Source organism: Arthrobacter sp. Cza30 (assembly GCF_059090765.1).
This window is the reverse complement of sequence record NZ_JBNHGA010000003.1, coordinates 168,777-225,164: the sequence shown is the minus strand read 5'-3', so window position 1 is coordinate 225,164 and position 56,388 is coordinate 168,777. Positions and strand designations below refer to the sequence as shown.

The window sequence follows — 56,388 nt, the reverse complement described above, 5'->3', positions numbered from 1 at the left end:
GCTGGCCTCCCGGCCCATCGGCGACGAGCTGGGCCGCTACCGGTTCGTGATCGACGCGGACGGGCACATCCAGGACGAGCGCATGGCCGACGCGCTGCTGGGCCTTCGGCGTTTCAGCCCCAAGGTGATCTTCCTGGGCTCGTATCCGCGCGCCGACCGGGCCGTGGTGCGCTACCCCGAGCGCTACTCCGACGACGTCTTCGTCGAGGCGCGCGACTGGCTGCGCGGCCTCATCTCCGGGGAGCCCGACCTGCAGGAGTAGTGCGGCTCACCCCGTGGTGCGCTCGGCCGGCGGGCGCTACCCTGAGCGGCATCGGGGGATGAACGGAGTGGTTCATGTCCAACGCGCGCGTCGACGGCGCCTCCGGCGCTGAGAACCGGTCCGCCGACGAGTTCGCCGAGCACGTCCTCAGAGCCGCGCTCGGCTGGGTGGACACGATGGCGATCTATCTCGGCGATCGGCTCGGCTGGTACCGCGATCTCTCGGCCTACGGGCCTTCCACCGCCGACGAGCTCGCGCAGCGCACCGGCACCGCCCCCCGCTACGCGCGCGAGTGGCTCGAGCAGCAGGCCGTGAGCGGCATCCTCGTCCTCGAGGAGGGAGCCGACCGGATGCCGGCATCCCGTCGCTACGGGCTTCCTCCGGCCGCCGCCGAGGTGCTCACCGACGAGCGGAGCCTTGCCTACCTCGGGCCGATGCCACGGCTCTTCGCCGCCTCGGGGCGGCAGATGGCGCGCCTCGTCCAGGCGTATCGGGACGGCGGCGGCGTCAGCTGGGACGAGCTCGGCACCGACGCGCGCGAGGCGCAGGCCGACCTGAACCGGCCGTGGTTCGACGAGCTTCCCGGGGCGTTCGTCGGGATCGCGGAGCTGCAGTCCGTGCTGACGCGCCCCGGCGCCCGCGTCGCCGACGTCGGAATGGGAGCCGGCTGGTCGTCCATCGCGCTCGCGAAGGCGTATCCCGACCTGAGCGTGGACGGCTTCGACGTGGACGAGCCGTCGATCGCGCTGGCTCGTGTGAACGCCGATGCCGAAGGCGTCGCCGATCGCGTGCGGTTCCACAATGCCGATGGTGACGGCCTCGCGAACGAGGGGCCGTTCGATGCCGCCTTCGCTTTCGAGTGCATCCACGACATGCCGCGACCCGTCGACGTCCTCGCCGCCATGCGGGAGGCGGTCCGCGCGGACGGACCGGTCGTGATCATGGACGAGGCCGTCGCCGAGCAGCTCACCGCGCCCGGCGACGACCTGGAGCGCCTGATGTACGGCTACAGCCTCTTCTGCTGCCTGCCCGACGGCCTCTCGCACCGGCCGAGCGCCGCCACCGGCACCGTCATGCGACCCGGCACGTTGCGAGGCTACGCGCGCGAGGCCGGCTTCGCCGATGCCGAGATCCTGCCGATCGAGGACTTCGGCTTCTTCCGCTTCTACGCCCTCCGCCGCTGACACGCGAGACCGTGCGCGGACCCGGTTCGTGCGCGGCGTCAGAGGCGACTCGTCGAGATGAAAGGTCGTCGAGATGTCCAACGAAAGCCCCCTGAGCTTCGGCGAGCAGCTGGAGATGCCGGTGCGGTACCCGGAGCCGCAGTGGTGGGACCGCGCCCGGGAACGCAGCCCGTTGCGCGAGCCGGTGCGCGCTGCCGGCTCGATCGGCCTCGACCATCGAGTGCTGGAAGAGACCGCCAGAGACGCGGTCTTCGAGGAGCACGACGTCGAAGGCGGCGGAGACACCGGGGCCACACCGCGTCCCCTCGTCCTTCCGCATCCCAAGCCGCTGCGCCGGTGGGACGGCCGGAAGGTCATCCCGTTCCAGTTCACGCAGATCTGGCAGTCCGAGAGCCGGCAGCTCTTCTTCGACACGAGTGCGCCCTGGGTGCGTATCGGGCGCATCGCCGGCGCGGACGGCGGCTGGGGGAGCGCCGCACTGATCGGACGGTCCTCGGTCGTCACGGCCGCGCACGTCGTCCGCGCGTACTGGTCACCCGACGGGCCGGTCGCGAACGGGGTCACCTTCACGCCCGCGCTCAACGGCACCGGCTCCGCCCTGGGATCGGGGTGGGTGGCAGGCGTCGTCGGCATCGCCGCGTGGGCGCACTACGGGGGCGTCGAGGAGGCGGAGGGCTACGACATGGCGGTGTGCCAGCTGGACCAGCCGTTCGGGGAATGGCTCGGCTTCTTCGGCGCCCGGTCGTACGACGACGACTGGGAGGACGAGCACCACTGGACGCACGTCGGCTATCCCTGGGACATGAGCCCCGCCGGGGTGCGACCGTGCTGGGAAGCGGGCATCGCCGTCCACGACGATGACGGCGACGACTTCGACACCCTCGAGCTGGAGACCGAGGCGGATGCGGCGTCGGGCCAGTCCGGAGGGCCGCTGTGGGGACGTTGGTCCAACGGCGGCCGCCAGATCATCGGCGTCATGAGCGGCGTGGAGGACAACACCGCTGAGCGGAAGAACACCCTCTTCGCCGGTGGGCGCGGCCTGGTCTCGCTCGTCAGCTGGGCCCGGGCGAATTGGGGATGACCTCGGCGGCGAGCAGCTCGAGGGTCTGAAGCCGGCCGGCCGCGGCATCCAGCGGTTCGTCCTCGTAGGCGCCCGCGATCGGCGAGATCATCACCTCGTCGACATCGTGACGCGCGGCGAACACGCGCAGCTCGGATGCCACGTCTCCCGGCGTGCCCACGAACCACGTCGCCCGCGCCGAGGCCATGAAGGTGTCGCCGAGCCCGGCGAAATCGGCGGCGCCCGCGACGGACTGCTCGACGGTCTCCAGCGGCACCAGCGGGCGGTTGGTCCGCAGGCGCGCGGTCATCCGCAGATTGGGCAGCGCACGGGCCTCAGCCTCCTCGGTCGTCGGCGCGGCGATCACGTTCGCGGTGAGGAAGGTGCGGGGCCGGGGCTGCGCTTCGGTCGGCTGGAACTGCGTGCGGTACAGCTCGAGCGCGCGCTCGAGGCCCGATCCCGAGAAGTGGTTCGCGAACACGTACGGCAGCCCCAGGGATGCCGCCAGCTGAGCCGAGTAGTCGCTCGAGCCGAGCAGCCACACCTCCGGAGCGCTCGTCGCCGCCGGCGTGGCATGGACGTCGTACGTGCTGCCTGAGGTGAACCGCAGGGCGGCGCCGTCGGGTGAGAGGAGCGCGGCGATGTCGCGCACGTGCTCAGGGAAGCGCTCGACGTCGCTCGTCGTTCCGCTCTGTCGCAGCAGCTGCGTGATCACCGGGTCGGAGCCGGGCGCGCGTCCCAGGCCGAGGTCGATGCGCCCGGGCGCGATGGCCTCGAGCGCCGCGAACTGCTCGGCGACGACGAGCGGCGAGTGGTTGGGCAGCATGACGCCGCCCGAGCCGAGTCGGATGCGAGCCGTCCGGGCCGCCGCGGCCGCCGCGAGGACCGGCGGCGTCGTGGACGCCACCGCCGGCATGTTGTGGTGCTCGGCGAACCAGTAGCGCCGGTATCCGAGCCGGTCCGCCGCCGCCACGAGAGCCAGGGACGCCGTCACCGCCTGTGCGCTCGTCTGTCCGGTGCGGACGGGCACGAGGTCGAGAACGGACAGGGCGAGCGGGGAGGGTGCGGAGGCTGCGTTACTCATCGGAAGATGCAACCACCCGCCCCATCGTTCGCATTCCGGATGCCACCGTCCCGCAGCCGAGGAAACGCTTCCCCGCAGCTCGCGGGGTGTGTGACGATGGCGGGCATGGACTACACCTTCCTCGGCCGGACCGGCACCTCCGTCTCGCGCATCGTGCTGGGCACCATGAACTTCGGTGATCGCACTCCCGAGGAGGACGCGTTCGCGATCATGGACCGCGCGCTCGAGCTCGGCATCAACTTCTTCGACACCGCGAACGGCTATGGCGGCGCGGGCGGCCGGGGCCGGACGGAGGAGATCATCGGCCGCTGGATGAAGGCGCGGCCCGGCGTGCGCGACGATCTGGTGCTCGCCACGAAGGTGCACTCGCCGATGGTGGACCCGACGCCGGAGGGCGACGTGGTCAACGCCCGCGGCGCATCCGCGTGGCAGGTGCGCCGCGAGGCGGTCGGATCCCTCCGGCGTCTGCAGACCGATCGGATCGACCTGTACCAGTTCCACCACATCGACCGGCACATCTCCTGGCCCGAGCTGTGGCAGTCGATGGAGGTGCTGGTGGCGCAGGGCAAGGTCGTCTACACCGGCAGCTCGAACTTCGCGGCGTGGAACATCGCGCAGGCCAACGAGATCGCTCAGCAGCGGCACTTCCTCGGACTGGTCAGCGAGCAGTCGCTGTACAACCTCGTGCAGCGCTCGATCGAGCTCGAGGTGATTCCGGCCGCGCAGAACTACGGTCTGGGCATCCTGCCCTGGTCGCCGCTCGCGGGCGGCCTGCTCAGCGGCGGCGCCGCGAAGGAGGGGCGCTCGAGCTCCGAGCGGATCGCGAAGCAGCGCGCGGAGCGACGCGACCAGCTCGCGGCGTACGAGGAGTTCGCACGCGAACGCGGGTGGACGCCGTCGGCCCTGGGGCTCGCGTGGCTGCTGCACCAGCCGGGCGTCACCGGACCGATCATCGGCCCGCGCACCGTCGAGCAGCTCGAGTCGGCGGTGTCGGCCCTCGACATCCGGCTGGGCGAGGAGGACCTGCGAGCCCTCGACGAGCTCTTCCCCGGTCCGGGCGGCCAGGCGCCCGAGGCGTACGCCTGGTAGCCGGCGTCAGCTCCCGCCGGCACCGCCCGCACCGGCGTCCGCGGCGTCGGCGGCTCGTTTGACCGCTTCGTAGGCGGCGAGGGCCGCCTTGCGAGACCGGCCGAGGTCGACGATCGGTGCGGGCGGGTCGCCGGCGAGATGCTCCGGCGCCCACTGGCGCACATACCGGCCGTCCGGGTCGAACTTCTCGGCCTGCAGCTGCGGGTTGAAGATGCGGAAGTACGGGACGGCGTCTGCGCCCGACCCTGCGACCCACTGCCAGTTGAACGCGTTGTTCGCGCCGTCGGCATCCACCAGGGTGTCCCAGAACCACTGCTCGCCGTGCCGCCAGTCGATGAGCAGGTTCTTCACGAGGAAGGATGCCGTCACCAGGCGCACCCGGTTGTGCATGTACCCGGTGTGCCACAGCTGCCTCATCCCGGCGTCGACGAGGGCCACGCCCGTGCGTCCTCGCTGCCAGGCCTTCAGCATCTCGGGTCGCAGCGGGGGCCACGGGAACGCGTCGAACTCGGGTCGCAGATTCCTCGTGGCGAGATCGGGGAAGTGGAACAGCGTGTGCCACGCGAACTCGCGCCACCCGAGCTCCGAGAGGAACCTGCCGCCGCCGTCGGCGGTGACGGCCGCCTGCCACACGGTGTGGGGGCTCAGCTCCCCCCACCGCAGGCGCGGCGACAGCAGGGAGGTGGCGCCGCCGGCGGGCTCGTCGCGCGCGGATCCGTACGCCGCGATGTCGTGCTCGACGAAGTCGCGCAGGCGTCGCGTGGCCGCCGGCTCGCCGGGCTCCCACGTGTCGCGCAGCCCACCGGCCCAGTCCGGATGCCGGGGCAGCAGCCCCCAGTCCTCGAGCGCATCGGATGCCGGAGCGCGGTGCGGCCCCGGCAGCTCCGGCGGCTCCGGCAGCGGTGCCCGGGGCGGCGGTCCGGCCAGGCACGCGCGCCAGAACGGTGTGAACACCGAGAAGTGGGTGCCCTCGGCTGTCGTCACGGTCCAGGGCTCGAACAGGACAGATGCCGCGAACGAGGCGACCTCGACGCCCTCGGCCCGCAGCGCCGTCTTGATGCGCGTGTCGAGTCCGCGTTCGGCGGCGCCGTACCGCCGGTTCCAGTACACCGCGCCCGCGCCCGAATCCATGACCGTCTCGCGCAGGGCGCGGTCGGACCGCCCGCGCCGCAGCACCAGGGTCGAGCCGCGCTCGGCCAGTCGTTCAGCGAGGGAGGCGAGCGAATGATGCAGCCACCACCGGGCGGCGCCGCCGAGGGGGCGGATGCCGGGAGTGACGTCGTCGAGGATGTGCAGCCCGATGATCGGCTCTCCGCGCTCGAGTGCTGCGCGCAGCGCCGGGTTGTCGGCGAGGCGCAGGTCGTCTCGGAACCACACGATCGACGGGCCCGGCATGCGTCCATCCTGACCGCCGCCGCACGACCGGCATCGGTCTTGACATCAGCGCGGAAGACCGCGCGCCACGCCAGTCAGGAGCTGACGGGTGCCGCGACGCCCTTTCTGCGCTTGGCGCCGCCGTTCCCCTTGCGCTTGGCGCTGCCGTTGGCGCTGCGCTTGGCGGTGCCGTTCGTCGACTCGATCACGTGCCCCGGCGGAACGGCGATGCGCAGGCCGCCGGCCTGGACGCGCACCGCCACGTGGACGGCCTCGCCGAACTCGTCGCCGTCCAGCTGCACCGGCGTCGGTGCGCTCGTGCCGATCTCGATGGCCGGTCCACGGGCGTAGCGGACGGCACTGTCGCGCGTGCGGAGCGCCAGGATGCGGCGCCCGGCACGGAACCGCCGCAGCACGCTGTTGTCCCAGGCGACGCGCCGCCAGACCAGGAGCCACCCGAGCGGCCCCTTCGGCTGCACGATCACCACGTCGATCTGACCGTCCGACACCGATGCCTCGGGAATGAGCTCGAGCCCGGCCGGCAGCGACCCGCAGTTGGCGAACAGCACGCTCTGGACCCGCGTCGAGTGCAGTCGATGCCCGGGCATCTCGTACATGATGCGGAACGGCTTCGCGCTGACCAGCGACCGGGCTGCACCGTCGACGTAGGCCACCCAACCCACCGACTTCTTCAGCTGCGGGTTGGTGTTGGCGATCATCGCGGCGTCCAGCCCCATGCCGCCCATGACGACGAAGGCGTGCTCGTGGACCTTGCCGTCGGGCCGGCGCAGCCGCGCGAAGCCGACGTCGATGTCCTCGCGGTCACCGTCGAAGGTGGCGCGGATCATGTCCTCCGGGCCGTCCAGCGGCAGCAGGAGGTTCCGCGCCAGCAGGTTCCCGGTACCGCTCGGGACGATCGTCAGCGGCACGCCGCTGCCGACCATCGCCTCCGACACCGCCCGCACCGTCCCGTCGCCACCCGCGACGAGCACGGCCGTGACACCTTCGGCGAGCGCCTGCCTGGTGACGTCGTCGCCGAGGTCATCGACGGTCGTCTCGTAGAACAGCGGCTCGGACCATCCGGCCTCATCGGACAGCCGCGTCACCATGTCTCGCAGGCTGTCGGCGTCGACCTTGATGGGGTTGTAGACCAGGGCCGCCTTCGGGCTGGGCCGGTGCTCCTCGTCGGCGAGCGGCTCGGTGCGGCCCTCGGCGTCCACGCGCCGCGCCTCGCCGGTCTCGTCATCGGCGGTGTCGGGTTCGACGTCCTCGGGCTCGCGGATGACCTCATCCGGGGCGGCGGCCTGGACCGGATCGGGGGCGTTCTCCGATCCGGCCGCGCCGTCGGGGCCGTTCTCCGCGATCGGCCGGTCGGCGGCATCCGGGTCACCCGTCTCGGCAGCGGCGCGGATCACGTCCTCCGCGGACGGTTCCGCAGCGTCCGCGACGACCTCGAGCTCCTCGGTGCCCGGCCCGTCGGCGTAGATCGCGTCGGCCGGGTGCGGCGGGTCCTCGGCGGGCGCCGCCGTCTCGCCGTCGGCCGCGTCGGGTGCCGGCCCGAAGCCGTCCTCGCCCGCAGCGGTCTCGGGCTCGTCGCCCGCCGGTGCGGTCTCGTCGTTCGGACCCGATGCCGCTGCCATGGCTCATACTCTAGGACTCGTTCGCCCCGTCGCGGGGGGCTTGACGCCCTGATTCGCGCACCGTGCCTGCCGAGTGGACGACGTCGCACCAGGGGACGGCAGCGGCCCGGCACGCCGACCCCTCGCCGCGTACGCGCACCCGGGAGGCGCAGGCCGCGTCCGGAGCCGCCGCATCCTGCCTGACTAGACTTGCAGGGTGATCGATCCGGTGCTGCTTCGCGACAATCCCGAGCTTGTCAAGCGGTCGCAGGAGGCGCGCGGAGAGTCGCCCGAGACCGTGGACGCTGCGCTCGAGGCGGATCGCGCGCGTCGTGCGGCGATCACGACGTTCGAGGAGCTGCGCGCCGCCCAGAACGCGCACGGCAAGAAGGTGGCGCAGGCTCCGAAGGAGGAGAAGGCGGCGCTCGTCGCCGAGGCGAAGGAGCTCAGCGAGCGCGTCAAGCAGGCGCAGCAGGCGGTGACGGTCGCGGAGGAGGCCGCGCAGGCCGCGTTCGCCCGCATCGAGAACATCGTGCTCGACGGCGTGCCGGCCGGCGGCGAGGACGACTTCATCACGCTGCGCACCCATGGCGAGAAGCCGGCGTTCTCGTTCGAGCCGCGCGACCACCTCGAGCTGGGCGAGCTCCTCGGGGCGCTCGACATGGAGCGCGGCACGAAGGTCTCCGGCAGCCGCTTCTACTTCCTCACCGGCATCGGCGCGCGACTCGAGATCGCCCTGATGAACCTCGCGCTCGACCGCGCCCTCGAGGCGGGCTTCACACCGCTCATTCCGCCGACGCTCGTGCGGCCCGAGGTCATGCGGGGCACCGGCTTCCTCGGTCAGCACGCCGACGAGGTGTACCACCTCGACGACGACGACCTGTATCTGGTCGGCACGAGCGAGGTGCCGCTGGCCGGCTACCACATGGACGAGATCATCGATCTGTCGCGCGGCGCCAAGCGCTATGCCGGCTGGTCGACGTGCTACCGGCGTGAGGCCGGCTCGTACGGCAAGGACACCCGCGGCATCATCCGCGTGCACCAGTTCAACAAGCTCGAGATGTTCGTGTACACCACCCCGGAGGATGCCGAGGCCGAGCACCTGCGGCTGGTCGGCATGCAGGAGCGGATGCTGCAGGACCTGGGGCTGTCGTACCGGGTGATCGACGTCGCGGCCGGCGACCTGGGTTCGAGCGCCGCCCGCAAGTACGACGTGGAGGCGTGGGTCCCCACGCAGAACGCCTACCGCGAGCTCACCTCGACGTCCAACTGCACGACGTTCCAGGCCCGGCGCCTCGACATCCGCTACCGTCCCGACGGCGGCAGGACCCAGCACGTCGCGACCCTCAACGGCACGCTCGCCACCACCCGGTGGATCGTGGCGATGCTGGAGACCCATCAGCGCGAGGACGGATCGGTCGTCGTGCCCGAAGTGCTGCGTCCGTTCCTCGGCGGCCTGGAGATCATGGAGCCCATCGCATGAGTGCCGCCCCCGACGACGCAGGACTCGGCGAAGCCGTCGAGGACGCCACCACCGACGACGCGGTCAAGGAGCAGCTGCCCGACACCGGCGACATCGACCTCGCCGGCGAGGCCGGCGCGGCCGAGATGGTCGATGAGCTGGCCCGGGAGACCGAGACCCCCGGGGTCACCGTCGCCCGCATGCTCATCGTCCTCGACATCGACGGCACCGTCGTGCTCGAAGACGAGTCCCTGAGCCCCGGCGTCGTGGACGCTGTCAGGCACGCCGGCGACACCGGGCACGAGGTGATGATCGCCACCGGCCGCGCCTGGGAGAGCACGCGAGGCATCCTGCAGGCGCTGGGCATCGCGCCGGAGTTCGTCGTGTGCTCCAACGGCGCGGTGGTGCTCAAGCGCCTCGATGCCGATGACCTCCGCTACGAGCGCTGGCACGTCGAGACCTTCGACGCGTCGGAGGTGCTCGCCATGCTCCGCGAGCACATCCCCGACGCCCGGTACCTCGTGGAGCTCCCCGACGGCAGCCGTCTGTACACCGAGTATCTCGAGGACTGGAATCTCGCATCGGCCACGCGCGTCACGTTCGAGCAGCTGGCCGAGCAGCCGGTGTGCCGTGTCGTCGTCGTCTCTCCCGAGCAGGGCGAAGGCGACTTCCTCGAGCTCGTCGAGCGGATCGGCCTGCACCAGGTGTCGTACGCGGTGGGGTGGACCGCGTGGCTGGACATCGCGCCCAAGGGCGTCGACAAGAGCACCGGCCTCGAGCGGGTGCGTCTCGAGCTCGGCATCGAGCCGGAGAACGTCCTGGTCATCGGCGATGGCCGCAACGACGTCGGCATGTTCGAGTGGGCGCTCGAGAACGGCGGCCGCGCCGTCGCGATGAAGCAGGGCCCGCAGGAGGTCCTGGATGCCGCCGGCGAGGTGACCACGTCGGTCGAGGAGGGCGGCGTGGCGGCGATCCTCCACCAGCTGTAGCGCCACGCCGCCTCGGTCCATCACCACCGACCCCTCCCTCGGTGCCGTCGTCGAACCCTCGCGTCCTCGCTGCGCCGTCGAGACCGTGCGGTCTCGTCGAAACCGCACATCGACGGCGTTGGAGACATGCGTTCTCGGCCAGACCGTACGGTTTCGACAGGGGACGGGAGTCGAAACGCGCAGCGCGCCTTTCAGAGCATCCACAGCCGTCGTTGGAAGAATGAGCCGACAGTGCCGTCGGCTAGACTCGACGCCTGTTCGACGGATGCCTTCGATCAAGGGGCGTCGGTCGGGAGGGTTGTCCGAGCGGCCGATGGAGCTGGTCTTGAAAACCAGTGGGCAGCGATGTCCCGTGGGTTCGAATCCCACACCCTCCGCGACAAGGTGCGATGGGGGAGGACCGCAGGACGAATCCCCGAGAGGAACCGAGTGAGCGAGACGAGCAGGACCGCCCGTCGCGGCCGTCGCACGGTCGCGCGGCACGGTGAGCTGTCGTCTCCGCACCCTCTCGCGTTCCTCTTCAAGATCGTGGGGATCGCCGTCGCGGTGGTGCTCGTGTCAGGACTCGGCGTCGCCGCCTACGCGCTGACGGATCTCACATCAAGCTTCTCCGACGACGCCGTCGCGCTGGAGGGCCAGGGGGCTGTGCCGCCCGACATCGGGGCGATCGAAGGTGGTGTCGACCTGCTGCTGGTCGGCACCGACGAGTGCGAAGAGGAGTACGCGTACCTCTTCGGCGATCGCTGCACCGGGGCGGATGCCGCCGGTCAGCTCAACGACGTCAACATGCTCGTGCATATCTCGAGCGACCCCCGGCGGGTCACCGTCGTCTCGTTCCCTCGCGACCTCATGATCCCGATCCCGGAGTGCACGCGCGAGGACGGCTCGACGTCCTCGGAGACGTACAAGTCGCAGATCAACGAGGCCTGGGGTCGCGGCGGGCTGTCGTGCGTCGCGAAGACCATCAAGGAGCTCAGCGGCCAGAACATCCCGTTCGCCGCGAAGGTCAGCTTCGGCAACGTCATCAACATCACGGATGCCATCGGCGGTGTCGAGGTCTGCATCGGCAACGGCGGCATCCGGGACCGCTACACCGGCATCGACTGGCCCGCCGGTCCCCGCACCATCCAGGGTGTGGAGGCGCTGCAATTCCTGCGCACCCGTCACGGCCTCGAGAACGGCAGCGACCTCGCGCGCATCAGCAACCAGCAGCAGTACATGTCGAGCCTGGCTCGCAAGCTCGTGAGCGACGAGGTGCTCTCCGACCCGGCCACGCTGTACCGGCTCGCGACCACCGCCGTGGACAACATCACCCCGAGCCAGAGCCTGGCGAACCCGACCACGCTGGTGCAGATCGCGCTCGCCGTGAAGAACGTGCCCTTCGAGGACATCAACTTCGTGCAGTACCCCGTGGTCGCCGATCCCTCCGACCCGAACCGCGTCGTGCCCAACGAGGACGCCGCCGAACAGCTGTGGGCGGCGCTCGCCGCGAACGAGCCGATCCAGGTCACCGCCGACCAGAACCGCACCGGCGGCGTCATCACGGTCGACCCCGAACCGTCCGAGTCGCCTGCGCCGGAGCAGCCGGCCGAACCCCAGCCGGGCGCCACCGAGACGCCGGCCCCGACGCAGACGGCCGTGCCGCTCCCCGACTCCATCCCCGGCCAGTCCGCCGCGCAGCAGACCTGCTCCGCCGGCAACCTCAGGGCGAACGGCTGATGGCGCGGCAGCCGCGGCCCTCGACCGGGGGCCGGACGCCTCTCGCGCGCCACGGCGTGCTGCGGACGAGGCATCCGCTCGTCACGATGCTGTCGATGCTCGCCGTCGTGCTGGGCGTCGTGGGTCTGAGCGCGACGGGCATCGCCGCGTACAGCGTGTGGGATGCCGCGGAGGCGATGGGCGCGAACGCCGTCGTGCTGGACGAGGACAAGCCGCTGCCGCCGTCGCTCGGCGCGATCGAGGGCGGCGTCAATCTGCTCCTCGTGGGCTCGGACTCCTGCGAAGGTCAGGACGTCGCGCTGTTCCCGCGCTGCGCCGACGACGACTCGCCGGGCGAGCGCAACGACGTCACCATGCTCGTGCACATCTCTGATGAGCCGCGACGCGTGACCGTCGTGTCGTTTCCCCGCGACATGCTGGTGCCGATCCCGGCCTGCGAGAAGGAGGACGGCAGCGGGACCCACTCGGCGATGTCGTCGCAGATGATCAATGCGTCGTACATGTACGGCGGGCTCGCGTGCACCGTCCGCACCGTCGAGGAGCTGACCGGCGAGCAGATCCACTTCGCGGGCGCCATCCGGTGGACCGGCGTCATCAACATGTCGGATGCCATCGGCGGTGTGGACGTGTGCGTCGCGGGCGACATCAGCGACCGGCACACCGGGCTGAACCTCACCGCCGGTCACCACACGCTCGTGGGTGTCGAGGCCCTGCAGTTCCTGCGCATCCGTCACGGCATCGGGGACGGCTCCGACCTCGGTCGCATCTCGAATCAGCAGCAGTTCATGTCGTCGATGGTGCGCAAGCTCCAGTCGGAGTCGGTGCTGGCCAACCCCGCGACGCTCTTGAACCTCGCCACGACCGCCATCAACCAGGTGCAGCAGGGGCAGCTCGTGCTGAGCTCCGGGCTGACGAACCCGACGCTGATGGTGCAGATCGCCATGGCGGTCAAGGATGTGCCGTACGAGGACATCGTGTTCGTGCAGTATCCGACGAGATACGCCGGCGGGAGCGGTGCGAGCCGGGTGATGCCGGTGAAGGATGCCGCGGACGCCCTGTTCGCGGCGCTCCGCGAGAACCGGCCGCTGACGCTGACCGGTGAGGCCAGCCAGGGGTTCGGCGTCGAAGTGACCGGCGAGGCGGCGCAGCCGCCGGTGACCCCGTCGGCCACACCGGTTCCGGCCGAGCCGGTGGACGCGACGGCCGGTCAGACGCCTGCGGCGGAGGCCCCGGAGACGGAGCAGCCGGCCGCGGATGAGAGAGTGGAGTTGCCGTCGCAGATCGCAGGCCAGACCGCGGCCCAGACCACCTGCACCCTGCCGGAGAACTGAGCTCCTTCCGTCTCACGGAGACCGCGGATCGATCCGGTCATCGTGCGACATCCCACACGCATGTCGCCGAGATGCGGCGCCATTCCACGATATAAATTGACCACGCAGTGCCTCCCGGGTGCGGCGAGGAGGATGATGAACGATCTCGACGCCGACGCCCTTCCCATCGGGGTGGTGCGCCTGGACGAGAATGACCGCGTGGTCGCCGCGAACGCGTGGTTCCGGCGGTGGTCGCGGGATGACGCTCCCGTCGGGCGCGTCATCGGGGAACTCGTGGTTCCCACGGCGGACTTCCTCGACGGCGCCGGCGCGTCCTCGACGATGATGGCCTCGGTGACCGTCCCCGACCGGTACGCGCTCGTGGTCCGGGGCGAGTCCGCTGACGGGGCGGTGCTGACGGTGATGGATGCGACCGACCGCTATGAGGCGGGGAGCCTGCTCCGGCGCTCGCATGTGCTCGCCGATCGTACCCAGAACCGACTGCAGCTGGTGATCGACGCCGCGATCGCCTTCGCGGCGGCGTCCAACGAGGACCGGCTCGCCGAGATCCTCGCGGTCACGGCAGCTCAGGCGTACCGCTCCGAGCAGTCCGTCGTGTATCTCTCGGGCGATGACGGCCGGATGTACCAGCGTGCGGGCGAGAACCCCTTCACGAGCCAGCTCCCGGAGTCCGACCTGGCGGGCCTCGTGCTGCAATCCCAGGCGGTCATCAAGCTGAGCAGCGTCGACGAGGCGGCCGCCCTGTCGCCCTCGGTCGCCGAGGCGATGACTTCGTCCGGGGTCCTGGCCATGATCGCCGCCCCCGTCCACATCGAGGATGTGACCCTCGGATTCTTCGCCTGCTTCTTCCGGCATCCGCGGACGTTCGATGAGGAAGCCGCGCCTCTGGCCGACGCGCTGGCCTACCAGGCGGCGCAGAAGCTCACCGCCGAGCGCCTGCAGCGGCGCCTCGAGCACGCGGCGATGCATGACGAGACGACCGACCTCCCCAACCGGCGCCGTCTCGAGCACCTGTCGATCGACCTCAGTCACGGCGGCCCGGTGTCGGTGATCTTCATCGACCTCGACGGCTTCAAGGACGTCAATGACCGCCTCGGGCACGAGCACGGCGACGAGGTGCTTCGCGCCGTCGCCGAGCGGCTGAAGCTGCACGTGCGCGAGACCGACGTCGTCGCCCGCTACGGCGGCGACGAGTTCGTCGTCGTGTGCGATGCCGGCGCGGACGCCGCGCTCGAGGTCGCCGGGCGCCTCCTGCACGGCATCTCCGAGCCGTACCCGTTCCTCCCGGACGGCATGTCGATCGGCGCCAGCATCGGCGTCGCCACCGCGACGGTACCCGACGGCGTGTTCACCGTCGACCGCCTCATCCGCAACGCGGACCAGGCGATGTACGAGGCCAAGAGCGAAGGCGGCAACCGGGTCGCGCTCGCCAGGTGATGCCTACCCGGATGCCCGTGCATGCCGACGTGCCGGGTCGGGTTATGATCGTGAGGTGTGTTCGCGCGGCTTCGGCCGTCGGACGCCTGGAGACGTCGCATAGTCAGGCCTAGTGCACCACCCTGCTAAGGTGGAGTCCCCGTAAGGGGACCGAGGGTTCAAATCCCTCCGTCTCCGCCAACTTTCCTTGGATGTCCCTCGATGACGGGAACGATCGCGATCCTCACCGGCGGCGCCGTCCTGGACTGACAACCGCGGCTGGTGCACGGCTGGGCGCGCTGGCTGTCAGTTGTCCGAAGGCGGCGTCCCGGGCCCGCCGGCGCCACCCATGCCGCCGGATGCCTCCTGCTGAGTGACGCTGTTCGCATAGTCGTTGCTGGGGTCCCGGTAGATCGTGTGCACGTGTCCCCAGCCTGAGGTGGTCACACCGTCGACGTCAGCACCCGCGGAGCCCTGCTGCGCCTGGAAGGCGATGTAGACGTTCGGGCCGGAGATCGAGAAGTCGATGCCGTCACCGGTGCTCATGTCGTACGTGGTCGCGCCCGACCAAGCGATGACCGTGTCATCGAGGGTCGCCTCGATCTTCCCCAGCGCGTCTGCCGTCGTCTCCGCGTCCGCCAGGCCGGCCCAGTTGGCGATGAGTTTCAGGAGCAGCTGCTTCTGCTGGTCGGTCAGGTCCCCGCCGGTGAGGCCGGAACCCGTAGGGAAGTCGCAGGTGTCGCCGGGTGCGCACATGCTCACCTCACCAGAGGTGAGCGTCTCCTGCTGCTCGGCGGTGAGGCTGTCGAGGAACGCGAACGCGTCGGTGTAGATGCCGTCGAACGGCTGGACCTCTTCCCCATTCCCTTCGGTGTAGACCGCGGGCTGGACGCCGAGGTGCGTGGGGGCGAAGGTGATCGCCTGCGTGGAGCCGTCCAAGGTGGCATTGATGCCCAGGTGGTGGCCGCCGAACTGCACCTCCCACGCACTGCTGTCGGAGGGGTCCCCGAAGAACGCGATGTAGTACTGACCGAGCGAGGACTCCGTGCTCGAGCTCTCGTCGGCGAGGTACTGGTCGCCGCCCATGATCCCCGTCACGGTGGCGTAGGCCTCGTCGCTGAGAAGCGCTTCAAGCACGGCGACGGCGGCGTTCTTCTGCTCGTCGGTGAGATCAGCGAGATTCAGACCGGCGCGCTCCACGAACGTCACCGGGAAGTTCGACCATGCGGTCGTCTTGGTCTCGTCGTCGTAGGCGTATAGCGCCTGCTCCCGCTGCTCCTCCGTCAGCGTGGCGAGGAACGCCTCGGCTGCAGCGGCTGTGTCGGTGATGGTTTGCGCCGTCGTGGTCGCGTCCGCCCCCGTGGCGCTCGGTTCGTCCTGCCCGGTCGAGACGCTGCTCGAGGCTGTCGCAGGCGCCGTCGCCGTCGGCGTTGTCGCACAGCCGGCGAGAGTGAGCGAGATCACGGCGATGCTCGCGGCGACCGTGAGTCCCGGACGGGCGCAGCGCGCACGAGAGCGGGTGGTGTCGGGGCGGCTGGACGAGAAGAGGCGGTGCGGTGTGAACATGCCTCCGATCATGGCCGCGCGAAAGAAGCGCCTCCTATCTGCCCCCTTTGCCGTTCCTATGCGGGATGGCGCCGAACGGGTGCTTGCGACGAGAGCGATCCCCGACGTCCACCGGGCGGTTGCTCAGTCGAGCTCGGGCGTGCGCGGGGGAGGAGTCCGTCGGGGACGCAGCGCTTCGAACGCCGCGGCCCATGTGAGCAGGTCGGCGTCGGCGTACGCTCGGCCGGCGATCGTCAGTCCGACAGGCATCCCGATATCAGCCATCGTGCCCATGGGCACGGTGACGGTCGGGATGCCGAGGTGGCGGATGGCGAGGTTGCCGTTGGCGACCCACACGCCGTTGGCCCACGCCTTCCGTGCCGATTCCTCGTTCGCGTCCGCGTCGGCCGGCCCGACGTCCGCGACGGCGGGGAAGACGACCGCATCCAGTTCGAGCTCGGCCATCCACTCCTCCAGGTCGAGCCGGCGGGTCTCCTCCAGCCCGTGCAGGCCGGCCTCGAGCTCCGGGATGTCCGTGACCGAGGCGTACGGATGCTCGCGCACCTGTGCCGGATAGGCCGCGATGTCGTCGTCGAAGCCGGTATAGCGGTCGGGCAGGGCTCCTTCAGGGTGCGGGAAGATCGTCGCGCCGTCGACGACGTCGAGGCGATCCAGCGCCGGGTCGCCGTTGGCCCGAAGGAAGTCGTCCCAGGCCCAGGCGGACAGGTCGAGGATCTCGCGGCGCAGGAACTCCTGCGACACCAGACCACGCGTCAGGATCGTCGGTGCACCGGGGCGGTCGCCTTCGTAGTTCGTCACCACCGGGAAGTCGACCTCGACGACCTCCGCCCCGGCGGCCTCGAGGTCGCGGCGCGCCTGGTCCCACAGTGCGAGGACGGACGCGCGAGTCTCGATGGGCCGGCCGGTGGGCCCGCCGATGCCGCCGTCGCGATTCGTTCCGGCATCCGGATCGGCGTTGATGTACATGCGGGGGATGCCGAACCGCCGGCCGGCAAGGACCTCCCGGGCGGCATCCGTGTCGTGGGGGGCGAGGGCCGGGTAGGACGCGGGCCGCAGCGCGGTGGCGGGCGGGATGGGCACCCACGGCTGCACGCGCCAGAAGTCTCCGCGCGTCTCGGGATCGTCGGCGACGAGGACGTCGAGGATCTCGAGGAGATCGGCCATCGTCCGGGTGTGAGGGACCACCACGTCCATCGTCGGAACGAGCGGCCAGTTGCCGCGCACCGAGATCACTCCGCGCGAGGGGGTGTACGCGCACAGCGCGTTGTTGGATGCGGGTGCTCGACCGCTCGACCAGGTCTCCTCGCCGAGTCCGAACGCGGCGAACGACGCGGCGGTCGCCGTCCCTGAGCCGTTCGACGAGCCCGACCCGAACGCGGAGGTGAGGTAGTTCGCGCTGTAGGGGCTCTCGGCCCGCCCGTAGAGGCCGCGTTGCATGCCGCCGTTGGCCATCGGCGGCATGTTGGTCAGGCCCAGAAGGACCGCTCCGGCCGACCGCAGCCGCTCGATCGAGAAGGCGTCGCGCTGCGCGACGAGGTCTGCGAACGCCGGCGACCCCGCCGCGGCGGTGAGTCCCTTCGCGAGGAAGGAGTCCTTCGCTGTGTACGGGATGCCGTCGAGGGGCCCGAGCGTGCGCCCTTCGGCGCGGCGGGAATCGGATGCCGCCGCCTCGGCGCGCGCCTCGGGATTGCGCACGACCACCGCGTTCAGCGCGGTGGCGGTGCCGGGCGCGTCGAACGCGTCGATGCGCGCGAGGTACGCGTCGACGAGTTCGACGCTGGTGACCTCGCCCGCCTCGAGCGCGGCGCGCAACTCGGCGATGGTTCTCTCCACGACGGGGAAGCTCATCGTGTCACCGCCGGCTGCTGCTGCGTGATGCAGTGGATGCCGCCGCCGCCGGCGAAGATCTGCCGCGCGTCCACCGTCACGGCGCGTCGGCCGGGGTAGGCCGCCTCGAGGATCTCGCGGGCCCGCGCGTCGGCCCGCTCCTCGCCGAAGCCGCACGCGATGATGCCGCCGTTGACGAGCAGATGGTTGACGTAGCTGTAGTCGACGAACCCCTCGTGGTCGCGCAGGGTCTCGGGCGCGGGCAGATCGATGATCTCGAAGATGCGGCCGGCGGCATCCGTCTCGCCGGACAATCGCTCGCGCAGCGCGCGCGTGACCGCGTGGTCGGGATGCCCCGGGTCGCGCTGATCGTGCAGCAGCACGCGGCCGGGCGAAGCGATCGTCGCGACGATGTCGACGTGCCCGTTCGTGCCGAACTCGTCGTAGTCGCGCGTGAGCCCGCGCGGAAGCCACACGGCCTTCGTCGCGCCGATGGTGCGAGAGAGCTCCGCCTCGACACGCGCCTTGTCGGCGAAGCGGTTGCGGCGGGGATCGAGCTGCACCGTCTCGGTGACGAGCACGGTCCCCTCGCCGTCGACGTGGATGCCGCCGCCCTCGTTCACCAGCAGCGAGCTCACCACCTCGGCGCCCACGAGGTCCGCGACGAAGCGTGCGTGCTCTGCCGCCTTGCCCCAGGATGCCCATTCCGGTGCACCCCAGCCGTTGAAGGTCCAATCCACCGCGCCCAGCACACCGGGACGGTCATCGTCCACCACGAACGTCGGGCCGTGGTCGCGGAACCAGAACTCGTCGACGGGCGTCTCGACGACCTCGACGTCGGAGCCGAGCATCCGCCGGGCGCGATCGACCTTCGACGGATCGACCAGCATCGTCACCGGCTCGAACTGCGCCACCGCGTGCGCGACGGCCGTCCACGCCACATAGAACCGCTCCTGCTCGGCCGGGTCGTCGCCAAGCGTCGGACCCTCATTCGGGAAGGCCATCCAGGTGCGTTCGTGCGGATCGCCCTCGTGCGGCATCCTCCAGCTCATGATGTCATCTCACCTCGTGTCACAGTATTCCGGTGTCGTACCGGATCTCGCCGCCGACGACGGTGCGGACGACTCCCGCCGACAGCAGCGACTCGACGTCAGCGAAGGGGTCGGCGTCGATGACGGCGAAGTCCGCGGCGAGCCCCGCTTCGAGTCGTCCTCGCGCGTCGCCGTCTCCCACTGAGGCGGCGGCATCCCGCGTCGCGTGCCCGAGCGCCTGATGGAGGGGCAGCGCGAACTGCGGATGCCGCGGCGCGAACGACGCGTCGAGCGCCGAGCGCCGGGTCGCGGCGATGTACATGTTCGGCAGCGGCTCGTGCGGCGCGGTCGGCGCGTCGGTCGAGAACGCCAGGAGCGCGCCGGCGGCGACGTACTCGGGCCACGCGAATGCGCGGTCCACGCGCTCGTCGCCGAGCATGGCCGCCCAGTTGTCGAAGATCGCGGGGTCGGCGTGCACCGGCTGCATGGACGCGGTCACACCGAGCCGCGCCATCCGCTCGGCCGTGCCCGGCGCGGCATACTCGAGGTGCTCGACGCGGTGGCGTCGCGCCCGCGGCCCGTTGACATCCGCGGCACGCTCGAGCGCGTCGAGGGCGATGTCGCTGGCGAGATCGCCGATGGCGTGCAGAGCGACCTGCAGGCCGGCAGCGTCGGCGGCGACCACCACGGGCGTGATGTCGGCCGGCGACCAGATCGGCTCGGCGTTCGAGCCGTCGGCGTACGGATGCCGCATGGCGGCCGTGCAGGCGTCGATGACGCCGTCTACGACGAGCTTGATCCCGACGATGCGCAGCCACGGCGACTGCACGGTGCGCGCGAGCTCGGCGGCATGGGCGACCTGCGCCACGTTCGCCGCCTCGTCGCCGGTGTTCTGGATGAACCAGTGCGCGGCGATCCGGATCGGGAGCGTCCCGCCGCGCCGCTCGGCGGCCCGCTGGAACGCCGCGAGACCCAGCTCGTCGAAGGCCATGTCGACCGCTCCGGTCACGCCGGTCGCGAGATACGCCTCCAGCGTCCGCTCCACGGCCGCGTCGCGGTCACCGTCGGTGGCGGCATCGGCGAGGAACGCCCACACGTGCGCCTGCGCCGCCGTCTCGTACAGCATGCCGTTCGGCTCGCCGTCCTCGTCGCGTCCGATGCTGCCGCCGTGCGGATCCGGCGTGTCGCGCGTGATCCCGAGCTCGGCGAGGGCCGCGGAGTTCACCCACACCGAGTGGTAGTCGTTCGCGTCGAGGTACACCGGCACATCGGCGACGGCCTCGTCGAGCATCGCGGCGGTCGGCGTGCCTCCGGGAACGGAGTCGAAGAGCCATCCTCGGCCGAGCAGTCGCACCGCGTGCGGGTCGGCCGCGCGCGCCGAGCGCAGACGCGCCTGGATCTCCTCGAGCGTGCGCGCGTCGGTGAGACCCACCTTGCCCAGCGCCTCGCCCATCATGACCAGGTGCGTGTGCGCGTCGGTGAACCCGGGCACGAGGAGCCGGCCGTCGAGATCGACGGTCTCCGCGCCGGCGCCGGCGGCCTCTCGCGCGAGCGCGAGGTCGCCGACGAACGAGATCGCGTCGCCGTCGACCACGAGCGCGTCTGCCCAGCGCTCGGCGGCCGCGGTGAAGATCCGACCGCCGGTGTAGATGGTCGCCGTCACGCGGCCACCTCCTCGTTCTGCAGGGTGGCCGCGCTCGCGGCATCCTTCTCCACGCGCCTTGAGATCACGGCCACCACGGCCGCCGGTACGGCCAGCAGGAAGCTGGAGACGCCGAGGATCAGCGCGAAGCCCTGGTAGCCGAAGCCCTCGACGAGCGCGGCGCCGATGATGGGCGTCAGCGCCGAGCCGACGAGGTACACCGCCAGGAGCGGCCCTGACCAGCGCCCATCGGCGTCGAGCGCCGCCGAGGTCGAGACGAAGTACATGAAGGCGATCGCGTAGATGGTGTTCCAGACGATGAACGTGACGATGAACGCGGTGGGGTCGGTGACGTACCCGAGCGCGATCTTGAGCGATCCGCCGGCGACGAGCAGCACGACCAGCGGCACCGCGCGGCCGAGCCGGTTGCCGACGATCATCAGCAGCAGCGACCCCACGAGGCCGCCCGCGGTGGAGCCGCTCAGCGCGAGGCCGAGCCCCTCCGGTGAGAGCGCCGCCTGATCGGCGCCCATGACGCCCGCCATCGCCCACAGCGAGTCCTCGCTCGCGGCCCACAGCGCGAAGGTCACGAGCAGGGCGAAGCCGGCGATCGTGACGGTGCGCGAGGCGGTGCCGCCGCTGCGCGCCCGGACCGCGCCGGTCTCTGGCACCTCGATCGGCATCGCCTCGGGCATCGCCGCTCCCGCCGCGGGCGCGGCGACCGGCGCCAGCGGCAGCCAGCCGACCGCGAGAAGACCGAGCAGGCAGAACAGCGCCAGTGCACCGAACACGTCGATCGGGGCCAGCCCGATGAGCGGAACGACCGCGAGGACGATCGTGATGACACCGCGGTTGGCCAGGCCGTTGAAGCCGGCCACGCGGTCGGGGTTGCGGAAGGCGGCGAGCGCGGCACCCGCGGCGGCGACCGCACCGCCCGCGCCCACGCCTCCGATGAGCAGAGCGAGGACCGCGACGGGGGCGAACGGGACGAGCCCTGCGACGAGGAAGCCGACGAGCCCGGCGGCGAGGCCGACGCGGGCGACGAGGCGACGGTGCGCCCCGGCGCACAGCGGCGCCGTGGCCAGGCCGGTGACGGCGGTGGCCAGAAGCGCCGCGGTCACGATCCAGCTCGCGGTCAGCACGTCCGTGCCGAAGCCGTTCTGGAGGGCGGTGATCATGTAGGGGGAGAGGTTCACCCCGAGGTAGCCGGCGATGGCGATGGCGAAGGTGGCGGTGGCGGTCGGGAACCGCAGGGGCACGCGCATCGAGAGGTCGGTGGTCATTCGGATCCTTCTGTCGTTTGGTGCACGACGGTGTGCGGGGACCGGCCTCCTGACCGGTAAACGAACGGTATTCGTTTATTGTTACACCGAGATGTCGCTTCCGTAAGCCCCGATTTCGACGAGAGACCGCCACCTAGGCTGGGTGGCGGAAGCGGAGGGAGAGGGATGCCGCGCCCCAAGGTGAGACTGCTCTCGGCCGATCTGATCGCCGATGCCGCCATCGAGCTGGTGGACTCGGGCGAGCCCTTCGGCGTCAACGCGCTCGCGCGCAGGCTCGGCGTCACGGCGTCATCGCTGTACAACCACGTCGACGGCAGGGACGCCATCGTCGAGCTGATGCGGAGCAGGCTGTCGCAGCGGTACCTCTCCGCTCCGAAGGAGGGCAGCTGGGAGGACGTCGTCGTGGGCACCGTGCGGACGCTCCACCGGCTGTACGCCGACCATCCGCTGATCGTGCCGCTGCTGGTGGGGAAGACGATCACCGACCCGCACGTCATCGCCGAGTACGACGCGCTCGCCACCGCGCTCGTCGACGGAGGCTTTCCCGACGAGGAGGTCCTCACGCTCATCTCGATCCTGGATGCCTTCGCCCTCGGCTTCGGCTTGGACCGGACATCACCCGAGGAGATCTGGCACGCCGCCGACGGCACCCGCACGCTGGGCCGGCTGATCGCCGACGCCGCGACCGGTGAGGAGCGCAGCGAGCAGGCGTTCGAGATCGGCCTGAGCCTGCTCATGCAGGCCCTCCGACAGCGCCTCGACGAGAGCGGCGCGTCCCTCAGGGGGTGACGGGACCGCCGACGCGCGGGCCGTCCGGGGTGAAGTCGATGCGGCGAAGGTGCATGCGCCGATGCCGGCGCTGCCGGTCCCACGAGTGGAAGACGATGACGTCGCCGCCGTCGGGCGCGGTCGTGAGCGAATTGTGGCCAGGGCCGAGGAACGTCTCGTCGCTGGACAGCAACGGCGGGTGCGTGTCGGGCGCGGCCTCCCACGGCCCCAGCGGGTGGTCGGCGACCGCCCACGTCACCGCGTACCCGGAGCCCGTCCATGCGCCGGCGGAGAAGGTCATCCAGTACCTGCCATGGCGACGCACCACGGACGGTCCTTCCAGCGTGTGCCATGTCCACCGGGACTCGTACATCAGGCGGTCCCGCTCGTAGATCTGCCAGTCCGCCCACGGTGCGAGCACCGGCACGGTCGCGTCCGCGAAGCGCTGCATGCCGTCCAGCGGCGCGACCGCCAGGTGCGTGCCTGGGCGGTCGCTGTCGAGCACGTCCCGCGCGAAGAACAGATACCGTTGGCCGTCGTCGTCGAGGAATGGATGCGGGTCGATCGCGAAGCGCTCGCCGGGCGTGAGGACGACGCCGGTGTCGACGTACGGCCCGAAGCGATCGACGCTGGTCGCCACGCGCAGGTGGTGCCCGTGGATGTCATGGCCGACGGAGTAGTACAGCCACCAGCGGCCCTCCGCGGGAGTGATCTCGGGCGCCCAGTACGCGTCGCCGAGTCCGGCGTCCAGACGCTCCAACGCCCGTCCCCGCGAGCGCCATCCGACGAGGTCGTCGGACTCCAGAAGAGGGAACAGGCGCCCCTCGGCCGGTGCGGTGCCCTCGGTGCCGACGGCCAGATAGCGCCCATCGTCGCAGCGGAGAACGAACGGGTCGGCGAAGTACTCCCGCCACGCCGGTACCGGTTCGTCGTTCGCGTGGACGTCCCCGACCGTCACCCCTTCAGCCCCGAGCGAGAGACGCCCTCGATGATGAAGCGCTGCAGGAAGACGAAGAGGGCGAGGACGGGCACGCTCGCGATGACGGCGCCTGCCATCAGCAGGTCGTAGCGCACGGCGTTCGCCGACTGCAGCGTCGCCAGACCAGCGGGAAGGGTCTGCACATCAGCGGTGAAGAGGACGTACACCGGCCAGAGGAAGTCGTTCCAGTTCGTGAGGAACGCCAGCAGCGCCAAGGTCGCCAGCGCCGGCCGCGACAGGGGCAGGATCACGCGCAGGAAGATGTTCCAGCGGTTGGCGCCGTCGATCAGGGCCGCCTCCTCGAGCTCTCCCGGCAGCGACAGGAAGAACTGCCGCAAGAAGAACACGCCGAAGGCGGAAGCCGCGGTCGGGACGATGATCGCCACGAGGGTGTTCAGCCATCCGAGACCTGAGACGATCAGGTAGTTGGGGATGATGAGGATCACCGGCGGGATGAGGATCGTGGCGATCACGATCGCGAACACGACGCCGCGGCCGCGGAACTGCATCCGCGCGAGCGGGTACGCGGCGAGGGACGCCGTGACGACGACGAGCAGCGCGTGCAGCGCCGCGGCGATCATGCTGTTCACGAACCAGGTGAGAACGGGTGTGCCGGTGGCGGTGAGGATCGTTTCGTAGGCCTGCGTGGAGAACGGATTGGGGATCCAGGTCGGCGGGATGCCGGCGGCATCCGCTGTCGTCTTGAACGACGTCACCAGCATGAAGAGCATGGGGCTGATGTAGATGAGGGCCAGGAGACCCAGCAGCACGTACTGGATCACCCGCGCCCACCGCTGCCCGGGCGTGCGGCGGTCCTTCGCGGTGGACAGCCCGTTGGAGTCGGGTGGCTCCGCTTGCACATTCGTGCGTGCGTCACTGGTGACGGTCACTTCCGGGCTCCTTCCTTGCGTGGCGTGCCGGTTCGCTCGCGGAACAGCCAGAAGACGAAGAGGCTGATGACGAGGAGGAAGACGGTGAGCACGTAGCTCATGGCTGCGGCATCGCCCATCTGGTAGTTGCGAAGGCCGGTCTCGGCGATCTGATAGATCGCCGTCCGGGTCTCACGTCCAGGAGCGCCCTGCGTGATGATGTAGGACTGGCCGAACATGTTGGCGGAGGCGATCAGGGTGTTGATGGTGACGAATGTCAGGATGGGGCGCAGCCCCGGCAGCGTCACGTTCCTGAACTTCTGCCACCGGTTCGCCCCGTCCATGTCCGCCGCCTCGTAGAGCTCGGCGGGGATGTCCTGCAGCGCGGCCAGGTAGATCACGGCGTTGAAGCCGAGCGTCCACCACACGGTGACACCCACGAGCGCGACCCACGCGGCCGGTACCGAGGTGGTCCACGGGATGTCATTGGGCAGCCCGAAGACCCCGAGGTAGAAGTTCACCAAGCCGATGTTGTTGTCGAGCAGGTAGCGCCACAGGAGACCGACGACGGCGACGCCGAGGACGTACGGAGCGAAGTAGACGGCGCGGAAGAAGTTGCGGCCCGGGAACCTGCGGTTCATCAGCATCGCGACCAGGAGCGGCAGCACCAGCAGCAGCGGCACGCTGAAGAGGGTGAAGATGCCCGTCGCGCGCATCGAGGACCAGAACACATCCGCGGCGCCGGAGTTCGGGTTGAACAGCTCGCCGTAGTTCTCTCCCCCGACGAACGGCTGCTCGGGGAGGGTGTAGTCCCAGTCGTGGAGGCTGATCCAGATGCCGAGCAGCGAGGGCAGGATCACGAAGACGCTGAACAGGAGGAGGTAGGGCAGCAGGAACAGCCACGGCGTGAGAGGGCGCGGCTTGGTCGGCGACGCGCCGCCCCGGGCTCCGGGTCCCGCTGCCTGTGCCCCGGTCCTCCCCGCCGCTGCGTCTGCGCTGCCGACGATCGGTGAAGCAGTCATGTCACTCTCCGAAGCGCTCGAGGTTGGCTGTCAGCTGTGCGGTCGCACGTGCGGCCTCGCTCTGGAGGGCGTCCTGGGGCGACGCGTTGCCGAGCATCGCGGTGGCGACCGCGATCTCCAGCGTGTCGGCCTGCACCGCGCCGAGACCGGGCACCGAGGGAAGGAACCGCATCGCGTCGATCTGCTCGGCGATGGGCTCCTGCACGCTTCCCGGCATGGTCTCCGCTCGCACGGACGCCCGAGCGGGGATCATGCCGGCCCCGGCCCACTCGGCCGAGTTCTCGCTCATCCAGGCGATGAAGTACTTCGCGGCGTCCGCCTTGTTCGCATCGGTCAGCGCGTGACGTCCCATCACGAACTGGTGCGAGTTCGCCCAGAACGCCGGCTCCCCGGCGACAGCCGGGATGGGAGCGGCCGCGAAGGGCAGCCCGGAATCCTTCAGGTCGTTGATCTGCCAGATGCCGTCCCACGTGATGGAGTTCTCGCCGTTCTTGAAAGCGACGTACTGCGCGTCGATCGCCACGTCGTCCGGGCTGTACCCGTTGTCGACGATCGAGCGCATCCACTCCAGTCCAGCGACGCCCTCGGGCGAGCTCCACGTCGCCTCGCCGCCGTCCTCCGAGTACGGCTCGCCGCCCCCCTGCCACAGCAGGCTGAGGTCGATGAGGTGCGCGGGCCAGAGCGACGGCATCCAGAACGGCGTCTCGAACCCGGCGTCCCGCAGTCGGTTCAGCGCGTCCTCGAACGAGGCGGCATCCGTCGGCGGCTCGGTGATGCCCGCCGCGGCGAAGTGGTCGGTGTTGTAGTACATCGCGAGGGAGTGCACGTCGAGAGGGATGCCGTAGCGCTTCCCCTCATACTCCCCGGCCTCCCAGACCTCCTCGCTGAAGTCCTCCGCGTCGAGGTCGAGGTTCGCGGCGAGGTCGTCCAGCGGCCGGATCACGTTGCGGACGACCATGGTGCCGATCTGCTCGACGTGGATCACGCCGACATCCGGTCCGGCGCCGGCGAACGATGCCGCGGGGAGCTTCTGATAAAGGTCGCCCCACTCCTGCGTCGTGGCGCGGATGTCGATGTCGGGGTTCTCGGCCTCGAAGTTCTCGATCATCTCCTGGATGAACGGTCCATCGCCCCCCGTGAAGCCGTTCCAGAACTCCAGCGTCACCGGCGGACCCTCGTAGGAACCGCTGAACTCGCGCAGGTCGGGCGCCTCCGCTCTCGCCGTGCTGCATCCGATCAATGCCAGCGACGCCGCACCCGTGGCGATCGCACCCAGTCCGCGGAGTCTGCTTCGCGTGAGCATCCGGCCTCCTCATGATCGACGACGACCTTCACCGTTCGACCGCACCGATGCGGCCTACGGCCTTCAGCGTGGAGCCGGAACGGCGGGTCGTCGAGGGGGTTGCGCTCGCAGGCCCGGCGTGGAAGAGGCCGATCGCTCCGGTTGTCCACAGTTCACCGCGGGGCTCGTTCGCGAGGATGCAGCCATGACAGGCTGAGCTCGTGGGGGACCTCGCGGGGATCGGCGTGCGCAAGGGGCGAAGCGCGCGATGACGACGGAACAGCAGGCGCCCGACGAGTTCGCCGACCTCGCGGAACTGATGAGCGACGAGCAGGAGATCCAGCATCGCCGCGCCCCGATGGATCCCGAAATCCGCCGGAAGCGCCGCATCCGACGTCTCGTCATCGCCGCCGTCGTCATCGCGATCGTGCTCGCTTCCGGCGGCGGCTACGTCGGCTGGGCTCTGACCGCCCCCGTCCCAGACCCCGCTGTCACGACCCGGGCGCCGGAGGTTCCGGTTCCGCCGGCTGCGGCCATCGCCCTTCCGGCTGAGGGTTCATCCGCCCTCACCGTCGCCGGGGCCGATGCCTACCTCGGCGCCGAAGCGAGCGGAACGTGGCTGACCAGTGGCACCGGCGAGCCACGCCCGATGGCGAGCCTGACCAAGCTGATCACCGCGCTGGTCGTCCTCGACGCGCACCCGCTCAGCAGCGCCGACGACCCGGGGCCGACGATCACCTTCGACAAGGCCGCCCACGACCTCTACGACGAGTACTACCTCCTGGGGGCCACCATCGCCGCGATGCCGACCGGCACCACGATGTCGCAGCGCGACGCCATCGCGACGATGCTCATCCCATCGGCGAGCAACTACGCCGAGGCGGTGTCGACATGGGCCTTCGGCTCGCAGTCGCGCTTCCTCGGCGCGGCGCGCGACTGGCTCACCGCGAACAACCTGACCAGCACCACGATCGTCGAGCCCACGGGAATCAGCTCCGGCAACACCAGTACGCCGACCGACCTCCTCGCGATCGGCAGGCTCGCGGCGGCGAACCCGGCGATCGCGAAGATCGTCGCAACCCCCACGCTGTCCGTCCCCGGCCCGGGCTTCATGGTCAACACCAACGCGCTGCTGGGCAGCGACGGGATCACCGGGCTGAAGACCGGCAACCTCGGCGAGAACAGCTACAACCTCCTGTACTCGGCGTCACTGGAGGTGGGAGCGGGCGAACCGCTCAGCGTTCTGGGTGTCGTCCTCGGTGGATCGTCTCGGCAGGCGGTCAATATGTCGGTACTCCGGACGCTCAGCAGCATCCGCGGCGGCTTCCACGAGATTCCGCTCGCGACCCGCGGACAGGAGGTCGGCACCTACTCGACGCCTTGGGGCGACGAGGCGCGCATGGTGATCGCCGAGGACGCGTCGGTGTTCACCTGGTCCGACACGCCGATCACCGTGGAGATGACGTCGACCGCGCCCGCCGCCTACGAGGACGGCCGCGTGGTCGGAAGCATCACGTGGAGCGCGGGCCCGAACACCACCACGGTGCCGATCGAGGTGGAGGGCGAGATCGAACCGCCGACGGTGTGGTGGCGGCTGACCAATCCCTCGCACCTGGGAGCGCAGTAGCGGGTCGTGCGGGCCCCGGCGGACGCGACTCGACGGGACCGGCCGCAGCCTCAGCGGTTGTCGCCGGAGACGTCGATGAGCACCTTGCCGATGGCGCCCTGCTCGACGGCATCGTGCGCGCCCGCCGTCTCCTCGAGCGCGAACCACGTCAGCGGCAGGCCCGCATCCTCTCCGACGGGAAGGGCACCGTCGCGCAGCGCGGCCGTGATGTCCTCGGCCGCCGCCGTGAGCGCGGCACCCCCGACGGTGTAGAGCAGGAGGCCCTGCAGCCGGACGTTCTTCGCGAACGTGGGCCGCACGGGGATCCTCGCCTGATCCCCGCCGTTGTCGGCGTAGTAGGCGATGCTCGCGTGGTTCGCGACCACCTGCCCGTCGAGGGCCGCGTTGCGCGCGAGCGACACTTCGACGACGTGGTCGACGCCGTCCGGCGCGATCGCGGTGATCTGCTCCGCGGCGTCTCCGGCGGTGTAGTCGACGACATGATGTGCGCCGGCGGCGCGGGCCAATGCCGCCTTCTCCGCGCTCGAGATGGTCGCGATCACCGTCGCCCCGGCCCAGACGGCGAGCTGGATCGCGGCGTGGCCGACCGCGCCCGCGCCGCCGGCGACGAGCACGACGCGCCCCGTGAGGGAGCCCGGGGAGAGCCGCGTGGGGCCGAACTCATGTACGGTGAGCGCCCGGTGCGCGGTCATCGCGGGAACGCCGAGGCTCGCGCCGACGTCGAAGCCCGTGCCATCCGGCAGCTTCACCGCGCGGGATGCCGGAACGACGGTGTACTCCTGCGCCGTGCCGGTCGGCCGGCCGTGCTGCGCGAGGTAGAGCCACACACGATCGCCGACCTCGAGACCCGTCACCCCTTCGCCGACGGCGTCGACGACGCCCGCTCCGTCCTGGTTGGGGACGATCTCAGCCGATGAACGCGCGCCGCTTCCCGCCCGGGACTTCCAATCGGTCGGGTTGACGCCCGACACCGCGACCCGCACGCGCACCTCGCCTCGACCCGGCTGCGCCGGCTCGCGCTCCACGAGCGACAGGACGGAGGAGTCACCGGTGCGGGAGTAGACGATCGATCGCATGCTCCTACCCAACACCGCGATGCCCGTCCGCATTTCAGCCGTCACGCGATGACGGTCTCCCCACCGCGAGCGCGCCACACGGAAGCAGTGTGCGTCCAGGCAACCGCGCGCGGATCATCCCTTCCAGGAGGTGCGCCCGAAACGCTCCCAGCGCTCGACGACGCGCGGCGTACGGTCGGTGTCGCTCGCCGGCTCGACGACCGCGCGGCCTCGGATGAAGACCTGCTGCACGTCCGATCCGATCGCCAGCGGATCGCCGGACCACACCACGATGTCGGCATCCCGCCCGGCGGTGAGGGAGCCGACACGCGCGTCGAGTCCGAGAATGGATGCCGGGTTCACCGTCAGCGCCTCGAGAGCAGTCGCAGCGGGCAGCCCCTCGCGCACGGCGAGGATCGCCTGCAGGCGCAGCTGATCGATCGGCACCACGGGGTGGTCGGTGGTGATGGCGACCTTCACACCCGCCGCGGCGATCAGGGCGAGGTTGCCGATCGCGCGATCCCGCAGCTCGACCTTCGAGCGACTGGTCAGCAGCGGACCGAAGATGACGGGGATGTTCTTCTCGGCCAAGACGTCGGCGACCTTGTGGCCCTCGGTGCCGTGGTTGACGACGAGCCTGTAGCCGAACTCCTCGGCGATGCGGATCGCGGTCGCGATGTCGTCGTGACGGTGACAGTGCTGGTCCCACACCAGGTCGCCGTCGAGCACGGCCGCGAGGGTCTCGTCGGTGAGGTTCCGCTCGAACGGCTCGCCCTTGGTGATCGCCGCCGCGCGCTTCTCGGCGTAGTTGCGCGCGCTCACGAAGGCCTCGCGCAGGACGGCCGCGACGCCCAGGCGCGTCGAGGGCGTCTGCTTCTTGTCGCCGTAGACCCGCTTGGGGTTCTCGCCCAGTGCCGACTTGACCGACACGTCGAACGAGACCACCTGCTCGTCGACCGTGCGACCGCCCCACGTCTTGATGGCGACCGTCCGTCCGCCGATCGGGTTCCCCGAGCCCGGCTTGATGACGGCGGTCGTCACTCCGCCGCGCAGCGCGTCGCGGAAGCCGACCTCCTCGATGTCGATGCCGTCGAGCGCGCGGAAGCGCGCCCCGTTCGGGTCGGTCATCTCGTTGGTGTCGTTGCCCGACCAGCCCTCGCCGTCCTCGTGCACGCCGAGGTGGCCGTGCGCCTCGACGAATCCGGGGAGCACCCAGCCGCCCGAGGCGTCCACGACACGAGCGTCGTCCGGGATGGGAGTATCGGGCCCGCCGACGGCGGAGATGACCCCATCCGTGACCACGACCGTTCCGTTCTCGATCGGATCGCCGTCCACGGGAACGACATAGCCGCCGGTGATCGCCAGGAAGTCAGTCATCCTTCCACCCTAGGCGCCGCTCCGGCCGGGCCAGCCTGTCGGGCTGACGGTGACACGGGGTGTGTGCATCCGTGAGCGTGGGCACGGCGAGTCGGTGAAGAGCTGCGCGCGGCGGTGGCCGACCTGTCATGATGGCGAAAACGCGAAGGAGTCCCCATGCCCGGCACACCCTGGTTGCCCGCCGACTTCGAGCACCCGCTGCGAGAGCAGCTGACCGAAGAGGTGCACCTGCGCCCCATCCGTGCTGCGGATGTGGACATCGACATGGTGGCCGTGCACGCGAATCAGCCCATGCTGTGGGAGAAGTACGGCGAGGCATGGCACTGGCCGCCTGCGACGATGACACGCGAACAGGACGAGGAGGACCTTGCGCGTCACGCCGCCGAGATGGAGACGCACGAGTCGTTCAACTACGCGGTGCTGACCGCGGCCGAGGACCGGCTGCTGGGCTGCGTGTACATCGACCCGCTCGACCCGGTGGACGGGCGCATCGCGGCGGAGGTGTCGTGGTGGACGGTCGCGGATGCGCCTGCCGGTGTCGCTGAGCGACTCACGGCCTTCGTCCCGGCATGGCTGGCCGAACGCTGGCCGTTCGGCGTCGTGACCTACCCCTTCAATCCCGAGGCGCGCGACGCCTGATCATTTCCGTTCGCGGTCCTTCGTTCCGCGTCCGGCCGCCTCGCCGGAGGGCGCATCCTCGCCCCGGTCCGTCGTCAGGTAGGCCGGGAGCGCATCCGTCGGCACCAGCACCACATCGTGGAGCTTCCAGTCGAGCCTCTGGCACGCCTCACGCGCTTCCCGCAGCTTCGCGAGAGTCGGTGCGCGGTCGCCGGCGGGCACGATGAACGCCTCGACATGGAGGAACTGGCCCTGGTCGCGTACGCGCACGCCGACATCGCGAACCCAGGGGAGTCGTTGGAGGTCGTCGATCACCTTCACAGCGTCGGAGTGAGGCCGATCGTCGTCGAACGTGGTGGCCCGCGTGTCCATGAGGTCGGTGATGGCGGCCTTCGTGTTCTTGAATCCATCCCACAGGATGCTCAGCGAGACGAAGATCGCCGCCGCGGCGTCGGTCCACCACCAGCCCACGCCGATTCCGGCGACACCGACGATCGTGCTGACCGCCGTCATCCAGTCGGCCTTGTTCATGTCGGCATCCGCGTACAGCACCTTGTTGTGCAGCTGCCTGGCCAGCTTCATCTTGACGCGCCCGAAATAGATGGGCAGCGGGATGGTGAGCGCCATCACGCCCATCATCAGCCAACCGAGCCATACCTGGGTGCCGAACAGGTTCACCGAGCCGATCGGCGGCCGCTCGCCGCGAAGGAGGCCGACGGCCGACTCCGCCAGGAGCAGTGCTCCCACCGCGAACAGCGCGACGCCGGCCACGAGGTGGCCGACTCCGACGGACCGGAAGAACCCGTACGGGTACTTCTTCGAGGGCGGCTGACGGATGACGCGGACGGCGATGAGGAACGCGAGGGGCGGTGCCAAAGAGAGCAGGTCCTCCACCCAGGCCGTCTTCATCGCCTGAGAGTTGCCCATGACGATGTTCACGGCCACGATCGCCACCGCGAGGAACGCGATCGTGAACCACTCGAAGCGGATGGCGCGGCGAAGGGCGCCCGCCTGCTCGTCGGGCATCGCCGAAGGTGCGTCGCTGTTCATCTTCACTCCGCGCTGCGGTGAGCCTGCAGGAAGGTCTCCACGGTGACCAGGAACCGATTCTCGCCGGCCCTGGTGAGCAGCACATGCTTCCCGGTCGTCCCATCGCTGTGCCGCTCTTCGACGTACGGGGCCGTCATCGCCGCCTTGTCGGTCCACGGTGTGTCGTCGGTGAAGCCGCCGATGACGAGGTCGAGGTCCCCGCGGTGCAGAGCCTCCGTCAGCGGTGCTTCCGCGCCCACCGTCCACTCGATCGAGGCATCCAGCTGCTCCGCGATCCCAGCGACGAGCCGCACCTCCGAGCCCGACGGGCCGCCCGAGGTGGAGGTGTCGGTCCACGGAGGATTGTGCGTGATCCCCGCTCGCAGCACGCCATCCTGAACCCGGGCGGAGGTGCCGTCGGCGTCGGCCGGCACGGCGGCGCAGCCGGAAAGCAGCAGGGCCGCCACCGTGAGGGTGGCGAACGCGGCGCGCCGCGGGAGCGGCGTCGATGTGGTCGCGGACATGGCCCTCACCATAGCCCGCGCGCGGTGTGCCGCCCCCGCGGCTCGCGTCAGAGCGGGCGCCGGAGCTCGCGCAGGAGCGGGCTGACGAGGGTCTCGACGTTCGTATGCGCGAACGCCAGGTTCCGCAGCGCCGCCGGCCCACGGGAGCGGACGAAAGTGAACCGGGCCAGTCGGCGCGACAGTGACTGTGCGCGCTCGGTCCGGCGGCGACGTCGGCGCTCATAGAGCTCGAGCGCCTTCGGCGCAGATGCCGCGTCTGCCCGTGAGAGCTCGTCGGCGAGGGCCGCAGCGGACTCCAGCGCCATCGATGCTCCGACGCCTGCCGTGGGAAGGAACCCCACTGCGGCGTCCCCCACCAGCGCGAGGCGGCCTGCGGCCCAGCGAGAGGCTCGCACGTCCGACATGGGCCAGACCGTCACCGCCCCCGCGGATGACGGCATCCAGCGAGCATCGGCGAGCCCGTGCTCTCGCATCAGCTGCACCGCGGCGGCCGGCCGATCGGCTTCGACAGCGAAGCGCTCGGACGGCGCACCCACGATGACGCAGAGTCGATCGCGGCATGGATAGGTCCCGACGAAGCTGCCGACGCCCCAGCGCTCGGTCACTTCGCCCACCTCGGCCAACTCGGCGGCCGCCCACCAGACCAGGCATGCCCACCCCGTGTCGAACCTTCGCGTCTGGTCGGTCACGCAGGGGCGCAGGCTCGAGCCGATGCCGTCGGCGCCGATCAGCACGTCGACCCGCTCCTCGCTCCCGTCGTCAAGGCGCACGTCCACGCCGGATGCCCCGGGCGAGACGTCCGTGACCGTGCGGCCATAACGGAGGTCTGCACCTGCCGCCGCGACGTCCGACAGGAGCCCCATCAGGTCACCTCTCGCGAGCAGGCCGACGTGCCCGTACTCCGACACCTCCGCCGGTATCCCGGAGCGGGACAGCACCGTGCCCTCGTGATTGCGCGCGGTGTAGGTGTGCATCGGCATGGCGGCGGCGACCATGTCTTGATAGACCCCGACCGCGTGCAGCACGCGCGTTCCGTGCGGCCAGAGGGCGAGCGCGTACCCGTCGCCGGCATCGCTCGCGGCACGGCGCGGCACGGCTGCGCGCTTCTCGACGACGGCGACATCGTTCCCCTGGCGGTGCAGCAGCGCCGCGAGGGTCAGTCCGGCGATTCCTGCGCCGACGATCATGACGCGCATGAGCGCTCCCCGGTGCGGCCGACAGTCGGCATGGTCGCTCCTCTACATCTGTTGAGGCTGCTACTCTACAGATGTAGAGACATTCTGCAAGGGGGAACCGTGGCCACCAGCACCGCACGACGGACGTTGATCGCGGATGCTGTGCTGCATGTCCTGGCAGATGCCGGCAGTCGAGGGCTCACGCATCGCGCGGTCGACGCTGCGGCAGGGTTGCCGAAGGGCTCGACGTCGTACTACCTGCCGAGCCGCGCCGCGCTGATCGATGCCGCGGTGGCGCGGCTCGCCGAAGCCGATGAGGACGCGGTTCGCGATCTGGAGCCGGGAGACCTCGCGGCGGCGATGAGCCGGCTCATGCGCGACGCGATCACCGGGGACGGCCGCATCCGGACGCTGGCCCGCTACGAGCTCTCTCTGGAAGCGGCACGCCGGCCCGACGTCGCTCGAGCACTGTCCGCCGGCGCGGAGCGATTGCTCGACGTGCTCGCCACGCGCCTCGCGGCGACGTTCCCGCAGAGGGAGGCGGCGGCGCGGGCGCGGGACCTGCTGACATTCCTGGACGGCATCCTGTTCGCCGAGGTGACCCGGAGTCTGGGAGAGCCTCGCCCGCAGGTCGAGCTGCAGGCATCCGTCGATCGGATGCTGCGCTCGGTGCTCATGCCGGACGACCGATGAGCCTGCTGCCGCCGTGACCGGTCAGAGCTTCGCGCTCATGAAGAAGCGGTTCAACCGCTCCCCGTCCTTCACGACCGTCTCGGCATACTCGACGCGGAACCCGGCGGCCTCGAACACCGGTCGCGCCACCAGGCTCGCATGAGTCGTCATCTCCGTGATGCCGAGGTCGTGAGCCGACCTCCGCACGTCGGCAAGCAGGGCGGTGGCCACGCCGCGGCCGCCGAAGTCAGGATCGACGAACAGCCGGTCGACGTAGCCGGCTTCTGAGAGGTCGGCGAAACCGGCGACCGTGCCGTCGATGTCCGCGACGAAGGTCCGCACGCGCGCTCGGTCGGCGCTCCACGCGGCCAGTTCACGAGGTCCGCCGAGCCAGGCCTCCACCTCGGCTTCGCTGTATCTCGATCGTGCTGTGATGCGCACAGCGCGCTCGAAGATCCGGAGCGTCGCTTCGGCGTCCGCGGCCAGGTACGGGCGTATCGACAGCGACGTGCCATCCGCCAGCCGCAAGCGCGAACGCCGGCTCCCCGGTTCCTGCGTCTGTCTCACGTCGGTGCCTCCCCCTGCCCAGGAGATGATGCCACGCGAGCGCCCCAGCGGTCGGGAACCCTGCCACCGGCGCGGCCAAATGGCAAGCCCCTAGGGTGGCAGGCCGTGGTCCGGGCTGAATTCTGATTGTGATCGACGATGACGCAACAGCAGCGGGTGTGCTCAGAACAGCGCGACGGCCGAAGGGTCGCGCGACGAGTGACTTCTCGGCACTCGCCGAAGAGATCCGGAACGCAGGTCTTCTGCGGCGACGATACGGCTACTACTGGGCCAAGCTGATCGGGCTTCCCGCCACTGTCGTCGCGGCTCTCGCGCTCTTCGTCTGGATCGGCGACACCTGGTGGCAGCTGTTCACAGCAGCAGGATTCGGGATCCTGTTCGCGCAGGTCGCCTTCCTCGGTCACGACGCCGCGCACCGGCAGATCTTCGTGTCGGGGCGAGCCAACGACTGGGCGAGCCTGATCATCGGCGACCTCTTCATCGGGATGAGCTACGGCTGGTGGCACCACAAGCACTCGAGGCATCACGCCAATCCGAACAAGCGGGGCGCCGACCCCGACATCGAGCTGCCGATCATCGCCGTCACACCGGGACGGGTGCGGCAGGTGCGCAACCCACTGGCACGCTGGGTGCTGTCGCACCAGGGCGCGTTCTTCTTTCCCCTGCTGCTTCTCGAGGGCGTGTCGTTGCACGCGTCGAGCGTGCGGCGCGTGCTGGCGCGCGAACACGTGCAGCGCCGCTGGTGGGAGATCGCCCTGCTGACCGTCCGCCTCGGCGGGTTCGTCGCCCTCGCCTTCGTCGTGCTGTCCCCCGGGATCGCCGTGGCCTTCCTCGCGGTCGAGCTCGCGGTGTTCGGCTTCTACATGGGCGCGTCGTTCGCGCCCAACCACAAGGGGATGCCCGTGATCGAGGCCGGTGACAAGCTCGATTTCCTCCGTCGGCAGGCGAGCACCAGCCGGAACATCCGTGGCAGCCGCGTTCTGGATGTCGTGATGGGGGGCTTGAACTACCAGATCGAGCATCACCTGTTCCCGTCGATGCCCCGCCCGCATCTGCGCCGCGCCTCTCGTCTGGTCCGCGCGTACTGCGACACGCACGGTGTCCCCTATACGTCGGTGGGTCTGTTCGCGTCCTATCGGATCGTCGTCCGCTACATCAACCGGGTGGGTCTCGGGGAACGCGACCCCTTCGAGTGCCCTCTCCTCGCCCAGCGGCGCGCCATCTGAGCGGTCCCGCTCCGGGGCGGTCGCCGTCGGCGAAGATCCCTCAGCCTGCCCACCGCCTGCCGGAAGACGCTTCGCGCTGAGGACAGCGACCCCCGCGGTTCCGTCGACGGCTCCGCGCGGTGGGTACGCTGGTGCGTCGTCGGGATGGCCGATGAGCCGACCGCAGCAGCGGCGAAAGGGGGAGCGGATGGATGCCGGCGCACTGATGCGCGTCACGGAACTCAACCTCGCCGCGCACGCCGCACTCCTGCACGGGTTCGTTCCGGGGGCGACGACCCGCGAGCGAGGGGACTTCCAGATCTGCGACAGCGGACTGGACCATGACACGTACAACACGGTGTCGCGCGTCGCGTTCACCGACGGCTTCGCTCCCGAAGTCGTCCGCACGATCGCCGACGAGGTGCGAGCCGCCGGACGACCGTTCTCATGGTGGGTAGCCGAGACGCAGGATCAGTGCGATCGACGATCGCTCCTGACCGAGTCGGGGTTCGCCGCGGGGGAGAGCGAGACCGCGATGACCCTCCTCCTGTCTGACGTGACGTACCCCGATCGTGACTCCGGTGCCGAGATCCGGAAGGTGACGTCCTCGAGCGCGATGGCCGAGTATGCCAGCATCCTCGCCGCCAACTGGGACCCGCCCGCTGCCGCCGTGAGGGACTTCCTCGAGCTGGCGTCGGCCGGACGGCCGTGGGAATCGCCGGAAAGCCGCTTCCTCGTCGCCTATCTCGATGGCCGGCCGGTGGCCGGAGCCGAAGTGTTCATCAGCAACGGCGTGGCCGGGATCTACGGTGTTGCGACGCTGCGGCAGCACCGCGGTCGCGGAATCGCCACCGATCTGATGGCCGCGGTCCTCCGTGACCTCGCGGGCATCGACGTGGCCGTCCTCCAGGCCACGGCCGACGGCAGCTCGATCTACCGACGGCTCGGTTTCGTACCCGTCGGCGCCTTCACCGAGTTCAACCTGCAGGAGTAGCTTCGGTCTCCCGTCGCCTGTCTTGGAGCAGCTGCTCCCGCAGCTGCCGGAGCGCGGCCACCGACGCGGTGATGTCGGCGTCGAGCGGTCGCAGCCACGCGTCTGTGGCGGCGGGGAAGCGGCTGCGGAAGAGTCCGGCGAAAGCCAGCACGTTGTCCCGAGCGTTCTGTTCCGGGGTGACGTCTTCGCCGACCTGCCTGCGAGCCTCCATCGACATGTCTATCCTCGCGATGAGCCATTCTGGCAGATCCGGTGGAACGCCCGGCTGAGCGTGCGCGGCGATGAGCAGAGCCTCCGCGAACCGATCCCCGCCATGGCGATTCGCGCGTGCTTCGAAGTGGGTCCAGTACCGTCCCAGCGAGCCGGCGCGTTCGCCCCACACTTCGGTGGCTGCTTCAGCGATCGCTGTGGCAGCCCGCCGCACTGCGGCCCACGCGCTGGTCGGGTCATCGCACGACACCTGCTCCGCGAGAGTCAGAGCGTGCTCCGCGCGCGAGATCCAGGCCGTGATTCGGCGCCGGACCACCTCGGGGGCGAACCGCCATTCCGTTGCAAGGCGCAGAAGCTCAGCGGCGGCGCCGTTGTCGTCGCGTCCCCACCATCCGCCGTAGACCTTGTCGATGCCGTGGAACCAGCGGTCGTTCTCGAGCGCGGCGGTCATGTCGGCCACGGTGCGGATTTCCGTCTCATCGAAGACGAGCCTGCCCGCGTCGACGGCGGTGTACAGCCCTGCCGCGCCCCACAGCTCGCTCAGCTCGTAAGCCCGCCGGTCGATGTCCGCGCAGACATCGTCGACAGGTCGCCCCGCGCTGACCACGATGACGTCGATATCGCTCAAGGGCCAGTGCTCCCCGCGGCCCACGCTGCCGCCGACGATGAGGCCGGTTACGCCGCCCACGGCCGCGAGGCAGTCGATCGCCTGCTCGGCGCGGGCGGCGAGCCGCCGTTCCCAGCCTTCGATCCTGGGATCTGATGCTCCGTTGTGCATGTGGCCTCCTCGCGCACCGGCCGGGCGTCGAAACGGTCCCACCATGCCTTGTCGTCCGCCATCGCGCCAGCGTCGCGGAGCGACATCCGAGTCATCCGGCCGCGATGCCCCGTGATCCGCTCCTCTTGCCGATCCGGGCGCCGCGTGCAGACGGCCCCGATGTACGGTGCGACGAGAACTACGCGGTGTCGCTCTCGATCCGCACGTACTCGTCGACCAGCCGGAGGGCTCGCCGAGCCAGCGGGTCGCCGAGCGCCGCCTCCTGACGCAGCGCGTCGAGCATGACGTCCGTCTTCTGCTGGCCCGAGGCGAGCGGCGGAAGGAGCGGGATGGCGGCATCCGTCTTCAGATGCAGCACGTACGGGCGGTCGGCGGCGAAGGCGCGCACCCAGGCGTCGCCGACCTGGCCGGGATCGTCGACGCGTTCGCCTGCCAGACCCAGCAGCTCGGCGAAACCCGCGTAGTCGAACGAGGGGAGGTCCTGACTGGCGGCGTATCGCGGCGCACCCTCCATCTCGCGCTGCTCCCAGCTGACCTCGGTCAGCTCGCCGTTGTCGAACACCGCAACCACGAATCGGGGGTCGGTCCACGTCCGCCAGCGGTGTGCCACGGTCAGCAGCTCGCCCAGACCGGTCATCTGCATGCCGCCGTCCCCGGCGAGCACCAGCACGGGGCGGCCGGAAGCCCCGCTCTTCGCGGCCACCCCGTACGGCACGCCGCATCCCATGCTCGCAAGCGTGCCCGAGACGTGAGCCGGCACACCCGGCGGCAGGACGAGCTGCCGCGCGTACCAGTAGACGACGCTGCCGACGTCCATCGCGATGGCGGCGTCTGCCGGCAGCGCATCCACGAGCTCAGCGACGACCCGCTCGGGGTTGAGCGGTTGCGCGTCGACGTCAGCGCGTCGACGCCGGACCTGATGCCACGATGCCACGTGCGCCTCCACACGCGTTCGCCAGTCGGGTCGGTCGGGGCTCGGCAGCCCTTCGATCAGCGCCGCGAGAGCCGCTCCGGCGTCGGAGGCGATTCCCACATCGATCGGGTACCGGTCGCCGAGTCGCCGTGGGTCGATGTCGATCTGCACGGCCCGGGCCTGGCCGGGCGCGGGGTAGTACTCGGTCCAGGGATCGTTCGAGCCCACGATCACGAGCGCGTCGCACTCCGCGAGGATCGCGGCGCTCGCCGTCGTGCCGAGATGTCCCATCGTGCCGGCCACGAGCGGATGGCGCTCGTCCACGAAGGGCTTGCCGAGCAGGCTCGTCGTGACCCCTGCCCCGAGCTTGTCGGCCAGCCCCAGGACGGCATCCGTTGCGCCGGCAGCCCCGCGGCCCACCAGCAGCGCGGGCCGAGCGGCTCGCCGGAGGAGGTCGACGGCCGCGCGGACGTCCTCCTCGCGGGGCCGGACATCCGCCGCCGCGAAGGAGGCGGCGGTCACGACCACGCCGTGCTCCCGGGCGTGCTCGGCTGCCGGCGCCTGCTGCACGTCGTGCGGCAGGATGATGACCGCCGGACCCGCGCCGCCGCGGGCGTTGCGGAACGCCTCGTCGATCACGAGGGGGATCTGCTCCGGCGTCACGGCCTCGCCGACGTAGAGGGCGACGTCCGCGAAGAGCGTCTTCAGCTCCACCTCCTGCATGTAGCCGGATCCGAGCACCGTGCGGTGCTGCTGTCCGACGACGGCGACCACCGGCACGTGGTCGAGCTTGGCGTCGTAGAGCCCGTTCAGGAGATGGATGGCTCCCGGGCCCTGTGTCGACAGGGCGAGCCCGACGCCCCCGTGGAACTTCGCATCGCCGACCGCCATGAGGGCGGCGTTCTCCTCGTGGCGCGCCTGGATGAAGTCCGGCCCGGCGGAAGCGCGCCGCAGTGCGTCCAGCACCGGGTTGATCCCGTCGCCGCTGTACCCGTAGATCCGCTCCACGCCCCACTCGTGCAGTCGGGCCACGACAGCGTCGGCGACGTTCCTGTCGGAGCCGACGCGGGATGCCTCTTCGCCGGTGCTGTCATCGTCTGCCACGGGGTCCTCCGATGCGGTGAGCGTGTCGCCACGGTAGAGCCAGGCGTCCCTCGGTGCACGGGCCTTGACAGGCCCGCTGTCAGAATCGCCAGATCAGGGGCACGTACAGCACCGCCACGGCGATGAAGAGGATCGAGAGCGGGAGCCCGAGGCGCCAGTAATCCCCGAACCGGTAGCCCGCCGGCTGCATCACCATGAGGTTCACCGGCGTGGCGATCGGCGTGAGGAACGACGCGGCGCCGACGACGGTCAGCGCCATCATGAACGGCTGAACGCTGACATCGAGGGTCTGCGCGAACGATGCCGCGATCGGAACCATGACCAGCACGGTGGCGACGTTCGAGATGAACTGGCCGAGCACCAGGGTCAGCACGCAGATGGCCAGCAGCGCCAGGTGGGGCGACGCGTTCCCCGCCAGGGCGAGCACCGCGCCCGCGATCACATCGGCCGCACCCGAGGTCACGATCGCTTCGGACAGCGGGATCATCGCGGCGATCAGCACGACCGTGCTCCACGAGACGGCTCGGAACGACTGAGGCACCGTGACGACGCCCGTGACGATGAGGGCGCCGGCGGCCACCAGCCCGACGATCGCGGGGGGAAGGATGCCGGTGGCCAGGAGCACGACGGCAGCGGCCAGGATCGTCAATGCGCGCTTGGCTCCGCGGCCCATCGGCACGGTCCGCTGCAGGGCGCGCGGAGATCCGACCGGGATGACATCGGGTGAGGCCACGTAGCGCTGAAGGGCGTCCCACGGCCCCTGCACGAGGACCGCGTCGCCGGCTTGCAGCGCCACGGCGGTCGGCGTCTCCGTCGACCCGGATGTGGCGGTGCCGTCCCCACGTCTGATGGCGAGGACCACCAGGCCCTCGTCCCTCGTCGTCATCCCCGGGGAGACGACGCGGCCGATGAGCGTCGAGCGTGGCGCGATGAGCACCTCCGCCACACCCGTCTCCGCCTGGAAGATGAGCCCCGTGTCGAGGCTCAGGTGGTATGTCTCGCGCCACGAGCGGACGTTCTCACTCGGGTCGGCGATCGGCTCCTCCATGCGTTCCGGTGTCCGGCGGGGGAGCAGCCGGTCGCCCAACAGGATCGACACGGCGAGGGTCAGCACCACGAGGGGGATGCCCGCGAGGGCGAATTCGAAGAAGCCGAACGCGCGCCCGCCCGCATCGGCCGCGGCCTGCGAGACGATGATGTTCACCGGCGTGCCCGTGAGCGTCAGAAGCGAGCCGGCGCTCGCGGCGAACGCGAGCGGGATCAGCAGCCGCGACGGAGCGACGTCGGCACGCACTGCGGCGAGGACCACGATCGGGAGCAGGGCGGCGACCGCGCCGTTGATGCTGATCACAGCCGACAGCAGCGCGGCGACCAGGCCTGTCGCCACCAGCAGCCGCGTCCGCGCGACACCCGCCCGCCTCTCCAGCTGTCGCCCCAGCCATGCGGTCACACCCGTGCTGTCGAGCGCTTCGCTGAGGACGAACAGCGTGGCGATGAAGATCACGATCGGATCGGCGAAGCCGGTGAAGGCTTCGCCGAGCGTGATAACGCCGGTCGCCCACAGGGCGACCGGAACGAACATCGCCACGATGACCATCGGCACGCGATTGGTGACGAAACCGAGCACGGCGAGTGCCAGCACGGCGAAGGTCAGCGTCGATGTGCTCACCGTACGGGTCCCTTCTCGTCGCGCGTGTCGATTCTGTCTCATCCGCGGCTGATCCGAGCCGGACCACGGGTGAAGGCGCGGGTGATTTTTCGACACGTCGGGTTCGCGCTCCGCTATCAATGACCTAGGCGTTGCTGACGAGCCGCGACAGAGACGTCATCCGAGAGAGATGTCACAACGCAACACGTTGCGCCCGAATCGCTGTTCCCCTGATTCGGCGCTCGTCGGCACGCCTCACGAGGAACCCGGCCGCCCCCCAGCGGCCCGGCTTTCCAGGTGCCCCGTCCGTCCCCAGGGACGGGGCACCTTCTCGCCGTCGCCGACACGGGTCCCGTCCCGGGTCACCATCCGCTGCGCGTGGGCGTATGGCCTTCTCGGGCATCCCGGGGCATCGTCAGCTCCGCGCGCATGCCCAGCAGGCGGATGGGACGATCGCGCTCGATCCTCTCGACGAGTTCCATGGCCCGCGCGACCACGGTGTCGCGGTCAGAGGTCGCCGCGATCTTCTTGGTGAAGGTCTTGGTGATGAAGGGGGCGTAGCGCACCTTGAGTCCGAGGCCGACGACCGGCCGGCCGTCGGCTGCGACGTCCTCGAGCACCTGATCCAGGAGTGCTCGCGCGGCGGCCACGATGTCATCGCGCTCGACGAGGTTCTGCTGGTAGGTGGTCTCCCTGCTGTGGCCCCGCGGAACCCACGGCGTGTCGTCGACCACCGACGACCCGTCGCCGCGGCCGAGCTGGCGGTACCACGGTCCCATCCGTGGCCCGAACTCCTGCACGAGCGGGGCGTCTTCGGCGGCTGCGAGCTCGGCAACGGTGCGGATGCCGAGCGCCGCGAGCCGTTTGGACACCTTCGAGCCCACACCCCAGAGGTCGATCGTCGGCCGATCGCCCATGACCTCCAGCCAGTTCTCCGCCGTGAGGCGGAAGACGCCGCGCGGCTTGCCGAACCCGGTCGCCACCTTCGCCCGCACCAGGGTGTCGCCGATCCCCACGCTGCTGTGCAGCGAGGTTCGGTCCAGCACCGCCTGCTGCACGCTTCTCGCGTAGCCCTCCGGGTCGTCCGTCTCCACGCCGACGAACGCCTCGTCCCAGCCGAGGATCTGGATCACAGCGCCGGGCTGCGCGCGCAGCGTCGCCATCACCTCCGCCGACGCCGCGTTGTACGCCTCATGGTCGACCGGCAGGATGACCGCCTCCGGCGCCTTGCGAGCGGCGACGCGAAGCGGCATCCCCGAGCCGACCCCGAAGGCGCGAGCCTCATAGGACGCGGTCGAGACCACAGCCCGCTCGGTCGGATCGCCCCGGCCTCCGACGATCACCGGCTTGCCGGCGAGTTCCGGCCGGCGGAGCACCTCGACGGCCGCGATGAATTGGTCGAGGTCGACGTGGAGCACCCAGCGTCGGGTCGGCTCGCTCATGGGCTCAGTCTGCCCGCGCGAGGTGCCGCCACGCGACACCCGCTGCGGGATACATCGGCCCCGGCGGAAGGTCAACCCCGTGCCGCGGATGCCGCAGGTTCCGTACCGTGGCCATCCACGAGGAAAGGAGCCGCCATGGCCACCAGCAGTGTGACCGCAGAGATCGAGGTCGACGCGCCCCTGCGCGCGGTGTACAACCAGTGGACGCAGTTCGAGGAGTTCCCCGAGTTCATGTCGTCGGTCAAGCGGATCGACCAGTTGGACGATCAGCTCACCCACTGGGTCGTGAGCGTCGGCGGTGTGGAGCGCGAGTTCGACGCGACGATCACCGACCAGGTGCCCGACGACCACGTCGCGTGGGAGAGCCACGGCGAGAAGGTGCACACCGGCCGTGTCAGCTTCTCGCCCGGTGCCGGCGGCGGCACGCTGGTCACTCTCGAGATGACGTGGGTGCCCGAGTCGTTCCTCGAGAAGGCGGGAGCGGCGCTGGACATCGATGAGCGCGCCGCCGAGGGGGACCTCAAGCGCTTCAAGGAGCTCATGGAGCGCCGCGGCCGCGAGACAGGCGGCTGGCGCGGCGAGATCCACGACGAACCCGCATTGTGACGGACGAGGAGAGTCCGGGCGAGGAGGAGCTGTTCGTCCGAGAGGATCTGCCGACGGTGATCGGGTCCCTGGGCCAGCTCGCTGACATCGTCCGCGAGCACGGAACGCTGTACATCCGCTACAGCGAGGGTCCACAGAAGGATCGGGCCCCGAGCGTCGACACCGAGAGCGGGTTGACACTCCCCGGGCTCTCCGTCAACCCGCTGCATGCCGAGGTGTGGTGGACCCGTCCTTTCGAGGACTGGCTGGCGCGCCAGGTCTGCCAGTACCGGGAACTGCGCGAGAAGAATCCTGACCGGTTCGCGTGGGTGCTGCGCGGAACGGAGGTCGGCCGCGGGCCGGACTGCGAGCCGCTGCTGCGCCGCGTCGAGCCCATCGGGCGCCTCGATGACGACCTTCTCGCGGAGGCGTCCGCGCGCTACGAGGAACGATTCGAAGCGGGCCGCGGGCCCGAAGACTGACGAAGGAGAACACACATGTCCGACGACCGACTCGCTGACGACCTCCCCGGTGCCACGCCTCCTGGCGAGACCCTTCCCAGCGACGTTCCGCCGGCGCCCGACGGCCAGACCGGCCTGCAGCCGCTGCGCGACGGTGACACCTCCATCGAACCGGACCCGACGCTCGACCCCGCACAGGCGGAGTGGGACCGCACGACGGCGCTCGACGAGGGCGCGACGGAGGAGGACCTCGACGCCATGACGGTCACCGGCGACGATCCGGCCCAGATCGAGACGGACGACGACCAGGTGCCTGCGGCGGACCGGCCGAGCCCCGCGCTGCAGCCCGAGACGCAGAACGTGGACCCGGTGGTCGCGGAACTCGGCGAAGAGGGTCAGGGCGACCTGGCGCCTGAGGACCTGTGACCACTGCGCACGCCGACCTCGGAGCGCCACGTGCGGCACGTGGGGGGACACAGAGGCCTCGCTGCGGAGCACGGCGATGAGGATCCTGCTGTGGCCGGTCCACGGCGGGTACACGAATGCGCTGGTGCGAGGCGATCACGAGTACCTGATGCCGGTCGCCGTCGAGCCCGGCGCACGCGACGAGGGCCTTGATGGCTGGGGGTGGGAGCGCGCCCGGCAGGTGCCGCTGGATCGCCTGCGGGAGGAGGAGTTCGACGTCGTCGTGCTGCAGAGTCCCGGCGAGATCGACCTCGTCGAAGAGCTGACAGGGCGGGCGCCCGGGCGTGATGCGCCGGCGGTATACCTCGAGCACAACACGCCCCGTCCCGACGCGGTCGCCACGGAGCATCCGCTCGCGAGCCGGTCGGACATCCCGATCGTCCACGTGACGCATTTCAACGAGCTCTTCTGGGACAACGGTCGGGCTCGTACGGTCGTCGTGGAGCACGGTGTGCCCGATCCGGGGCCGCTCTACACCGGCGAGCTCGGCCGGATCGGCGTGGTGGTCAACGAGCCGGTACGGCGGTGGCGGGTGACGGGAACGGACCTGCTGCCGGTGTTCAGTCGGGACGCGCCGGTGGATGTCTTCGGGATGGGTGGGGAGCTGCTGGCGGGTGCGTTCGATGCCGGCCACGACGTGCATGCCGCGGGTGATCTGCCTTTCGCCCGCATGCACCGTGCACTGGCGCGGCGGCGGCTGTATCTGCATCCGTTCCGGTGGACGTCGCTCGGGCTCTCGCTGCTCGAGGCGATGCACCTCGGGATGCCGGTCGTCGGCCTCGCGGCCACCGAGACGGTCCGCGCGGTTCCCGCCGGCGCCGGCGTCGTCTCGACCGACGTCGACGAACTGCGGTCGGCGGTGCGCGCGTTCCTCGCCGATGCGGACCTCGCCCGCGAGGCGGGTGGTCAGGCTCGGGAGCACGCGCTCGCCCGCTACGGGCTCGATGCGTTCCTTCAGCGCTGGGACGCGGTCTTCGCCGACGCCGTCGAGGCGCACGCGGCGGTGCCGACGCTCGATCCACGACCGGTCTGACCGGCGGATGCCGTCAACGGCCCGCCGGCGGCGTCACGGCCGCGGGCCGAGATGCTCGGTGGCATCGGCGGCTGGTCCGCCGGGCGCGGGTGGTTCGGTCCGGAAGCCCGCGAGCTTGTGCGTGCCGTCACACCACGGCTTGATCGCGGACACGCCGCAGCGGCAGAGAGCGACGGTTCTGCGGTGCCGTTCGATCGGCGCACCGTGATCGTCGACGATCTCGGCCGGACCCCGCACGATGAGGGGGCCGTCGGGATACGGCGTGATGGTGACGCGCGATTCCGCGTCGGTCATGGTGCCTCCTTCCGCAGACGCCGCATCGGCGTCGCTGCTCGTGAGATGCGCGTACCGCGGTAGCGGACGCCGCCGCGAAGGCGGACGATCACAGCGAGCCAGATCGTGATCGCGCGTTCGGCGACCCACAGCGGTGCCCACAGCGCTGCCGTCGGCGCATAGACGCGCGTACCGCCGTCACGGCGCCGGCCGAGCTCGGCCACGGCGATGACCGTGGCCGCAGCGGCGGCCAGCGCGAGCAGCCGGCCTCGCGCGAGCGCCGCAGCGGCGAGGGGCAGCAGAGCCAGCTCGCGGATCAGCCGCGCCGGCTGCGCGAAGTCGTCATACGCCTGCCTCACGCGCTGCTCGAAGAAGCGCCGCGCGGTCGGGGGCAGGCGTGTGACGAACAGGTCGCCTGCGACGACCACTCGGCCGCCACGGGCTTGCACCGTCCGCTCGAGCTCGAGGTTCTCGAACAGCACGTCGGTGTCGTATCCGCCGCCGAGAAGCGCTGCTCGGCGCAACCCGACGGTGCCCGAGAAGTCACCGGACAGTGCTCGGTTGAGCAGGCTCCGCCCGGTGTCCCACCGCGCATGCCACGGAGTCGGGCGGAACACATTCTGCACCCGCACGAAGTCCGCTTCGTCCAGCAGCTGATCGACGCGCTGGAGAGCCGCGCGGTCGTAGCGGACGTCGTCATCGGCGATCACGATGTGGTCGTGTCTGCTCGCCTCGATGCCGCTCATGGCGCCGCGGGCCTTGCCGTTGGTACCCGGAACGTGGGGTGCGACGTGACGCACGAACGGCCACGCCCTCGCGTGAGCGCCGAACAGCGGCTCCGCCGAGCCGTCCACGACAGTGACGTCCACCCAATCGGCGAGCGTCTGCAGGTAGGCGGTGAGTTCGTCGAGGTCGTCGTCGTCCTCCCAGCGCAGCGGCAGGACGTATTCGAGGGCCAGGCGTTCGGGCACCCGTCAGCCCTTCGTGGGGGCTTCCGCTGCGCGCAGTGCGCTGCGCCCCTCTGACCACGCCGCGAGCACCTCGTCGCCGGCCATGTCGTCCACCGCCAGGCAGCAGGCCGCGCCGAAGATGATGTCGCGCAGCAGCTCCGGTTCGTCCTCGGCCAGCGCTCCGGCGAGATCGCGCCCCGCGATCTGCTCGTGCACTGCGTCCGCTTCGACGTGCTCGTCGAAGTACCACGTGACGTCTTGCCCGAAGCCGTGGCGGCGGAACCCGTCGCCGTAGGACCGGTTGGGGAGCGACGAGGTCATCTCGAAGGCGGCGAGGTGGCCGACGATCGCCCCGCGCAGGCGCCGGTTGAGCCCGAACATCGACATCATGTTCTGCGCGGCCAGCGTGATCGCCGGCACGCGGTCGAGGTAGGCGCCGTACGTGTCATCCAGGCCGGCACCGCGCATCGTCTGAGCGAAGATCGCGGCGTGCATGCGGTGCGGGTCGCCGGCGCCGTACTCGTCGGACTGGATCTCGACCAGGGCCGCCTTGGCGCGTCCGGTGAGTCGCGGGATCGCCCACGAGTGCGGGTCGGCCTCGCGGAGCGTGTACACGCTGCGCAGGATGAGGAACTCGTCGAGCTGCTCGCGCGTGGCCTTCTTCGCCACGAAACGGGACAGGCTGGGGCCGCTCGTGGGAGCGGTCATCTCGAACAGGCGCCGGGCGACGGCATCCTGCGTCGGATCGGGGAGGGGACCCACGTCGACGATGTCGCGGAGGCGCCGCTCGAAGGCGCGCTCGAGCCGGTCGCGCGCAGCGAGCAGGTCGGTGTGCCACTCCCACTCGCCATCGATGTGGGGCAGCGAGCCGTAAGCGGCCGCGTACAGAAGGAACAGGGCGAGCTGCACATCGTCGTCGCGAAGGATGTCGTCCGTCCCGAGCGCCGCGTCCACGGCGCCGGGGAGGTCCTGGAGGACGACGTCGTCGGGCGACCGCGAAAGTGCGCGGTGCAGGAGCGCGCTGAGCGGTCCGCGGGGACCGAACGAGAACATGTCGGTACGCGACGCGGCGAGAACGTCGGTCATGGAGCCTCCCGGTATGCAGCATCCCCTGGATCAGCGTCGCAGAGCGGGGCGCTCGGCCGGGTGGGGTTGACGACGTGCACGCGGCAGGCTACGGCTCAGCGGCGGGCGAAGACCGCGTTCGCCGCGCCTGCCCCCAACACGACGACCGCGGCCATCACGGGAGCGACGAGTGCCGCAGTGGGCCCGGCGCCGTCGGCGACCAGACCCGTGACGGCGGATGCCGCCGACTGGCCGACCACGATGGCGGACCCGAGCATCGTCATCACGGTCGCCGACCGACCGCGGGGACTGCACGCGGCCGCGAGGCTGTACTGGGTCACGAGGGTCGGACCGATGCCGACGCCGATGACGAGCAGGCAGAGCGCGATCGCTCCCACATTGTCCACGAACGGCAGTGCCAGGGTTCCGGCAAGGAGGACGGATGCGAACACGAGCCACCGGGCGGTCAGCGTGAACCGCGCGGGGAACAGTGCGACTCCGAGGGCCAGCGCGGCAGATCCGATCCCCATCGCGCCATACACGAGCCCGGCCTGCTCGGGCGCGCCGCGCTCGGACATGAACGCCGTGAGCGAGGTGAGCATCGATCCGAAGAACAGCCCCATGCCGAGGGCGCCGGCGACCGGCGTCAGCACGCGAACCCGCAGCAGCTCGCGCGCCGGAGCCTGCGCCAGGCGCTCGTCGCCCGCCGCGGCGGGAACGGACGCGGTCGGGTGCAGCGCGAAAGCGGTGACGAACACGAGGGCGAGCACGGCGGCGCCGAGCACCGGCGCCGCGGGGTTCATCGTCGTCGCCAGCACGCCGACGATCACCGGCCCGAAGACGAAGACGATCTCGTCCGCGGCGGACTCGTAGGCCATCGCGCCGCCGATGACCTTCGTGCGTCGGCTGTCGGGGTAGGAGCGCCCGATGATGCCCACGAGTCGCGAGCGCGAGAGCGGCGCGACCTGCGGCATGGACGCTCCGATGAAGAACGCGGTCACGAGGAGGGCGGCGTCAGGGACGGGCGCGAACGCGAGCCCCGCCATCGTCGCCAGCAGGAGGCTGTTCACGACTCCGGCGACCAGCAGCATCCGTCGTTGCCCGAACCGGTCGGCGGCAGCGCCCAGAAGCGGGCCGAACACGGCTGTGCCGAGCCCCGTCAGTGCGGACGTCGCTCCGCCGAGGGCGAGCGAGTCGCGCGCGGAGACCACGAGCGTCAGGATGCCGACGACCATCATCGCGAACGGGAGGCGAGCAACGAGGGCGACGGGGAAGTAGGCCGGTCCCGCCTCGCGGAGAAGGCTCGGTCGCCGGGTCGGCGGCGCGTCGGCGAGTGTGGTGTGCATCGTCCCCTGGCTCTCAGCCGCACGGTGGCGGCGCATCGTGCCGCCTTGTCCGCGAGCGGACAGGTAGATGCACATCGAAATGGCGTGGCCAGTCTAACGAGGGCTCCTGAGCGTTCCCCGGATCGGGGAGCTGCCCCACCCCACTGACGGCGTCATCCGGAAGTGAGGGGAGGCTCCCGGCGTCCTGGGCGGCCGCGTGACACACTGATCGCTGACACATCGAGACAGGAGAGGTTCCCATGTCGTTCCAGGCGTATCTCGACACGATCGAGGCCAAGACCGGCCTCACTCCTCGCCAGCTGCTCGACATCGCCCGTGAAAAGGGATTCGACTCTTCGACGAAGGCGACGCCCATCATCGAGTGGCTCGCCGCCGACTACGGGCTCGGACGCGGTCACGCGATGGCGATGGTGCACGTCATCACCAAGGGACCGCAGATCAGCGACAAGCACGTCGGCACGGACGGCACGCACGCCGACGCGTCGAACATGCTGTGGCTCGACGGCAAGGCGACGAACCCCAACCCCTGACTCGGCTCACCGGCGGCGTCTCAGCCACCCGGCTCGCCGGCGGCGGGCCCTGTCCTGCCGCTCCGCCGCTTCCGTTTGGGCCTGAGACCTCGCGCGCGCGGCGCGCTCCTCGCGGCGGGTGCGCCACGCCGCGATCTCGGCGTCGACGTCGCGCGTGGGCGTCACGACGGGCGGCCCGCCCAGGAGCTGCCGCCGAGCCTCGATCACCCGCCGATTGAAGTCCTCGAGCGCCTCTCGCACGTCGCTCTCGCGCGGCAGCTCGTCGAGACGGTCGTCCAGCTCGCGGTTCTCGACCCGCAGCATGAGCGCCGGCGGCCCCAGCCCGGTGAGCTGCTCGCTCTCGATCTTGCGTCTGATCCACCAGTCCGGGTCGTGGCTGTCGCCGAGCCCGGGGATCGGCTTTCCGGCTCCGGGCAGGTCGTCGAACTCGCCACGGCGGATCGCCTGCTGGATCGATGTCTCCACATACGCCGCCCGGTCGACCGCGCTGGCAGCCCGCGACCGCTCAGCGGATGCCTCGCCCGCGCGCCCCTCGTCCGGGGGAGCCTCGTCCGGGGCATCCTGCTGTTCGCCGGACGCGCCCGTGGCCGACGCCTCGGCGGCGAGGCGCTCGAGGCGGTAGCGCTCGGCTGCGAGCCGGGGGTCTTCGGTCATCAGCCGCCTGTGTGGTTCCGCCAGGAGTGTCGCGGCTCGTAGCCGAGAATCCGGCGCGCCTTGTCGATCGAGAGCATCGTGTCGTGCTCGCCGAGCTCCCGAGTGATGGGGACGTCCGGGAAGACCTCGCCGACCAGCTCCGCGTTCGGACGCGACATCACCGTGTCGGCGGCGGCGATGATGTACGTCTCGAAGCCGACCGGGGCCGTCTCGAGGGCCCGCTGGACGGCCTGGGCGCCGTCGCGGGCGTCGATGTAGCCCCACAGGTTCCACTTGCGTCGTCGCACGTCCTCCTCGAAGGACGGGAACTCGGCGTAGTCGGCAGGCACCATCACGTTGGAGAACCGGAAAGCCGTGATCGACAGATCGGGATGCCACCGCACGAGTTCGACGGCCATGCGCTCCTCGAGCGTCTTGACGAGCGAGTACACCGACTCGGGGCGCGGCGCGTACTCCTCGTCGACCGGGATGTAGGGCGGCGGAGCATCGAAGGGCAGCCCGAGCACCGTCTCGCTCGACGCGTACACGATGCGCCGGATCCCCAGCCGCACGGCGGCCCAGAAGACGTTGAACGTCGCCGTCATGTTGTTGTGGAAGGTGGCGACGTCGCTGCGGATGCCGGGCGCGGGGATCGCTCCCAGATGGACGACGGCGTCCACGCCGTCGTGGCGGTCGCCCACGCCGCCGAGCGCATCGACCACTTGGCCGTAGTCCGTCAGATCCACCTGGACGAAGTCGGGGCTCCTGGTTCCGACGAGGTCCAGGCCGACGACCTCATAGCCCGCCTCCCTCAGTTCGCGGGCGACGACGGATCCGAGTTTCCCGGTCGAGCCGGTGAGAGCGATGCGCATGGCATCCAGCGTGCCACGACCCACGCGGGGACGGCGCGCCGGGGCGGATGGACGCGCGAGGGCGCAGCGTGTGCGCGGGGCGTACTGTCACCGGTTGTCGGGCGCGGGGCGGCCGGGACCAAGAGGGAAGGCCCCCGGCGGATCCGCCGGGGGCCTTCCGGTGCCGCGGACCTCAGTCGGCGGCATCCGCTGCAGGTATCAGCCGCAGCTGCGGGCGGCGTAGGCCGCGGTGAGGGTGCCGGACGCGTCGCCCGACGTGACCGCGACCGTCGCTTCGCCGGCCGGGACGGAGGTCAGCCGCGAGCTGAAGGCGTACGACGCGCTCTTGCCGGCGGCGACCGTGGCGTTCTTCGAGCCGTACGGCGTGGAGACCGCGACCTGAGCGGCGGCATCCGCGTCGTTCGCGACCTTGACCGTGAGCACGACCTTGCCGGCGACGCAGCGCGTCTCGGCCGTCGCCTGGACGTCGATCGCCGCCTCGACGGTGACCGTCGCCTCGACGGGCATGCGTGAGTCGTCCTGCGCCACGCCCTTCACCGTGAAGGTGCCGGCGGTGGCGTACTCGGCCGGGTCGACGGCATCCCACGTCACGTCGACCGTCTGCGTCGAGCCGTCCTTCTTGGTCAGCTGCGCCTGCGGCAGCGCCGGCGCCACGCCCGCACGGGTGGTGACGTCCATGGCGCCGACCGAGGTCACGGCGATCGACGGTGCGTACGCCTCAAGCACCCGCTGGTACTCGGCGCGGGTGACCGGGATCACGGTGCCGTGACGCGGCTTGCCGCCGTCGGCGTTCTGGGGGAGGCCCTGGCGCAGCTTGCTGCCCAGGGGCTGCCACGCGTTGCCGTCGTTCAGGTTGTCCGTCCCGAAGGGCACGTAGTGGTTCGGTCCGCCGTGGTAGTTCGGCTGGTCGATGAACAGGAACCAGTCCAGGCCGTTCACGTCGCCCTCGTTGGCGGGGAAGATGTTCGCGCCCTCGCCGCTGGTGTACGTGCCGCCCGGCTCGCCGTTGGGCAGGCCGCTGGCGACGCGCTCCTTCACGAGCGTCCACTGGTCGGCAGACCCGGTGGTGCCCGGAAGCGTGCCGGTGATCGTCGCGAGGAGGTTCGTCGACTTCTCGTGACGGATCGTCATGCTCGCCTCGTCCTTCGTGAAGCGGTGGTAGACGCCGTCCACCTTCGCGACGGTCGAGTCGATCATTCCGAGGCCCTGCCCGCGACGCACGTCGGTCCAGATCTTCGGCTCCGAGAAGGTCACGAAGTCGTCGGTGGTCGCATACATCATGCGGTTGTACGTCACCGCCGTGCGGTCGGCGGGGTTCGTCGTGGGGTACAGGTTCGACGCCCAGAACACCACGAAGGTGTCGAGCTCCTCGTCCCAGTACGCCTCCGGCGCCCACGTGTTGCCGGCGTAGTCCGACGACACCTTGACGTGCCGCTGCTCGGACCAGTTCACCAGGTCGTCGGACTCCCACACCTCGATGTACTTCGAGCCCGAGATCTGCGCGGTGGTGAAGCCGCCGGCCAGGCCTGCGATCTTGAGGTCGGTGGCGATCATGTAGAACTTGTCGCCCTCGGGTGCGCGGATGATGAACGGGTCGCGCAGACCCTCGGTGCCGACTGTCGAGGTGAAGATCGGCTGGCCCTCGTTGAGGGTGTTCCAGCTGAGCGCGTCATTGCCCTTCGACGCGGCGATGCTCACGCGCTCTGCGCCCTGACCCTCGCCGGTGAAGAACGTCCAGAAGTACGCCTCGGTTTTGTCGGTGCCCGACGGCATCGGCTGCACCTGTGCGCGGAATTCGCGCGTGCTCTCGGCCGACCCGTTGCGCGCGGTCGCCGTGAGGACGACCTCCACGGCCTCCGCCCCGGCGGCGGGCCGCTCGACGTCGACGGTGCGCGAACCTTCGGTGACACCGGCGCGGAGCGACGCGTACGCGCCTCCCTCCGTCACGGTCCACTCGATCGTCGAACCCTGGGCGCCGATGGCCGGAACCGAGAAGTTCGTGCGGATGTTGTCGAGGTTGCGGATCGCGATCGCGTCGACATCCTGCTGCGCCTTGACGTCGTCGGCGAGGTCTTCGGGCACGGTGACCAGATAGGTCCGCGTCCGGCTCTCGCCTCCGGCGGTGAATGTGGCCGTGAGGGTCACCGTCGCGTCGCCCGAGCCGGCGGCGGGCCGCGTCACGGTCGCCGTGCCGCCGTTGACGGCGATGGCGGGGTTGTCGGACGCCCACGACACCTGTGTGCCGTAACCGGCGGTCGGCAGCGGGAAGTCCGCGGTCGCGGTGTCAGGCAGGGTCACCGAGGCCACCGCGCGATCGAGCGCCTCTCCCGAGAACAGCGCTCGGACATCCGCCTCGGCGAGCGCCGAGCCGTACACCGCGAAGTCGTCGACCTGTCCGTTCCAGTTCGGGTCGTTGTAGGTGGAACGGCCGATGTAGGACACGAGCTGCGAACCGAACGACGACACATCCCGTGCGATCGCGGTCTGAGACACCAGCGCGCCGTTGACGTACACCCGGAGCTGGCCGTTGGTGCCGTCGATGACGGTGGTGTACAGCGACATGCCTGCTGGGGTGCGGATGCCGCTGCTCGCCGCGTTCGTGGCACCCGGGCCCACCTCGGTGCCCCACGGCGCCGAGGCGTTCGCGGTGTTGGTGATGACGGACTTCACGTACCCGTTCGGGTTGGTGGGGTTGAGCAGCCAGTAGCCCGACGAGTACGACGCACCGCTGGCGACCGGGGCTCCGATGAACGCCGCCGCGACGTTGGCGGGACCGGAGCGGTTCGACAGCCATGTCGAGATCGTAAGGTCCTTCTTGCCGACGAGGGGGGCGCTGGGAACCTCGACGTACGCGGTCGTGCCTCGGGCTCCGCCGGGAAGGCTGAGCAGGCCGCCGCTGATCTCGCCGCCCGACTGACGGAGAGTCGCGTTGTGGCCGTTGCCGGACACGTCGGGGATCGTCGTGCCGGATGCCTCGTCGAAGGTGTAGTGGATCAGCGGCTGCGCCGCGATGGCGGCGTTCGCCGCCGTCGGAGCGGCGGCGCCGGTGAGTGCGAGAGCCACAGCGGTCGCGACCGCACTGCCTCTCGCAAGGAATCGGGATCTTGGCCGCGTCGTCATTGCGCTGCTTCCTCGCTCTCGTCGGGTGGCGGCGACGACGTCGTCACTCGCTGCCGACGTCTCCGTCGAGGCCGAGGGTCTGTGCGTCATCGCGCGATCACGAGCCGCCCGCTGTCCGGCGACTCACTCGGGTGTTACCGGAAACAGTCCGGGCTGGGGATTCACGGTACGTGGGCGATCGACGCGTTGTCAAGGACGCGCCGTGACGCCAGTTATCGGTAACAAGATCTGTCCGACCACGCTGGCGCATCCTGCACGTTACCGCTAACGTGAGCGATAACAGCCCTGACCGACGCCGTTCAGTCACTTGATGGAGAGTGGAATGAGACTGCCTTCCCGTACGCGCAGGACGACGGCGGCCTTCGCCGCCGTCGGTGCGATGATCCTCGGCCTCGGTGCCACCAGCGCACAGGCAGCCGTGCCCGACGAGGGACTCGTCGCCTCGTACACCTTCGACGAGGCGTCCGGTTCGTCCGTCCCCAACGACGTCGCAGGCTCCTCCCTGGGCGCGGCCACGGTCCGCAACGTACAGGCCGGAGACTGGACAGGATCGTCACTGACCCTCCGCGGCGGCGCCAAGACCTCGACCGGCAACTGGGTGGAACTGCCCGACAACCTGCTCACCGGCAAGGAGTCGGCCACCATCAGCGCGGAGGTCAAGGCGTCCGCCGCCATGCTCAACGGGTTCCACTTCCTGTGGAACATCGGCAACGAGTCCTCCGCGACCGAGTACTTCTTCGCCTCGCTGAACTGCGGCTCGGGCCGCTCCCCGCTGGTCGGGATCAAGGCCGGCGGTGTCGAGCAGCTGGTCCAATCGGGGTCGTGCGGCGTCACGGCGAACCAGTGGGTCAACGTCACGTCAGTCGTAGACGGCGCCGCCGGGACTGCGTCGCTGTACATCGATGGCGCCCGCGTCGCCCACGGTTCGGTGGCCTACACGCCCGCCGACATCGTGGACCAGTCCGTCAACACCATCGGCCGCGCCCCGTGGCCGGACCCGCTCTTCCAGGGCGCGATCTCCTCTTTCCACGTGTACGACCGGGCCCTCTCGCCCGCGGAGGTCGCAGAAGTGTCCGACTCGGACGCGCAGCCGCACGCCGAGGAGCTGCGCGCGCAGGCGCAGGCGATCCTCGACGGACTGGCCCTCACCGACCGCGAGACGAGCGGTGACATCGACCTTCCCACCGCGAACGGGCGCGTGACCTGGACCTCGAGCAACCCCGACGTGGTCGCTCCCACCGGTGTCGTGAACGCGCCGC

Annotated in this window: 50 protein-coding genes and 2 tRNA genes (2 of these 52 running past the window's edge); 23 read left to right on the top strand and 29 right to left on the bottom strand. The window is 70.3% G+C overall.

The window, feature by feature from the left end; genetic code table 11:
* The 3 genes from pheA to AC5RVZ_RS10655 all read left to right on the top strand — a co-directional run.
* Window positions 1-262, top strand: the 3' end of a protein-coding gene (gene pheA / locus AC5RVZ_RS10665) for a prephenate dehydratase (RefSeq protein WP_494065728.1). It extends 716 nt beyond the left edge of the window; the window shows 262 of its 978 coding nt (coding positions 717-978); the start codon falls outside the window, past its left edge; the stop codon is at window positions 260-262.
* A 74-nt stretch (window positions 263-336) separates the two neighbouring features.
* Window positions 337-1,446, top strand: coding sequence for a class I SAM-dependent methyltransferase (locus tag AC5RVZ_RS10660; RefSeq protein WP_494065727.1), 1,110 nt, complete (start codon window positions 337-339; stop codon window positions 1,444-1,446).
* 73 nt (window positions 1,447-1,519) lie between these two features.
* On the top strand, window positions 1,520-2,527 hold the full coding sequence (locus AC5RVZ_RS10655; RefSeq protein WP_494065726.1) for a trypsin-like serine peptidase: 1,008 nt from the start codon (window positions 1,520-1,522) through the stop codon (window positions 2,525-2,527).
* Here the strand turns inward: AC5RVZ_RS10655 and AC5RVZ_RS10650 are convergent.
* Window positions 2,499-3,590, bottom strand: coding sequence for an LLM class flavin-dependent oxidoreductase (locus AC5RVZ_RS10650; protein WP_494065725.1), 1,092 nt, complete (start codon window positions 3,588-3,590; stop codon window positions 2,499-2,501). The genes AC5RVZ_RS10655 and AC5RVZ_RS10650 overlap by 29 nt on opposite strands.
* 105 nt (window positions 3,591-3,695) lie before the next feature.
* On the opposite strand from AC5RVZ_RS10650, the gene AC5RVZ_RS10645 reads away from it, so the two are divergent.
* Window positions 3,696-4,679 carry an aldo/keto reductase gene (locus AC5RVZ_RS10645; protein WP_494065724.1) on the top strand — a complete coding sequence of 328 codons (984 nt, stop codon included), beginning with the start codon at window positions 3,696-3,698 and terminating at the stop codon, window positions 4,677-4,679.
* Window positions 4,680-4,685: 6 nt separating this feature from the next.
* Here the strand turns inward: AC5RVZ_RS10645 and AC5RVZ_RS10640 are convergent, their stop codons facing one another.
* Window positions 4,686-6,074, bottom strand: coding sequence for a cryptochrome/photolyase family protein (locus AC5RVZ_RS10640; RefSeq protein ID WP_494065723.1), 1,389 nt, complete (start codon window positions 6,072-6,074; stop codon window positions 4,686-4,688).
* 74 nt (window positions 6,075-6,148) lie between these two features.
* A complete protein-coding gene (locus AC5RVZ_RS10635) occupies window positions 6,149-7,693 on the bottom strand; it encodes a diacylglycerol/lipid kinase family protein (RefSeq protein WP_494065722.1) in 1,545 nt (514 codons plus the stop codon).
* A gap of 196 nt (window positions 7,694-7,889) precedes the next feature.
* On the opposite strand from AC5RVZ_RS10635, the gene serS reads away from it, so the two are divergent.
* From serS to AC5RVZ_RS10600, 7 genes are all read left to right on the top strand, one after another.
* A complete protein-coding gene (gene serS, locus AC5RVZ_RS10630) occupies window positions 7,890-9,155 on the top strand; it encodes a serine--tRNA ligase (RefSeq protein ID WP_494065721.1) in 1,266 nt (421 codons plus the stop codon).
* Window positions 9,152-10,123, top strand: a complete 972-nt coding sequence (locus tag AC5RVZ_RS10625) for an HAD hydrolase family protein (protein WP_494065720.1) — start codon at window positions 9,152-9,154, stop codon at window positions 10,121-10,123. Before serS ends, AC5RVZ_RS10625 begins: the two co-directional genes overlap by 4 nt.
* A 292-nt stretch (window positions 10,124-10,415) precedes the next feature.
* Window positions 10,416-10,500, top strand: a tRNA-Ser gene (locus AC5RVZ_RS10620).
* A gap of 52 nt (window positions 10,501-10,552) precedes the next feature.
* The gene (locus AC5RVZ_RS10615; protein ID WP_494065719.1) at window positions 10,553-11,842 is read left to right on the top strand and encodes an LCP family protein; all 1,290 of its coding nucleotides are present in this window, start codon (window positions 10,553-10,555) and stop codon (window positions 11,840-11,842) included.
* Entirely contained in the window at window positions 11,842-13,173 is a 1,332-nt protein-coding gene (locus tag AC5RVZ_RS10610) for an LCP family protein (protein ID WP_494065718.1), read from the top strand. The genes AC5RVZ_RS10615 and AC5RVZ_RS10610 overlap by 1 nt, the downstream gene beginning before the upstream one ends.
* Window positions 13,174-13,308: 135 nt before the next feature.
* Window positions 13,309-14,610, top strand: coding sequence for a diguanylate cyclase (locus tag AC5RVZ_RS10605; protein ID WP_494065717.1), 1,302 nt, complete (start codon window positions 13,309-13,311; stop codon window positions 14,608-14,610).
* 88 nt (window positions 14,611-14,698) lie between these two features.
* Window positions 14,699-14,790: transfer RNA gene (locus AC5RVZ_RS10600), tRNA-Ser, on the top strand.
* Window positions 14,791-14,895: 105 nt separating this feature from the next.
* Here AC5RVZ_RS10600 and AC5RVZ_RS10595 read toward each other — a convergent pair.
* The 5 genes from AC5RVZ_RS10595 to AC5RVZ_RS10575 all read right to left on the bottom strand — a co-directional run bounded on the left by AC5RVZ_RS10595 (window position 14,896) and on the right by AC5RVZ_RS10575 (window position 21,938).
* Window positions 14,896-16,155: a DUF3500 domain-containing protein gene (locus tag AC5RVZ_RS10595; protein WP_494065716.1), complete on the bottom strand. Its 1,260-nt coding sequence runs from the start codon at window positions 16,153-16,155 to the stop codon at window positions 14,896-14,898.
* A gap of 123 nt (window positions 16,156-16,278) precedes the next feature.
* Window positions 16,279-18,003, bottom strand: coding sequence for an amidase (locus AC5RVZ_RS10590; RefSeq protein WP_494065715.1), 1,725 nt, complete (start codon window positions 18,001-18,003; stop codon window positions 16,279-16,281).
* Window positions 18,000-19,034, bottom strand: coding sequence for an agmatine deiminase family protein (locus tag AC5RVZ_RS10585; RefSeq protein ID WP_494065714.1), 1,035 nt, complete (start codon window positions 19,032-19,034; stop codon window positions 18,000-18,002). Before AC5RVZ_RS10585 ends, AC5RVZ_RS10590 begins: the two co-directional genes overlap by 4 nt.
* 19 nt (window positions 19,035-19,053) lie before the next feature.
* The gene (locus AC5RVZ_RS10580) at window positions 19,054-20,676 is read right to left on the bottom strand and encodes an amidohydrolase (protein ID WP_494065713.1); all 1,623 of its coding nucleotides are present in this window, start codon (window positions 20,674-20,676) and stop codon (window positions 19,054-19,056) included.
* A complete protein-coding gene (locus tag AC5RVZ_RS10575) occupies window positions 20,673-21,938 on the bottom strand; it encodes an MFS transporter (protein WP_494065712.1) in 1,266 nt (421 codons plus the stop codon). The genes AC5RVZ_RS10580 and AC5RVZ_RS10575 overlap by 4 nt, the downstream gene beginning before the upstream one ends.
* Window positions 21,939-22,103: 165 nt before the next feature.
* On the opposite strand from AC5RVZ_RS10575, the gene AC5RVZ_RS10570 reads away from it, so the two are divergent.
* Window positions 22,104-22,727, top strand: coding sequence for a TetR/AcrR family transcriptional regulator (locus tag AC5RVZ_RS10570; protein WP_494065711.1), 624 nt, complete (start codon window positions 22,104-22,106; stop codon window positions 22,725-22,727).
* On the opposite strand, the gene AC5RVZ_RS10565 is transcribed toward AC5RVZ_RS10570, so the two are convergent.
* Genes AC5RVZ_RS10565 through AC5RVZ_RS10550 form a run of 4 tightly spaced genes read right to left on the bottom strand, consistent with a single transcriptional unit; the run spans window position 22,717 to window position 26,879 of the window.
* A complete protein-coding gene (locus tag AC5RVZ_RS10565; RefSeq protein WP_494065710.1) occupies window positions 22,717-23,664 on the bottom strand; it encodes a glycoside hydrolase family 43 protein in 948 nt (315 codons plus the stop codon). The two genes, AC5RVZ_RS10570 and AC5RVZ_RS10565, sit on opposite strands and share 11 nt — an antisense overlap.
* Complete coding sequence (locus tag AC5RVZ_RS10560; protein WP_494065709.1) at window positions 23,661-24,575, bottom strand: carbohydrate ABC transporter permease; 915 nt, start codon at window positions 24,573-24,575, stop codon at window positions 23,661-23,663. The genes AC5RVZ_RS10565 and AC5RVZ_RS10560 overlap by 4 nt, the downstream gene beginning before the upstream one ends.
* The gene (locus AC5RVZ_RS10555) at window positions 24,572-25,576 is read right to left on the bottom strand and encodes a carbohydrate ABC transporter permease (RefSeq protein WP_494065708.1); all 1,005 of its coding nucleotides are present in this window, start codon (window positions 25,574-25,576) and stop codon (window positions 24,572-24,574) included. The genes AC5RVZ_RS10560 and AC5RVZ_RS10555 overlap by 4 nt, the downstream gene beginning before the upstream one ends.
* 1 nt (window position 25,577) lies before the next feature.
* Window positions 25,578-26,879, bottom strand: coding sequence for an ABC transporter substrate-binding protein (locus tag AC5RVZ_RS10550; RefSeq protein WP_494065707.1), 1,302 nt, complete (start codon window positions 26,877-26,879; stop codon window positions 25,578-25,580).
* Between the two features lie 247 nt (window positions 26,880-27,126).
* Between AC5RVZ_RS10550 and AC5RVZ_RS10545 the strand changes: the two genes are divergently transcribed.
* On the top strand, window positions 27,127-28,485 hold the full coding sequence (locus AC5RVZ_RS10545; RefSeq protein ID WP_494065706.1) for a D-alanyl-D-alanine carboxypeptidase family protein: 1,359 nt from the start codon (window positions 27,127-27,129) through the stop codon (window positions 28,483-28,485).
* A 50-nt stretch (window positions 28,486-28,535) separates the two neighbouring features.
* Here the strand turns inward: AC5RVZ_RS10545 and AC5RVZ_RS10540 are convergent, their stop codons facing one another.
* Window positions 28,536-29,561: an NADPH:quinone reductase gene (locus AC5RVZ_RS10540; RefSeq protein ID WP_494065705.1), complete on the bottom strand. Its 1,026-nt coding sequence runs from the start codon at window positions 29,559-29,561 to the stop codon at window positions 28,536-28,538.
* 114 nt (window positions 29,562-29,675) lie between these two features.
* The gene (locus AC5RVZ_RS10535) at window positions 29,676-30,917 is read right to left on the bottom strand and encodes an amidohydrolase (RefSeq protein WP_494065704.1); all 1,242 of its coding nucleotides are present in this window, start codon (window positions 30,915-30,917) and stop codon (window positions 29,676-29,678) included.
* A 156-nt stretch (window positions 30,918-31,073) separates the two neighbouring features.
* On the opposite strand from AC5RVZ_RS10535, the gene AC5RVZ_RS10530 reads away from it, so the two are divergent.
* Window positions 31,074-31,556: a GNAT family N-acetyltransferase gene (locus AC5RVZ_RS10530; RefSeq protein WP_494065703.1), complete on the top strand. Its 483-nt coding sequence runs from the start codon at window positions 31,074-31,076 to the stop codon at window positions 31,554-31,556.
* On the opposite strand, the gene AC5RVZ_RS10525 is transcribed toward AC5RVZ_RS10530, so the two are convergent.
* From AC5RVZ_RS10525 to AC5RVZ_RS10515, 3 genes are read right to left on the bottom strand one after another with little or no spacing between them, the layout of a single operon-like run.
* Window positions 31,557-32,585: a cation diffusion facilitator family transporter gene (locus AC5RVZ_RS10525; protein ID WP_494065702.1), complete on the bottom strand. Its 1,029-nt coding sequence runs from the start codon at window positions 32,583-32,585 to the stop codon at window positions 31,557-31,559.
* Window positions 32,586-32,587: 2 nt separating this feature from the next.
* Window positions 32,588-33,088, bottom strand: coding sequence for a transporter substrate-binding domain-containing protein (locus AC5RVZ_RS10520; protein WP_494065701.1), 501 nt, complete (start codon window positions 33,086-33,088; stop codon window positions 32,588-32,590).
* Between the two features lie 47 nt (window positions 33,089-33,135).
* On the bottom strand, window positions 33,136-34,284 hold the full coding sequence (locus AC5RVZ_RS10515) for an FAD-dependent oxidoreductase (RefSeq protein WP_494065700.1): 1,149 nt from the start codon (window positions 34,282-34,284) through the stop codon (window positions 33,136-33,138).
* Between the two features lie 99 nt (window positions 34,285-34,383).
* On the opposite strand from AC5RVZ_RS10515, the gene AC5RVZ_RS10510 reads away from it, so the two are divergent.
* Complete coding sequence (locus AC5RVZ_RS10510) at window positions 34,384-34,956, top strand: TetR/AcrR family transcriptional regulator (RefSeq protein WP_494065699.1); 573 nt, start codon at window positions 34,384-34,386, stop codon at window positions 34,954-34,956.
* A 21-nt stretch (window positions 34,957-34,977) separates the two neighbouring features.
* Here AC5RVZ_RS10510 and AC5RVZ_RS10505 read toward each other — a convergent pair whose 3' ends face one another.
* Window positions 34,978-35,502 carry a GNAT family N-acetyltransferase gene (locus tag AC5RVZ_RS10505; protein ID WP_494065698.1) on the bottom strand — a complete coding sequence of 175 codons (525 nt, stop codon included), beginning with the start codon at window positions 35,500-35,502 and terminating at the stop codon, window positions 34,978-34,980.
* A gap of 158 nt (window positions 35,503-35,660) precedes the next feature.
* Between AC5RVZ_RS10505 and AC5RVZ_RS10500 the strand changes: the two genes are divergently transcribed.
* Window positions 35,661-36,728 carry a fatty acid desaturase family protein gene (locus AC5RVZ_RS10500; RefSeq protein WP_494065697.1) on the top strand — a complete coding sequence of 356 codons (1,068 nt, stop codon included), beginning with the start codon at window positions 35,661-35,663 and terminating at the stop codon, window positions 36,726-36,728.
* A gap of 151 nt (window positions 36,729-36,879) precedes the next feature.
* Complete coding sequence (locus AC5RVZ_RS10495; RefSeq protein WP_494065696.1) at window positions 36,880-37,701, top strand: GNAT family N-acetyltransferase; 822 nt, start codon at window positions 36,880-36,882, stop codon at window positions 37,699-37,701.
* Here AC5RVZ_RS10495 and AC5RVZ_RS10490 read toward each other — a convergent pair.
* The 4 genes from AC5RVZ_RS10490 to AC5RVZ_RS10475 form a co-directional block, all read right to left on the bottom strand.
* On the bottom strand, window positions 37,685-38,689 hold the full coding sequence (locus AC5RVZ_RS10490; protein WP_494065695.1) for a nucleotidyltransferase domain-containing protein: 1,005 nt from the start codon (window positions 38,687-38,689) through the stop codon (window positions 37,685-37,687). The genes AC5RVZ_RS10495 and AC5RVZ_RS10490 overlap by 17 nt on opposite strands.
* Before the next feature lie 178 nt (window positions 38,690-38,867).
* Complete coding sequence (locus AC5RVZ_RS10485; protein ID WP_494065694.1) at window positions 38,868-40,706, bottom strand: thiamine pyrophosphate-requiring protein; 1,839 nt, start codon at window positions 40,704-40,706, stop codon at window positions 38,868-38,870.
* A gap of 79 nt (window positions 40,707-40,785) precedes the next feature.
* On the bottom strand, window positions 40,786-42,375 hold the full coding sequence (locus tag AC5RVZ_RS10480; protein WP_494065693.1) for an SLC13 family permease: 1,590 nt from the start codon (window positions 42,373-42,375) through the stop codon (window positions 40,786-40,788).
* Window positions 42,376-42,716: 341 nt separating this feature from the next.
* Window positions 42,717-43,796, bottom strand: coding sequence for a DNA polymerase IV (locus tag AC5RVZ_RS10475; RefSeq protein WP_494065692.1), 1,080 nt, complete (start codon window positions 43,794-43,796; stop codon window positions 42,717-42,719).
* Between the two features lie 135 nt (window positions 43,797-43,931).
* On the opposite strand from AC5RVZ_RS10475, the gene AC5RVZ_RS10470 reads away from it, so the two are divergent.
* From AC5RVZ_RS10470 to AC5RVZ_RS10455, 4 genes are all read left to right on the top strand, one after another.
* On the top strand, window positions 43,932-44,402 hold the full coding sequence (locus AC5RVZ_RS10470; RefSeq protein ID WP_494065691.1) for an SRPBCC family protein: 471 nt from the start codon (window positions 43,932-43,934) through the stop codon (window positions 44,400-44,402).
* Window positions 44,399-44,863, top strand: coding sequence for a DUF6098 family protein (locus tag AC5RVZ_RS10465; RefSeq protein WP_494065690.1), 465 nt, complete (start codon window positions 44,399-44,401; stop codon window positions 44,861-44,863). The genes AC5RVZ_RS10470 and AC5RVZ_RS10465 overlap by 4 nt, the downstream gene beginning before the upstream one ends.
* A gap of 15 nt (window positions 44,864-44,878) precedes the next feature.
* Window positions 44,879-45,268 carry a sugar ABC transporter ATPase gene (locus AC5RVZ_RS10460; RefSeq protein WP_494065689.1) on the top strand — a complete coding sequence of 130 codons (390 nt, stop codon included), beginning with the start codon at window positions 44,879-44,881 and terminating at the stop codon, window positions 45,266-45,268.
* Window positions 45,269-45,344: 76 nt separating this feature from the next.
* Window positions 45,345-46,340 (top strand): glycosyltransferase, encoded by a 996-nt coding sequence (locus AC5RVZ_RS10455; RefSeq protein WP_494065688.1) that lies wholly within the window; start codon window positions 45,345-45,347, stop codon window positions 46,338-46,340.
* A gap of 33 nt (window positions 46,341-46,373) precedes the next feature.
* Here AC5RVZ_RS10455 and AC5RVZ_RS10450 read toward each other — a convergent pair whose 3' ends face one another.
* The 4 genes from AC5RVZ_RS10450 to AC5RVZ_RS10435 form a co-directional block, all read right to left on the bottom strand.
* A complete protein-coding gene (locus AC5RVZ_RS10450) occupies window positions 46,374-46,634 on the bottom strand; it encodes a CDGSH iron-sulfur domain-containing protein (protein ID WP_494065687.1) in 261 nt (86 codons plus the stop codon).
* Window positions 46,631-47,584, bottom strand: a complete 954-nt coding sequence (locus AC5RVZ_RS10445; RefSeq protein ID WP_494065686.1) for a glycosyltransferase family 2 protein — start codon at window positions 47,582-47,584, stop codon at window positions 46,631-46,633. Before AC5RVZ_RS10445 ends, AC5RVZ_RS10450 begins: the two co-directional genes overlap by 4 nt.
* A 3-nt stretch (window positions 47,585-47,587) precedes the next feature.
* The gene (locus tag AC5RVZ_RS10440; RefSeq protein ID WP_494065685.1) at window positions 47,588-48,649 is read right to left on the bottom strand and encodes an iron-containing redox enzyme family protein; all 1,062 of its coding nucleotides are present in this window, start codon (window positions 48,647-48,649) and stop codon (window positions 47,588-47,590) included.
* 95 nt (window positions 48,650-48,744) lie between these two features.
* Window positions 48,745-49,974, bottom strand: coding sequence for an MFS transporter (locus AC5RVZ_RS10435; protein ID WP_494065684.1), 1,230 nt, complete (start codon window positions 49,972-49,974; stop codon window positions 48,745-48,747).
* Window positions 49,975-50,213: 239 nt separating this feature from the next.
* On the opposite strand from AC5RVZ_RS10435, the gene AC5RVZ_RS10430 reads away from it, so the two are divergent.
* Window positions 50,214-50,504 (top strand): DUF4287 domain-containing protein, encoded by a 291-nt coding sequence (locus tag AC5RVZ_RS10430; RefSeq protein ID WP_494065683.1) that lies wholly within the window; start codon window positions 50,214-50,216, stop codon window positions 50,502-50,504.
* Between the two features lie 6 nt (window positions 50,505-50,510).
* Here the strand turns inward: AC5RVZ_RS10430 and AC5RVZ_RS10425 are convergent, their stop codons facing one another.
* The 3 genes from AC5RVZ_RS10425 to AC5RVZ_RS10415 form a co-directional block, all read right to left on the bottom strand.
* The gene (locus AC5RVZ_RS10425; RefSeq protein ID WP_494065682.1) at window positions 50,511-51,158 is read right to left on the bottom strand and encodes a DnaJ family domain-containing protein; all 648 of its coding nucleotides are present in this window, start codon (window positions 51,156-51,158) and stop codon (window positions 50,511-50,513) included.
* On the bottom strand, window positions 51,158-52,009 hold the full coding sequence (locus AC5RVZ_RS10420) for an NAD-dependent epimerase/dehydratase family protein (protein ID WP_494065681.1): 852 nt from the start codon (window positions 52,007-52,009) through the stop codon (window positions 51,158-51,160). The genes AC5RVZ_RS10425 and AC5RVZ_RS10420 overlap by 1 nt, the downstream gene beginning before the upstream one ends.
* A 198-nt stretch (window positions 52,010-52,207) precedes the next feature.
* Window positions 52,208-55,072: an immunoglobulin-like domain-containing protein gene (locus tag AC5RVZ_RS10415; protein ID WP_494065680.1), complete on the bottom strand. Its 2,865-nt coding sequence runs from the start codon at window positions 55,070-55,072 to the stop codon at window positions 52,208-52,210.
* A gap of 379 nt (window positions 55,073-55,451) precedes the next feature.
* Here AC5RVZ_RS10415 and AC5RVZ_RS10410 point away from each other — a divergent pair, with 379 nt between their 5' ends.
* On the top strand, window positions 55,452-56,388 hold the start of the coding sequence (locus tag AC5RVZ_RS10410) for a LamG-like jellyroll fold domain-containing protein (RefSeq protein ID WP_494065679.1). The gene runs 2,573 nt beyond the window's last position; the window shows 937 of its 3,510 coding nt (coding positions 1-937); its start codon is at window positions 55,452-55,454; its stop codon lies beyond the right edge, outside the window.

Bases quoted from the DNA above. Each gene is read 5' to 3' on its own strand.
- AC5RVZ_RS10520 (WP_494065701.1), bottom strand. From the start codon at position 33,088: ATGTCCGCGACCACATCGACGCCGCTCCCGCGGCGCGCCGCGTTCGCC.
- AC5RVZ_RS10610 (WP_494065718.1), top strand. From the start codon at position 11,842: ATGGCGCGGCAGCCGCGGCCCTCGACCGGGGGCCGGACGCCTCTCGCG.
- AC5RVZ_RS10535 (WP_494065704.1), bottom strand. From the start codon at position 30,917: ATGACTGACTTCCTGGCGATCACCGGCGGCTATGTCGTTCCCGTGGAC.
- AC5RVZ_RS10570 (WP_494065711.1), top strand. From the start codon at position 22,104: ATGCCGCGCCCCAAGGTGAGACTGCTCTCGGCCGATCTGATCGCCGAT.
- AC5RVZ_RS10425 (WP_494065682.1), bottom strand. From the start codon at position 51,158: ATGACCGAAGACCCCCGGCTCGCAGCCGAGCGCTACCGCCTCGAGCGC.
- AC5RVZ_RS10495 (WP_494065696.1), top strand. From the start codon at position 36,880: ATGAGCCGACCGCAGCAGCGGCGAAAGGGGGAGCGGATGGATGCCGGC.
- AC5RVZ_RS10595 (WP_494065716.1), bottom strand. From the start codon at position 16,155: ATGTTCACACCGCACCGCCTCTTCTCGTCCAGCCGCCCCGACACCACC.
- AC5RVZ_RS10545 (WP_494065706.1), top strand. From the start codon at position 27,127: ATGACGACGGAACAGCAGGCGCCCGACGAGTTCGCCGACCTCGCGGAA.
- AC5RVZ_RS10530 (WP_494065703.1), top strand. From the start codon at position 31,074: ATGCCCGGCACACCCTGGTTGCCCGCCGACTTCGAGCACCCGCTGCGA.
- AC5RVZ_RS10525 (WP_494065702.1), bottom strand. From the start codon at position 32,585: ATGAACAGCGACGCACCTTCGGCGATGCCCGACGAGCAGGCGGGCGCC.
- AC5RVZ_RS10450 (WP_494065687.1), bottom strand. From the start codon at position 46,634: ATGACCGACGCGGAATCGCGCGTCACCATCACGCCGTATCCCGACGGC.
- AC5RVZ_RS10460 (WP_494065689.1), top strand. From the start codon at position 44,879: ATGTCCGACGACCGACTCGCTGACGACCTCCCCGGTGCCACGCCTCCT.
- AC5RVZ_RS10605 (WP_494065717.1), top strand. From the start codon at position 13,309: ATGAACGATCTCGACGCCGACGCCCTTCCCATCGGGGTGGTGCGCCTG.
- AC5RVZ_RS10470 (WP_494065691.1), top strand. From the start codon at position 43,932: ATGGCCACCAGCAGTGTGACCGCAGAGATCGAGGTCGACGCGCCCCTG.
- AC5RVZ_RS10490 (WP_494065695.1), bottom strand. From the start codon at position 38,689: ATGCACAACGGAGCATCAGATCCCAGGATCGAAGGCTGGGAACGGCGG.
- AC5RVZ_RS10635 (WP_494065722.1), bottom strand. From the start codon at position 7,693: ATGGCAGCGGCATCGGGTCCGAACGACGAGACCGCACCGGCGGGCGAC.
- AC5RVZ_RS10455 (WP_494065688.1), top strand. From the start codon at position 45,345: ATGAGGATCCTGCTGTGGCCGGTCCACGGCGGGTACACGAATGCGCTG.
- AC5RVZ_RS10590 (WP_494065715.1), bottom strand. From the start codon at position 18,003: ATGAGCTTCCCCGTCGTGGAGAGAACCATCGCCGAGTTGCGCGCCGCG.
- AC5RVZ_RS10550 (WP_494065707.1), bottom strand. From the start codon at position 26,879: ATGCTCACGCGAAGCAGACTCCGCGGACTGGGTGCGATCGCCACGGGT.
- AC5RVZ_RS10645 (WP_494065724.1), top strand. From the start codon at position 3,696: ATGGACTACACCTTCCTCGGCCGGACCGGCACCTCCGTCTCGCGCATC.
- AC5RVZ_RS10475 (WP_494065692.1), bottom strand. From the start codon at position 43,796: ATGAGCGAGCCGACCCGACGCTGGGTGCTCCACGTCGACCTCGACCAA.
- AC5RVZ_RS10575 (WP_494065712.1), bottom strand. From the start codon at position 21,938: ATGACCACCGACCTCTCGATGCGCGTGCCCCTGCGGTTCCCGACCGCC.
- AC5RVZ_RS10660 (WP_494065727.1), top strand. From the start codon at position 337: ATGTCCAACGCGCGCGTCGACGGCGCCTCCGGCGCTGAGAACCGGTCC.
- AC5RVZ_RS10655 (WP_494065726.1), top strand. From the start codon at position 1,520: ATGTCCAACGAAAGCCCCCTGAGCTTCGGCGAGCAGCTGGAGATGCCG.
- AC5RVZ_RS10435 (WP_494065684.1), bottom strand. From the start codon at position 49,974: ATGCACACCACACTCGCCGACGCGCCGCCGACCCGGCGACCGAGCCTT.
- AC5RVZ_RS10540 (WP_494065705.1), bottom strand. From the start codon at position 29,561: ATGCGATCGATCGTCTACTCCCGCACCGGTGACTCCTCCGTCCTGTCG.
- AC5RVZ_RS10555 (WP_494065708.1), bottom strand. From the start codon at position 25,576: ATGACTGCTTCACCGATCGTCGGCAGCGCAGACGCAGCGGCGGGGAGG.
- AC5RVZ_RS10585 (WP_494065714.1), bottom strand. From the start codon at position 19,034: ATGAGCTGGAGGATGCCGCACGAGGGCGATCCGCACGAACGCACCTGG.
- AC5RVZ_RS10430 (WP_494065683.1), top strand. From the start codon at position 50,214: ATGTCGTTCCAGGCGTATCTCGACACGATCGAGGCCAAGACCGGCCTC.
- AC5RVZ_RS10420 (WP_494065681.1), bottom strand. From the start codon at position 52,009: ATGCGCATCGCTCTCACCGGCTCGACCGGGAAACTCGGATCCGTCGTC.
- AC5RVZ_RS10515 (WP_494065700.1), bottom strand. From the start codon at position 34,284: ATGCGCGTCATGATCGTCGGCGCAGGAATCGCCGGACTGACCCTCGCG.
- AC5RVZ_RS10650 (WP_494065725.1), bottom strand. From the start codon at position 3,590: ATGAGTAACGCAGCCTCCGCACCCTCCCCGCTCGCCCTGTCCGTTCTC.
- AC5RVZ_RS10440 (WP_494065685.1), bottom strand. From the start codon at position 48,649: ATGACCGACGTTCTCGCCGCGTCGCGTACCGACATGTTCTCGTTCGGT.
- AC5RVZ_RS10640 (WP_494065723.1), bottom strand. From the start codon at position 6,074: ATGCCGGGCCCGTCGATCGTGTGGTTCCGAGACGACCTGCGCCTCGCC.
- AC5RVZ_RS10625 (WP_494065720.1), top strand. From the start codon at position 9,152: ATGAGTGCCGCCCCCGACGACGCAGGACTCGGCGAAGCCGTCGAGGAC.